Annotated in this window: 50 protein-coding genes (2 of these 50 only partly in view); 31 read left to right on the top strand and 19 right to left on the bottom strand. The window is 69.0% G+C overall.

All coding sequences use genetic code 11. From position 1 onward, the window contains the following. On the bottom strand, positions 1-551 hold the 5' portion of the coding sequence (purD, locus tag LC041_RS14245; RefSeq protein WP_226533751.1) for a phosphoribosylamine--glycine ligase. The gene continues 727 nt to the left of window position 1, outside the view; the window shows 551 of its 1278 coding nt (coding positions 1-551); its start codon is at positions 549-551; its stop codon lies off the left edge, out of view. A gap of 199 nt (positions 552-750) precedes the next feature. After that, positions 751-1425: an NUDIX hydrolase gene (locus tag LC041_RS14250; protein WP_226533752.1), complete on the bottom strand. Its 675-nt coding sequence runs from the start codon at positions 1423-1425 to the stop codon at positions 751-753. A 49-nt stretch (positions 1426-1474) separates the two neighbouring features. Here LC041_RS14250 and LC041_RS14255 point away from each other — a divergent pair, with 49 nt between their 5' ends. Further along, positions 1475-1843 (top strand): sterol carrier family protein, encoded by a 369-nt coding sequence (locus LC041_RS14255; protein WP_226533753.1) that lies wholly within the window; start codon positions 1475-1477, stop codon positions 1841-1843. Between the two features lie 81 nt (positions 1844-1924). Here LC041_RS14255 and LC041_RS14260 read toward each other — a convergent pair whose 3' ends face one another. Beyond that, positions 1925-2293 (bottom strand): VOC family protein, encoded by a 369-nt coding sequence (locus tag LC041_RS14260; RefSeq protein ID WP_226533754.1) that lies wholly within the window; start codon positions 2291-2293, stop codon positions 1925-1927. 61 nt (positions 2294-2354) lie between these two features. Here LC041_RS14260 and LC041_RS14265 point away from each other — a divergent pair, with 61 nt between their 5' ends. Continuing rightward, positions 2355-2804 (top strand): MarR family winged helix-turn-helix transcriptional regulator, encoded by a 450-nt coding sequence (locus LC041_RS14265; RefSeq protein ID WP_226533755.1) that lies wholly within the window; start codon positions 2355-2357, stop codon positions 2802-2804. Positions 2805-2815: 11 nt separating this feature from the next. On the opposite strand, the gene LC041_RS14270 is transcribed toward LC041_RS14265, so the two are convergent. From LC041_RS14270 to LC041_RS14280, 3 genes are read right to left on the bottom strand one after another with little or no spacing between them, the layout of a single operon-like run. Beyond that, positions 2816-3595, bottom strand: a complete 780-nt coding sequence (locus LC041_RS14270) for a heme ABC transporter ATP-binding protein (protein WP_374197677.1) — start codon at positions 3593-3595, stop codon at positions 2816-2818. Beyond that, positions 3586-4659, bottom strand: coding sequence for a FecCD family ABC transporter permease (locus LC041_RS14275; RefSeq protein WP_226533757.1), 1074 nt, complete (start codon positions 4657-4659; stop codon positions 3586-3588). The genes LC041_RS14270 and LC041_RS14275 overlap by 10 nt, the downstream gene beginning before the upstream one ends. Further along, complete coding sequence (locus LC041_RS14280) at positions 4656-5762, bottom strand: heme/hemin ABC transporter substrate-binding protein (RefSeq protein ID WP_226533758.1); 1107 nt, start codon at positions 5760-5762, stop codon at positions 4656-4658. Before LC041_RS14280 ends, LC041_RS14275 begins: the two co-directional genes overlap by 4 nt. Before the next feature lie 161 nt (positions 5763-5923). Here LC041_RS14280 and LC041_RS17395 point away from each other — a divergent pair, with 161 nt between their 5' ends. Both LC041_RS17395 and LC041_RS14290 read left to right on the top strand, forming a co-directional pair. Next, complete coding sequence (locus LC041_RS17395) at positions 5924-9769, top strand: HtaA domain-containing protein (RefSeq protein ID WP_226533759.1); 3846 nt, start codon at positions 5924-5926, stop codon at positions 9767-9769. A 212-nt stretch (positions 9770-9981) separates the two neighbouring features. Next, a complete protein-coding gene (locus tag LC041_RS14290) occupies positions 9982-10299 on the top strand; it encodes a potassium transporter Trk (RefSeq protein WP_226533760.1) in 318 nt (105 codons plus the stop codon). Positions 10300-10301: 2 nt separating this feature from the next. Here LC041_RS14290 and LC041_RS14295 read toward each other — a convergent pair whose 3' ends face one another. Further along, positions 10302-10907, bottom strand: a complete 606-nt coding sequence (locus tag LC041_RS14295) for a zinc-binding alcohol dehydrogenase (protein ID WP_226533761.1) — start codon at positions 10905-10907, stop codon at positions 10302-10304. Between the two features lie 86 nt (positions 10908-10993). Here LC041_RS14295 and purM point away from each other — a divergent pair, with 86 nt between their 5' ends. From purM to LC041_RS14310, 3 genes are read left to right on the top strand one after another with little or no spacing between them, the layout of a single operon-like run. Then, complete coding sequence (purM, locus tag LC041_RS14300) at positions 10994-12169, top strand: phosphoribosylformylglycinamidine cyclo-ligase (RefSeq protein ID WP_226533762.1); 1176 nt, start codon at positions 10994-10996, stop codon at positions 12167-12169. 6 nt (positions 12170-12175) lie between these two features. Continuing rightward, entirely contained in the window at positions 12176-13648 is a 1473-nt protein-coding gene (purF, locus tag LC041_RS14305) for an amidophosphoribosyltransferase (protein WP_226533763.1), read from the top strand. After that, positions 13645-14958 carry an MFS transporter gene (locus LC041_RS14310; RefSeq protein ID WP_226533764.1) on the top strand — a complete coding sequence of 438 codons (1314 nt, stop codon included), beginning with the start codon at positions 13645-13647 and terminating at the stop codon, positions 14956-14958. Before purF ends, LC041_RS14310 begins: the two co-directional genes overlap by 4 nt. Before the next feature lie 206 nt (positions 14959-15164). Here LC041_RS14310 and LC041_RS14315 read toward each other — a convergent pair whose 3' ends face one another. Beyond that, complete coding sequence (locus LC041_RS14315; protein ID WP_226533765.1) at positions 15165-16199, bottom strand: LacI family DNA-binding transcriptional regulator; 1035 nt, start codon at positions 16197-16199, stop codon at positions 15165-15167. Between the two features lie 94 nt (positions 16200-16293). Here LC041_RS14315 and LC041_RS14320 point away from each other — a divergent pair, with 94 nt between their 5' ends. The 4 genes from LC041_RS14320 (at position 16294) to LC041_RS14335 (ending at position 24354) form a co-directional block, all read left to right on the top strand. Continuing rightward, positions 16294-18114, top strand: coding sequence for a glycoside hydrolase family 35 protein (locus LC041_RS14320; RefSeq protein ID WP_226533766.1), 1821 nt, complete (start codon positions 16294-16296; stop codon positions 18112-18114). Between the two features lie 228 nt (positions 18115-18342). Beyond that, positions 18343-23520 (top strand): endo-alpha-N-acetylgalactosaminidase family protein, encoded by a 5178-nt coding sequence (locus tag LC041_RS14325; protein ID WP_226533767.1) that lies wholly within the window; start codon positions 18343-18345, stop codon positions 23518-23520. 205 nt (positions 23521-23725) lie between these two features. Then, entirely contained in the window at positions 23726-23959 is a 234-nt protein-coding gene (locus LC041_RS14330) for a FitA-like ribbon-helix-helix domain-containing protein (RefSeq protein WP_226533768.1), read from the top strand. Further along, on the top strand, positions 23956-24354 hold the full coding sequence (locus LC041_RS14335) for a type II toxin-antitoxin system VapC family toxin (protein ID WP_226533769.1): 399 nt from the start codon (positions 23956-23958) through the stop codon (positions 24352-24354). The genes LC041_RS14330 and LC041_RS14335 overlap by 4 nt, the downstream gene beginning before the upstream one ends. 5 nt (positions 24355-24359) lie before the next feature. Here the strand turns inward: LC041_RS14335 and LC041_RS14340 are convergent, their stop codons facing one another. From LC041_RS14340 to LC041_RS14360, 5 genes are all read right to left on the bottom strand, one after another. Then, positions 24360-25280, bottom strand: coding sequence for a carbohydrate ABC transporter permease (locus LC041_RS14340; RefSeq protein WP_226533770.1), 921 nt, complete (start codon positions 25278-25280; stop codon positions 24360-24362). Continuing rightward, complete coding sequence (locus LC041_RS14345) at positions 25277-26254, bottom strand: carbohydrate ABC transporter permease (protein ID WP_226533771.1); 978 nt, start codon at positions 26252-26254, stop codon at positions 25277-25279. Before LC041_RS14345 ends, LC041_RS14340 begins: the two co-directional genes overlap by 4 nt. Positions 26255-26344: 90 nt before the next feature. Beyond that, the gene (locus LC041_RS14350; RefSeq protein WP_226533772.1) at positions 26345-27658 is read right to left on the bottom strand and encodes an ABC transporter substrate-binding protein; all 1314 of its coding nucleotides are present in this window, start codon (positions 27656-27658) and stop codon (positions 26345-26347) included. A 194-nt stretch (positions 27659-27852) separates the two neighbouring features. Then, positions 27853-28674, bottom strand: a complete 822-nt coding sequence (locus LC041_RS14355; protein WP_226533773.1) for an MOSC domain-containing protein — start codon at positions 28672-28674, stop codon at positions 27853-27855. A 130-nt stretch (positions 28675-28804) separates the two neighbouring features. Continuing rightward, complete coding sequence (locus LC041_RS14360) at positions 28805-28990, bottom strand: DUF3073 domain-containing protein (protein WP_017204296.1); 186 nt, start codon at positions 28988-28990, stop codon at positions 28805-28807. A 149-nt stretch (positions 28991-29139) separates the two neighbouring features. Here LC041_RS14360 and LC041_RS14365 point away from each other — a divergent pair, with 149 nt between their 5' ends. Further along, on the top strand, positions 29140-29682 hold the full coding sequence (locus LC041_RS14365; RefSeq protein ID WP_226533774.1) for a universal stress protein: 543 nt from the start codon (positions 29140-29142) through the stop codon (positions 29680-29682). A gap of 92 nt (positions 29683-29774) precedes the next feature. On the opposite strand, the gene LC041_RS14370 is transcribed toward LC041_RS14365, so the two are convergent. Both LC041_RS14370 and LC041_RS14375 read right to left on the bottom strand, forming a co-directional pair. Next, the gene (locus LC041_RS14370) at positions 29775-30401 is read right to left on the bottom strand and encodes a PadR family transcriptional regulator (protein ID WP_226533775.1); all 627 of its coding nucleotides are present in this window, start codon (positions 30399-30401) and stop codon (positions 29775-29777) included. Beyond that, the gene (locus LC041_RS14375; protein ID WP_226533776.1) at positions 30398-31237 is read right to left on the bottom strand and encodes a DUF4097 family beta strand repeat-containing protein; all 840 of its coding nucleotides are present in this window, start codon (positions 31235-31237) and stop codon (positions 30398-30400) included. The genes LC041_RS14370 and LC041_RS14375 overlap by 4 nt, the downstream gene beginning before the upstream one ends. Positions 31238-31450: 213 nt before the next feature. On the opposite strand from LC041_RS14375, the gene LC041_RS14380 reads away from it, so the two are divergent. The 3 genes from LC041_RS14380 to LC041_RS14390 all read left to right on the top strand — a co-directional run bounded on the left by LC041_RS14380 (position 31451) and on the right by LC041_RS14390 (position 33626). Continuing rightward, entirely contained in the window at positions 31451-32248 is a 798-nt protein-coding gene (locus tag LC041_RS14380) for a MerR family transcriptional regulator (RefSeq protein ID WP_226533777.1), read from the top strand. A 161-nt stretch (positions 32249-32409) separates the two neighbouring features. Beyond that, the gene (locus LC041_RS14385) at positions 32410-32781 is read left to right on the top strand and encodes a hypothetical protein (RefSeq protein WP_226533778.1); all 372 of its coding nucleotides are present in this window, start codon (positions 32410-32412) and stop codon (positions 32779-32781) included. Between the two features lie 5 nt (positions 32782-32786). Beyond that, positions 32787-33626 (top strand): nitroreductase family protein, encoded by an 840-nt coding sequence (locus LC041_RS14390; RefSeq protein WP_226533779.1) that lies wholly within the window; start codon positions 32787-32789, stop codon positions 33624-33626. Here LC041_RS14390 and LC041_RS14395 read toward each other — a convergent pair. Then, on the bottom strand, positions 33595-35121 hold the full coding sequence (locus tag LC041_RS14395) for an FAD-dependent oxidoreductase (protein WP_226533780.1): 1527 nt from the start codon (positions 35119-35121) through the stop codon (positions 33595-33597). The two genes, LC041_RS14390 and LC041_RS14395, sit on opposite strands and share 32 nt — an antisense overlap. Positions 35122-35207: 86 nt before the next feature. Between LC041_RS14395 and LC041_RS14400 the strand changes: the two genes are divergently transcribed. The 9 genes from LC041_RS14400 to LC041_RS14440 all read left to right on the top strand — a co-directional run bounded on the left by LC041_RS14400 (position 35208) and on the right by LC041_RS14440 (position 45468). Further along, positions 35208-35582, top strand: coding sequence for a fluoride efflux transporter FluC (locus LC041_RS14400; RefSeq protein ID WP_226533781.1), 375 nt, complete (start codon positions 35208-35210; stop codon positions 35580-35582). Beyond that, the gene (locus LC041_RS14405) at positions 35579-35938 is read left to right on the top strand and encodes a fluoride efflux transporter FluC (protein WP_226533782.1); all 360 of its coding nucleotides are present in this window, start codon (positions 35579-35581) and stop codon (positions 35936-35938) included. Before LC041_RS14400 ends, LC041_RS14405 begins: the two co-directional genes overlap by 4 nt. Before the next feature lie 209 nt (positions 35939-36147). Then, positions 36148-37416 carry an ABC transporter substrate-binding protein gene (locus LC041_RS14410; RefSeq protein WP_226533783.1) on the top strand — a complete coding sequence of 423 codons (1269 nt, stop codon included), beginning with the start codon at positions 36148-36150 and terminating at the stop codon, positions 37414-37416. Between the two features lie 4 nt (positions 37417-37420). After that, positions 37421-38380: a carbohydrate ABC transporter permease gene (locus LC041_RS14415; protein ID WP_226533784.1), complete on the top strand. Its 960-nt coding sequence runs from the start codon at positions 37421-37423 to the stop codon at positions 38378-38380. After that, complete coding sequence (locus LC041_RS14420; RefSeq protein ID WP_226533785.1) at positions 38373-39266, top strand: carbohydrate ABC transporter permease; 894 nt, start codon at positions 38373-38375, stop codon at positions 39264-39266. Before LC041_RS14415 ends, LC041_RS14420 begins: the two co-directional genes overlap by 8 nt. A gap of 3 nt (positions 39267-39269) precedes the next feature. After that, positions 39270-40328, top strand: coding sequence for a LacI family DNA-binding transcriptional regulator (locus tag LC041_RS14425; protein WP_226533786.1), 1059 nt, complete (start codon positions 39270-39272; stop codon positions 40326-40328). Positions 40329-40369: 41 nt separating this feature from the next. Then, the gene (locus LC041_RS14430) at positions 40370-41551 is read left to right on the top strand and encodes a Gfo/Idh/MocA family protein (RefSeq protein ID WP_226533787.1); all 1182 of its coding nucleotides are present in this window, start codon (positions 40370-40372) and stop codon (positions 41549-41551) included. 145 nt (positions 41552-41696) lie between these two features. Beyond that, positions 41697-42284: a TetR/AcrR family transcriptional regulator gene (locus tag LC041_RS14435; RefSeq protein ID WP_226533788.1), complete on the top strand. Its 588-nt coding sequence runs from the start codon at positions 41697-41699 to the stop codon at positions 42282-42284. Positions 42285-42300: 16 nt separating this feature from the next. After that, positions 42301-45468, top strand: a complete 3168-nt coding sequence (locus LC041_RS14440; RefSeq protein ID WP_226533789.1) for an efflux RND transporter permease subunit — start codon at positions 42301-42303, stop codon at positions 45466-45468. Between the two features lie 70 nt (positions 45469-45538). Here LC041_RS14440 and LC041_RS14445 read toward each other — a convergent pair whose 3' ends face one another. After that, positions 45539-46435, bottom strand: a complete 897-nt coding sequence (locus tag LC041_RS14445; RefSeq protein WP_226533790.1) for an aldose 1-epimerase family protein — start codon at positions 46433-46435, stop codon at positions 45539-45541. 282 nt (positions 46436-46717) lie between these two features. Here LC041_RS14445 and LC041_RS14450 point away from each other — a divergent pair, with 282 nt between their 5' ends. Beyond that, complete coding sequence (locus LC041_RS14450) at positions 46718-48790, top strand: DEAD/DEAH box helicase (protein WP_226533791.1); 2073 nt, start codon at positions 46718-46720, stop codon at positions 48788-48790. A gap of 164 nt (positions 48791-48954) precedes the next feature. On the opposite strand, the gene LC041_RS14455 is transcribed toward LC041_RS14450, so the two are convergent. Both LC041_RS14455 and LC041_RS14460 read right to left on the bottom strand, forming a co-directional pair. Next, on the bottom strand, positions 48955-49494 hold the full coding sequence (locus LC041_RS14455) for a YaeQ family protein (RefSeq protein ID WP_226533792.1): 540 nt from the start codon (positions 49492-49494) through the stop codon (positions 48955-48957). Between the two features lie 50 nt (positions 49495-49544). Then, positions 49545-50591, bottom strand: coding sequence for an Rv2578c family radical SAM protein (locus LC041_RS14460; RefSeq protein WP_226533793.1), 1047 nt, complete (start codon positions 50589-50591; stop codon positions 49545-49547). Between the two features lie 74 nt (positions 50592-50665). On the opposite strand from LC041_RS14460, the gene LC041_RS14465 reads away from it, so the two are divergent. The 6 genes from LC041_RS14465 to lsrF form a co-directional block, all read left to right on the top strand. Next, complete coding sequence (locus LC041_RS14465; protein ID WP_226533794.1) at positions 50666-51595, top strand: M15 family metallopeptidase; 930 nt, start codon at positions 50666-50668, stop codon at positions 51593-51595. 152 nt (positions 51596-51747) lie between these two features. Continuing rightward, complete coding sequence (locus LC041_RS14470) at positions 51748-52911, top strand: acyl-CoA dehydrogenase family protein (RefSeq protein ID WP_226533795.1); 1164 nt, start codon at positions 51748-51750, stop codon at positions 52909-52911. Between the two features lie 332 nt (positions 52912-53243). Next, entirely contained in the window at positions 53244-54059 is an 816-nt protein-coding gene (locus LC041_RS14475) for a GntR family transcriptional regulator (protein WP_226533796.1), read from the top strand. A gap of 37 nt (positions 54060-54096) precedes the next feature. After that, the gene (locus LC041_RS14480) at positions 54097-55116 is read left to right on the top strand and encodes an NAD(P)-dependent oxidoreductase (protein ID WP_226533797.1); all 1020 of its coding nucleotides are present in this window, start codon (positions 54097-54099) and stop codon (positions 55114-55116) included. Next, a complete protein-coding gene (locus LC041_RS14485; protein ID WP_226533798.1) occupies positions 55113-56708 on the top strand; it encodes an FGGY family carbohydrate kinase in 1596 nt (531 codons plus the stop codon). The genes LC041_RS14480 and LC041_RS14485 overlap by 4 nt, the downstream gene beginning before the upstream one ends. Before the next feature lie 21 nt (positions 56709-56729). Continuing rightward, positions 56730-57513 carry the 5' portion of a 3-hydroxy-5-phosphonooxypentane-2,4-dione thiolase gene (lsrF, locus tag LC041_RS14490; RefSeq protein WP_226533799.1) on the top strand. Its footprint extends 107 nt past the window's final position, so the window shows 784 of its 891 coding nt (coding positions 1-784); its start codon is at positions 56730-56732; its stop codon lies off the right edge, out of view.

The raw sequence follows: 57513 nt of genomic DNA on the forward strand, positions 1-57513 counted from the left end.
GGACCGGAGAGGAACTCCTCGATCAGCACGGGCCCCGCAGGAAGGTATTGCTCGGCGTGTGCGAGTGCGTCGGCACGGTCGGAGGTGACGATGACCCCCTTACCCGCCGCGAGGCCATCGGCCTTGACCACGTACGGAGCGCCGAGCTCATCGAATGCGGACTCGACCTCGGCCGTGCTGGACGCCCGGACCGCGCGACCGGTGGGCACGCCGGCCGCGTCCATGACCCGCTTGGCGAAGGACTTCGAGCCTTCGAGCTGAGCGGCGGCCTTTCCCGGACCGAACACCGGGATGCCGCGCACGCGCAGGGCATCGGCCACGCCGGCGACCAGCGGGGCCTCGGGGCCGACGACGACCAGATCGATCGCGTGCTCGTGCGCGAAGGCCGTGACCGCCGCGCCGTCGAGGGGGTCGACCGTGACGGGGGTCGCATCCTGCGCGATGCCGGCATTGCCCGGAGCGACGAAGATCTCGTGCTCCGTCTGCTCGGCCCGCAGGGCGAGGATGATCGCGTGCTCACGGGCACCGGAACCGAGGACGAGAATCTTCACCCGTCCAGACTACCGAGGCTCGCGGTCCGGGTTTCAGGCGGTCGGGGTTTCAGGCGGTCGGCGTTTCGGGCGGTCGGCGTTCACAACTCCGCAGAAACCTCTCCGATCGGCGGGTGTCCGCGGCGTGTCGGCCGTTTTCGCCGCATTCATGCTGAGTTGTGCACGCGCCAGGGGCCGCAACCCGGGCCAGGAGCCGGGCTCAGAGGTCGACGGGCCGTTCCACCGAGGCATCCCAGGGCACGGTCCAGCCGGCGGCGTCGAACAGGGCGTCGAGCACCATCGCGGTGAAGCCCCAGACGATCGTGCCATCGACGTCGAAGGCGGGGCCGCGGAAGGTGCGGCCCATCCTTGTGAGGGTCGAGGTGAACCGGGTGGCGGGGTCGAGGAGCTGAGCGACGGGGACGCGGAACACCTCGACCGTCTCGGCGTGGTCGACCGCCACCACCCGCGACGGCGACTGCCACCACGCGAGCACCGGGGTGACCAGGTGATTGCTCGCGGCGAGCGGAATCTCGGGGAGTGTGGCCAGGATCTCCACGCCGTCCGGGTCGAGCCCGGTCTCCTCCTCGGCCTCGCGCAGTGCGGTGGCGACGGCGTCGGCGTCATTCGGCTCGACACGGCCGCCCGGGAACGAGACCTGACCGGGGTGGGAGGAGAGGGTGGGCGCGCGCCGCTGCAGCAGCACGTCGAGGTCGCGGGCGACGGCGGGGCCGGTCGTGGGCGCGGGGATGCGATCGAGAACGCCGAACAGGATGAGCACGGCAGCGTCGTGAGCGCTCTGCGGATCGGCGAGCTGCGGGATGCGCACACCCCAGGAGTGGTCGGCGACCGCCGCGAGCAGCTCGGCGCGGGCGCCCTCGGGATGCATGCTCATGCGTTCGAGCTTAGGACTCGCCGCGCATCGCCGGACGTAGTCTGGAGCGATGGCCAGGAAGATCGACATCACGGACGGACGTGTCGCGCTCGACGCCGTCCGTTCCGCGGATGCCTCGGGTATGAAGCCGCAGCGCACCGACCTCGCCACCGCTGTGCGCTACCTGCTGCAGCTACTGGACGAGAAGGCACCGGGCAACAGCGTCGAGGTGCGGGTGCCGCCCTTCGGTGCGGTACAGGTCATCCAGGGGCCCCGCCACACCCGGGGCACACCGCCCAATGTCGTCGAGATGGATGCCGCCACCTGGATCGCCGTGGCCACGGGCGCAGCGGCATGGGCGGATGCCGCGGCCGGTGGACGCATCCACGCGTCCGGTACACGTGCTGATCTCAGCGACGTCCTTCCGTTGCGGCCGTAGCGCGGCTCCACCCAGAACCGCCCCGGGGATCACGTGGATCGGGGCGGTTCGCGCGTCGCAGTGCGGGGAGAGCCTGCGGTGTCAGGAGCGGTCGTGAAGCGTGATGCGGTACCCGTCGGGGTCGGCGAAGGTGAAGGTGCGGCCGAACGGTCCGTCGAACGGCTCCGTGACGATGACGTGTCCGTCGGCGACGAGGGCGTCGTGGATGGCCTGGACATCGGTGGCGTGAAGCCAGATCGCAGCGCCGATGCCCGGCTGGGCTACGCCGGTCAGGTCGGTGCCCGGTGCGAGGTCTCGGAGGGCGAACGCGATGGGTGTCGTCTGAAAGACGACGGCGTGGGGAGGACCCGTCGGAGAGCGGACGAGTCCGAGGTAGTGCTCGTAGAAGGCCTGCGAGGCGGCAAGATCGCGTGCCTGCAGGGAGATGAAATCGGGGCCGGTGACGGGCATGGGAGATCCTCTGTTTCTGTGTCAGGTTTCTGACACAGAAACAGTATGTCAGAATACTGACATGAGTCAAGATCGCACGGGCATCGACCTCGACACGTCCGTGGGGTATCTGCTCAAGGAGGCGTCCAGTGCCCTCCGCGTCGCGATGGAAGAGGTGCTGCGTCCGCTCGGGATGACCATCACCCACTACTCCTGCCTCGAGCTACTCGCGCAGCGGCCAGGCCTCTCGAACTCCGAGCTCGCGCGCGGCGCGTTCGTCACCCGGCAGTCGATGAACGTCCTCCTGCAGGCACTCGAGCGGGAGGGAATCGTCTCCCGCCCCGCAGAGGCCCCGGTCGGCAAGGCCCTTCCTGCCCGCCTCACCGAGCGAGGCCGTGCGAGTCTCACGAAGGCGACCGCTGCTGTCCGCTCGGTCGAGGTCAGGATGGTATCCGGCATGACGGAAGAAGAGCAGGCGGGGGCGCTGAAGATCCTGCGGAGTATGGTCTATTCGCTGCGCGAGCGGCCGTAGCGCGGCCCGGATCAGCGCCGCGCGACGACCAGGGGAACTCCGGTCGCGGGGTGCGGGAACACGTCGACCGCCTGACCGTAGACCTGCTCGATCCGCGCGGCGGTCAGCACTTCGGTCGCCGTGCCGGTCGCCGCGACCCTGCCGTCGGCGAGCAGCGTCACGCGGTCGGCATGCGCGAGCGCCGCATTGAGATCGTGCAGCACGATGGCCACCGCGACCCCGGCCTCCGCGCGACCTCGGATCAGGCGCATGACGTCTTCGTGATGCTTCAGGTCGAGCGCCGCGGTCGGCTCGTCGAGCAGCAGGATGCCGGTGCTCTGGGCGATCACGCGGGCGAGCGCGACCCGGGCGCGCTCGCCGCCCGACAGCGACGGCACTGCGCGGGCACGGAGTGCCGTCACCTTGGTCTGCGCCATCGCCGACCACACCAGAGCGTCGTCCTCCTCGGCCGCCGGCGTGCGCGCCCACGGGGTCCGCCCCATCCGGACGACCTGCTCCGCACTGAAGGGGAACGAGACGGAGTTCTCCTGCAGGAGCACGGCACGCTGCCGGGCGAGCACGCGCGGCGCGACCCGGTCGATCGGTCGGTCGTCCAGCGCGACCGTGCCCGCCTGCGCAGCGACATCTCCGGCAAGCACTCCGAACAGAGTCGACTTGCCCGCTCCGTTCGGCCCGACGAGCGCGTGGATCTCTCCGCTGTGGATGTCGATGGACGCATCATCGAGGATCGTCCGCCCTTCGCCGACGCGCACCGTGAGCCCCGCTCCGCGGAGCCGGACGGTCATGCCCATCCTCCTGAGCGGCGGCGCGTGCGCACGAGCAGCCACAGGAAGAACGGGCCGCCCACGAGCGAGGTGATCATGCCGATCGGCAGGTCGGCCAGCGGCACCGCGGTGCGCGCGACCAGGTCGGCGACCGCGATGAGCAGCGCGCCTCCGAGTGCCGAGGCGATCACGAGCGGAAGGTGGGCGGGCCCGATCATCATGCGCATCAGGTGCGGCACGACAAGCCCGGCGAAGCCGATGATCCCGGCGAACGCGACCGCGGCGCACACCAGCAGCGCGACGGTGACGACGACGAGGAGCCGCAGCAGTTCCACATTGACACCGAGGTGTCGTGCGGTGCGCTCGCCGAGAGCGAAGAGGTCGAGTCGAGGGGCCACGAGCAGCGCCACGACCACGCCGATGAGGACGAGGGGAGCCACGAGCTGGATGTTCGACCACAGTGCGCCGTTGAGGGAGCCGAGCTGCCAGAACACGATCTGCTCGCGCGTCGAGGTGGTGCCCAGGAACGTGAAGAACGCCATACCGGCTCCAGCGATCGCGTTGATGGCGATACCCGTGAGCAGAAGGGTCACGACCTCGGTGCGTCCGCCGGAGCGACTGATGAAGTACACCGAGAAGACGGCGACCAGCCCGCCGAGGAACGCGAACGCGGGCGTGGTCCACATCCCGAAGGTCGCCAGGCCGAACGTGATGCTCGCGGCCGCGCCGAGGGCCGCCCCCGAGGACACTCCCACCACGCCGGCGTCCGCGAGGGGGTTGCCGAAGATCGCCTGCATGAGCACGCCGGAGACCGCGAGGGCGGCACCCACGAGGAGCCCGAGCACGATCCGAGGCATTCGCAGGGAGAAGATCACGCCGTAGTCGGTGGCCGCCGCCGGAGCCCACGGGGTGTCGATCCCGATGCCGTGCAGCAGCACGCCCACGAGAGCGGTGGGAGACAGGTCGTACTGGCCGCTCGTGATCGAGACGACGCACGTGATAGCGAGCGCGACGACCAGGCCGGCCGTCACCAGGGCGAAACGCAGGCCCCGGTGCCTCGTCGGAGTCGGGGTGACGACCTCTCCGGTCACTTCGACGGCTCGGGGGCGTACAGGGCGCGGGCGAGAGCGCCGATCACGTCGGCGGTGCGCGGGCCGAAGCTGAGGATCTCGCTGTCGGCCATGTCGATCACGCGTCGGTTCGCTCCGGCGGGTGTCTGGGCCACGGCGGGGATCCGTTCGATCAGTCCGTCGATGCCTCCGACGGACTCGAGCCCGTCCGTCATCATCACCAGGACGTCGGGCTGGGCGGCGACGAGGGCCTCCGCCGTCATCGGCTTCATGCCCTCCCAGCCGATCTCAGCGGCCACATCGACGCCGCCGATCGCGTCGATCAGCGAATCGGCCCCGGAGTCCTCGCCGAAGATGTAGTACACGTTCGCGCTGCCGCGCACGTAGAGGAAGAGCATGCGTGCGCGATCGGCCTCGTCGGTGGGCACCACCTCGGAGATCTCGGCCAGCGTCTCGTCGACCGCGGCGTCGAGCCGCGCGATGAGCGCCTCGCCCCGGCTCGTCACTCCGAGAGCCGTCGCGATCTCGGTGACGAGGTCGTCGGTCGTGTCGAGTCGCCGATCGCTGGAGATGACCACGACCGCGATGCCGGCGTCGCGCAGCTGCTGGCGCACCTCCTTCGGACCGATCGTCGTGTCGGTGAGGATGACGGTCGGCGCCAGCTCGAGGATCGCTTCCGCGTTGAGCGTGTGGCCGGTCTGGGTGACGACCGGGAGGCCTTCCGTGCCGGCGAAGACGGTGGAGGCGTCGCGACCGACGACCCGATCGCCGAGACCGAGCGCGAACACGGTCGACGCGATCGTGCCCGAGATGTCGATCGGGAGGATGCGGGAGACGTCGCTGATCTCGACGTCGCGGCCTTCGCTGTCGGTCACCGTCACCGGAAGCTCTGGCGCGGTGTCGTCGTCGACGGCGTCGATCGCGTGGCTGGAGAGGCACGCGGTGGAGGGGCCTTCATATCCGCGCACATCGTCGATCAGGTCGAGGGATGCGAGGGGCGTGGAGGCCTGCGGGCAGGTGTCCTCCGCGGCGGCGGGGGGCGCGGCGACGGCTCCCGGCTCTGCGCACGCGGCGAGTCCGACGGCGAGGGCGGCGACGAAGAAGACGGCAGTGACGCGGCGCATTAGGCAAGGCTATCCTAAAACTTGACGCGTCTCGATCCGCACCTCTACGCTCGGAATCAGGCTTACTTAGCTAAGCCTAACCAAATTCCACCCGTCGCTCGACCGCAGTGCGGCCCCGTCGGCACGCGTGCTCTTCTGCGTGTCCGGAGCCGTGGAGAATCGTGAACGCCATAGCCACAGCATCCTCAGGGAGCGCCCGCATACGCGTGCTGCTCGCCGCTTTCGTCTCCTTCCTCCTCGTCGCCGCTGGCGCGGTGATCGTCCCGCCCGCGCATGCCGCCGGCGCCACGATCACCGCGACCGTCGCGTCGGCAGACGCGTCGGGGGTGAGCGTCCAGGTGCAGGCCGACGGGCTGCCGGATGTCGCGGGCGCCTACGCGGCCCTGATCGTGACCGGCACGGAAGGCGGTCTCAGCGGCGCAGGCGGGTACGCCGCGTTCGTGATGCCCGTCGTCGCCGGAGGGGCGAGCACGTTCACGCTCGAGGCGTCGGCAGGCTCGCTTGATCGGACGAAGTCGTACGAGGTGCTCGTGTGGCAGAAGCACTCGAATCCGGACGAGACGACGATCTACGGACGCGGTGACGTCGCGATCTCCGCGGGGCAGTGGGACGCCGTGTTCGGCGCCGTGCCCACGGACCCGGGGACCGATCCCGGTACCGATCCCGGTACGGACACGGGGACCGACCCCGGCACGGACCCGGGGACCGACCCCGGTACGGACCCGGGGACCGATCCCGGTACGGACCCGGGAACCGACCCCGGCACGACACCGCCGACCGACGCCGCGATCGAGGTGTTCCTGGCAGACGGCACCACGCCGGCGGGTGACACCGGACTCGAGGCCGGCGACCGGATCGTCGTGAGGGGCACGGGCTACGACCCGGCCGGTAACGTCGGCGGGCGCGGCGTCCCGATCCCGAACACGCTCCCGCAGGGCACGTACGTGGTGTTCGGCAACTTCGCCGCGGACTGGAAGCCGTCCACCGGTGCCCCTTCGTCGACCCGCTCGGTGGGTACGCAGGTGTGGGCGCTCTCGGAGGGCGTGCTGAACCAGGTGCCCTCGCAGTATCAGGGCGCGATCCGCGCGCAGTGGGTCGACATCGCGGCCGACGGCACGTTCGAGGCGACGCTGACGCTGAAGGATGCGGCGGCGACTCCGGGCTCGTACGGCGTCTACACCTATGCGGCCGGCGGCGTGGTCAACGTCGATCAGGAGCGCGGCATCGACCTGAACTACGCCGAGACCGCGAGCCTCACCGCCACGGTGAAGAACGCGAGCGCGAAGGACGGGCTCGCGGTCGAGGCGGAGGCGTCGAAGCTCGGCACCGCCACCGGCGCGTACGTCGCGCTGATCGAGGCGGGAACCGAGGCGGAGGTCACCGCCGGTGGTGGATTCCTCGCGATGCAGTACGTGCGCGGCATCGAGGGAGGTGCGTTCACCGTCGACCTGACCGCGGCAGCCGATGACCTCGACCGTGCGAAGTCGTACGAGGTGATCGTGTGGAAGCAGCACACGATGCCCACCGCCGACACGATCTACGCCCGCGCCGCCGTCGCGATCAGCGATGCGCAGTGGGAGGCGCTGACTCCCGCTCCGTTCACGCCGTCGATCGAAGTGTTCCTCGCCGACGGCACGACGCCCGCCGAGGGCGCCGCACTCACTGCGGGCGACAAGATCGTCGTCAAGGGTTCCGGCTACGACCCCGAGGCCAACGTCGGCGGGCGCGGCGTTCCGATCCCGAACACGCTCCCGCAGGGCACCTACGTCGTCTTCGGCAACTTCGCGGCCGACTGGAAGCCGTCCACCGGGGCCTCCTCCTCGAATCGCTCCGTCGCAGCCCAGGTGTGGGCACTCGCCGAGGGTGTGCTGGATCAGGTGCCGTCGCAGTATCAGGGCGCGATCCGTGCACAGTGGGTCGACATCGCGGCCGACGGCACGTTCGAGGCGACGCTGACGCTGAAGGATGCCGCGGCGACGCCCGGCTCGTACGGGGTCTACACCTACGCTGCCGGTGGTGTCACCAACGCCGCGCAGGAGAAGAGCGTCGCGCTCAACTACGGCACCGGGGTGAGCCTGACCACCGCGGTCAAGACCGCGACCGCGCAGGACGGGCTGACCGTCACGGCCGCGGCCACGCGTCTGGGCACCGCCACCGGCGCGTACGCCGCGCTGATCGAGAAGGGCAGGGAGGCCGACGTCACCGCCTCTGGTGGATTCCTCGCGATGAAGTACGTGACGGAGATCACGTACGGCGCGTTCGCGGTCGACCTCACGACGGCCGCGAAGAACCTCGACCGCACGAAGTCGTACGAGGTGATCGTGTGGAAGCAGCACACGATGCCCACGTCGGACACGATCTACGCACGTTCGACGGTGGCGATCACACCCGAGCAGTGGAATGCGCTGTTCGAGACGGTCGTGCCTCCGAAGCCCACGAAGCCCAGCACGCCACCGGCGAGCGTTCCCGGTGGATCCCTTCGCTGGGCGATCTCCTCTTCCTTCGTGAATTACGTCACGGGTGACATCGCGCAGGGATCCATCACGGTCTCCGACGGGGCGACCCGCTCTGGCGGCCAGTTCCAGTTCGGCCAGACAGTCGGCGGCGACTACGACCGGGGAACGGGTCTGGGCAGTGTCATCTACCGCGGATCGGTGCGATTCACCGGGCACCACGGTGTGCTCGATGTGACGGTCTCGAACCCGCAGATCCGGATCACCTCGGCAACGGCGGCGACGCTCTACGTCACCAGCGGTGGCGCCCGGGTGCCGTTCGCGACGCTCGACCTGTCGCGTGCCGCCCGCACCACGGCTGATGGTGCCGTGACGTACACCGGGGCTCCCGCCGTACTCACGGCGGCCGGACGGGACACGGTCCTCGCGGGGTACTCGACCGCGCTGAACCCGGTCACGTTCACGATCGGCTCGGTGGCTGCAGCGCCGTCCGGAACGACGGGGACCGTCGCCGCAGCGGCCGTGAAGGCCAAGACCACCCTGCCGGCCACACCTCCGGCATCCGAGGGCATCGATGTCGACGAGGAGAACCTCGCCGCGTTGTCTTCGGGCAGATCGGCCGTGGTCACGGCATCCGGCTTCCAGCCGAACGAGCAGGACATCAAGGTCGTCGTGTACTCGACGCCCGTGCTGGTCGACACGGTGACCGCCGACGCGAACGGTGTCGCGACCTGGTCGGGCACGCTGCCGGCCGGGCTCGAAGACGGAGCGCACACGCTCACGTTCCAGGGATCCGTCGACCGCGGTCTCACGTTCACACTCTCCAGGGCGACCACGGTGTTCGGCGCCTGCACGGTCGAGGGCGCCACGCTCAAGTGGGGCTACAAGGCGTCCTTCCGCACGTACATCGAGGGCATCGCGAAGGGCGGCTGGACGCTCACCGACGTGGCGTACCAGTACCCGGACTTCGTGTGGCAGAACGGCACCGGGTCGTTCGACGACGAGGCCATGACCGGTCTCGTCTCGTACGGAGGGAGCATCCGATTCACCGGGCACGACGGCGCGCTGGACACGACTCTCGGGAATGCCGGCGTCGAGCTCGCCGGAGACAAGGGATACCTCGTCTTCGACGTGACCGGCACCACGCAGGGCGGCGAGAGCATCGACCAGCAGGGCGTCCGCCTCGCGGAGTTCACTCTCGCTGACGCGGCGATCGTCGACGGCGTGCTCCCACTCGATGCCGTGCCGACCACGCTGACCGAGGCGGGGGCTGCCGCGTTCGGCACCTATGCCGCGGGCGAGGCGCTGGATCCGGTCACGGCTGTGATCCCGGTGAACCCGGACTGCGGCGTCGCGGCGGAGGAGACGGACGTCGACTCCGAGGCCGCGGCTACCGTCACCGCGGTGACCGAGCCTGCCGACGCGGAGGGTGCGCCGGTGTGGCCGTGGATCGTCGGCGGCCTGGTGGTCGTGGCGCTCGCCGCGACCGGCGGTGTGCTGATCGCTCGCCGCAACCGCAACGACGAGACCGCCGAGACGACGACCGAGGTCTGAGTCGAGGCAGAGAACGGCCGTCCCCGACGGATGTGTGGGGAGGGCCGTTCTCCGTCTCCTGCCGCGTACGGATGTCGGAAGACCCCACGGATGCAGGATCAGTCGGGCGGACGCTTCCTGCATCCGTGCGATCGTCCGACCGATGCGCACTCGAAACCGATGTCGCGTGAACTCCGGTGCACGGCATCCGTCGTCGGTGGGACAATGGAGTCATGGCCCCCACCGATTCCCACCAGACCGTCGAGGCGACCGTGCGCCGCGTGCCGCGGTACGGCGTGTTCATGGGCATCGGCGTCGTGCTCGGCATCATCGTCGCCGGCATCCTCACCTGGGCGGGCAGCTTCGAGCCTTCGCAGGCGCTCGATGTCGTCTACCCGCCCGGACAGGTCTTCGGGTTCCTCCTGCTGTGGACGGTGCCGATCGGCATCGCGCTGGGCGGCGTCCTCGCACTGATCTTGGAGCGCGCGGCCCGGAGACACGACCGCGTGGTGCGGGTCGACCGCGAGACCGTCGTCGACGACGACGAATGACGCTACGCCAGTTCGGCGATCACCGGACGGATGGCGGCGTCGAACGCCACGACGTCACGGCGTAGACCGTCGGTGACCGCGACCGTGAGGGCTCCGATCCACCAGATTCCGCGTTGCGAGAACGGCAGCACCTGCACGTTCAGCTCGAACGAATGCGCCCGTCGCCCGATATCGCGCTCGAACTCCGCGATCGCACTCGCATAGGCCCGGTAGGCATCGCCGCCGGTGTGGCTCTTCATCGAGCTCACGTATCGATCGTGGGCGGCGCGCGCGTAGCGAAGGGCGGATGCCGCGTGCGGGGCGATCGCCGAGGTCAGCTCTTCGGCGCCGGTGGCCGGCAGAGCCACCAGGGTGTCGAAGCCGTCGATGAGTTCGAGCGGCACGTCGGAGGGGTGCGCGCGGGGCTCGACCGTCATGTCCCAGTACTCGCGCCATTGCGTCTCGACCGTCGACGAAGCGTCGACCGCATCCGGTGCCCGGACGGCGAGCTCGCGGAGTGTCGGGAGGCCCTCCGGCGCGCGGATCCCGAGGCTCTGCCGCAGCGCGAGCGCGACGAGCACCGGAACGCTCGCGTCTTCGCGGATGAGCCACTGCGGCTTGTCGGACATGGCCCCATCGTAGGCGGGTCGGCCGTCCGGATCCGAGAGTGATCCGGGCGGAGAGTCGAACCCCCTGCGGGCGGTAGGCTGGAGGTGTGGCTGCCTCCCCCACCAATCCCTATTCCGAAGCCGGCGTCGACACCGCTGCAGGCGATCTCGCCGTCGAGCTGATGAAGTCGTCCGTGCGCGCGACGCACGGCCCCGAAGTGCTCGGCGGTGTCGGCGGATTCGCCGGCCTGTTCGATGCCAGTGCGCTGCGCGATTTCCGTCGCCCGCTGCTCGCGACCAGCACCGACGGCGTCGGCACGAAGGTCGCGATCGCCCAGGCGATCGACAAGCACGACACGATCGGCCAGGATCTGGTCGGGATGGTCGTCGACGACATCGTCGTGGTGGGGGCGAAGCCGCTCTTCATGACCGACTACATCGCGTGTGGCAAGGTCGTCCCCGAGCGCATCGCCGACATCGTGCGCGGCATCGCCGAGGCGTGCTCGGCCACCGGTACCGCGCTGGTCGGTGGCGAGACGGCCGAGCACCCCGGCCTTCTGGGAGCGCGCGACTACGACGTGGCCGGGGCGGCGACCGGCGTGGTCGAGGCCGACGCGATCCTCGGTGCGGAGCTCGTACAGGACGGCGATGCCGTGATCGCGGTCGCCTCCAGCGGGCTCCACTCCAACGGCTACTCGCTCGTCCGCCACATCGTGACCCGTGCGGGGATCGGTTACGGCGACAACGCCGCCGACTTCGGCGCCACCTGGGGTGAGGTGCTCCTCGAGCCGACCCGCCTGTACACGCTTCCCCTGCTGCGCCTGATCGAGCAGCTCGGCGGCGGAGTCCACTCGCTCAGCCATGTCACCGGCGGCGGCATCGCGGCGAATCTCGCCCGTGTGCTCCCGCAGGGCAGCTGGGTCGAGGTCGACCGCAGCAGCTGGTCGCCCAGCCCGGTCTTCCGGGTACTCAGCGACATCGCCGGCACCACGCTGGAGTCGGCCGAGGGCACCTGGAACCTCGGCATCGGCTTCCTCGCCGTGGTCGCCGCCGACAAGAAGGACGCCGCGATCGCGGCGCTGAACGCCGAGGGCATGCCCTCGTGGCAGGTCGGGACCGTGGGCTTCGGTCCGCGTCCGACCGGCGAATTCGATTCCCCTCGCCCCCTCACCGCGTCGCTGCCGCGCCGCGCCGAGACTCCGGGCGAGTGGGCCCTGGGCGCCAAGGGCGTCGACGGTGGAGCGGTGCGCCTGGTCGGCGCCTACGCGGACGGAGCGAAGTAAGAGCCCATGTGCGGCATCGTCGGAATGGTGGGCTCTGCCCCGGTCAATCAGGACATCTACGACGCACTCCTGTTGCTGCAGCACCGCGGCCAGGATGCGACAGGCATCGCCACCGCCGAGGCGAACGGCGTGATGCACAACGCCAAGGCGCAGGGCATGGTCCGTGAGGCGTTTCGCACCCGCGACATGCGCGCGCTGCTCGGCAACGTCGGCCTCGGCCACGTGCGCTACGCGACCAAGGGGACAGCGTCCAACGAAGAGGAGATGCAGCCGTTCTACGTGAACGCGCCGTACGGCATCATCCTCATCCACAACGGCAACCTCACCAACACCCGCGAGCTCACGGCCGACATGGCCAAGCGCGACCGCCGTCACCTGAACTCGTCGAGCGACACCGAGCTGCTGCTCAACGTGCTCGCCGGCGAGCTGCAGAACACGACCTCGGCCGTCGACCTCGACCCCGAGCGCGTCTTCGAGGCCGTCGCCCGCACGCACGAGCGCATCGAAGGCGCCTACGCCGTGATCGCCGTGATCGCCGGGTACGGTCTGCTCGGGTTCCGCGACCCGTTCGGCATCCGCCCGCTGATCCTGGGGCGCCGTCCGTCGACGGTCCCCGGTGCCGAGGGGAAGGACGAGTGGGTCGTGGCTAGCGAGTCGCTCGTGCTCGAGAACGGAGACTACGACGTCGTCCGTGAGGTCGAGCCCGGCGAGGCCGTCTTCATCACCAACGACGGCGAACTGTTCTCCAAGCAGTGCGCCCCGGCCACGACGCTCGCGCCGTGCGCTTTCGAGTACGTCTACCTCGCGCGCCCCGACTCGGTCATGAACGGCATCTCCGTCTACGAGTCGCGTCTGCGCATGGGCGACCGTCTCGCCGACACCATCGCCACGCACGTTCCGATGGACAAGATCGACGTGGTCATGCCGATCCCCGACTCCTCTCGCCCCGCCGCCATGGAGGTCGCCCGCAAGCTCGGCATCGAGTACCGTGAGGGCTTCTACAAGAACCGCTATGTCGGCCGCACCTTCATCATGCCCGGGCAGGCGGTGCGCAAGAAGAGCGTGCGTCAGAAGCTCAACGCCATGTCCACCGAGTTCCAGGGCAAGAACGTGCTGCTGATCGACGACTCGATCGTGCGCGGGACCACGTCCAAGGAGATCATCCAGATGGCGCGGGATGCCGGTGCCGCCTCGGTCACCTTCGCCTCCGCGGCGCCTCCCGTGCGGCACCCGCACGTCTACGGCATCAACATGCCCTCGCGCCACGAGCTCATCGCCCACGGGCGGACGATCCCCGAGATCGCCGAGGAACTCGGCTGCGACCACCTCGTCTATCAGGAGGTCGACGACCTCAAAGCGGCGATCATCGAAGGGTCGGCCCTCACCGATCTCGATCTGAGCTGCTTCGACGGGCGGTACGTGACCGGCACGGTGTCCGACGAATACCTGGCCTGGGTGGAGGGGTCGCAGACCTCATGACGATGCCGAGCGCTCGACCGCTCTGGCAGGGTCGGGCTCTCGCACTCGTCGGGATCGTCCTGGTGGCGTTCTCGCTGCGCTCGGCGGTCGCCTCCTTGTCACCGGTGATCGACCACGTCGCCGAGGACTTCCCCGTCTCGCCGGTGATCATCGGGTTGATCGGTGCCGCTCCTCCGGTCTGCTTCGCGATCTTCGGGCTGCTCACGCCGTTGTTCGAGCGGCGCTTCGGCCTGGAGCGGATGGCGGTCGCCGCGATCACGCTGATGGCTTCGGGCCTGCTGCTGCGCGGTCTCGCGATCGATTCGATGACCCTGCTCGCGGCGACCGCGGTCGTGTTCGCGGGGGTTGGTTCGGGCAACGTGCTGCTTCCCCCGCTGGTGAAGAAGTACTTCCCCGACCGCCTCGGGAGCATGATGACGATCTACTCGACCACGATGGCGGTGTCGACCTTCCTGCCGCCGCTCGTCGCGGTTCCGGTCGCCGATTCGCTCGGGTGGCGGGTGTCGCTCGGCATGTGGGGCATCGTCGCCGGGATCGCGCTCGTGCCCTGGGTCGCACTGCTGCTGGGAAAACGGCCTCGCGTCGGCGACCAGGTGAAGACGGAGCTCCTCGTCCCCGATCCCACCGACGGCGTCGACGATGTGCAGGATGCGGTGGCCGCCTCGACCGGACCGATCTCGACCACGCCGGCGAGCCGCAGGCACTTCGCCCGCCTGTGGCGACTGCCGCTCGCCTGGTCGCTCGCGCTCGTGTTCGGGGCGTCGTCGACCATGGCGTACGTCTCGTTCGCGTGGATGCCGACCATGCTCGTCGACATCGGCGGGGTCACCCCGGCGACGGCGGGCTTCCTGCTCTCCCTGTTCGCATTGATCGGCCTGCCCTGTTCCTTGCTCGTACCGATCCTGGTGGTCCGATTCCAGGCGACGCGTCCGCTCTTCTTCGTAGCCGTCGCCGGGGGCCTGGTCGGCCTCACCGGGCTCCTGCTCATCCCCACGGTGGCGCTTCCGCTGTGGGTGAGCATCTTCGGTCTCACGGCCATCATGTTCCCGCTGAGCCTGGTCCTGCTCAGCATCCGTGCCCGTACGCCGGAGAGCGCGGTGGCGCTGAGCGGGTTCGTGCAGAGCATCGGCTATGCGATCGCCGCGGTCTTCCCGCTGCTGATCGGGCTACTCCACGAGACGACCGCGGGATGGCAGATTCCGCTCCTCGTCATCGCTGGTGTGCTCGTCGTCGCGATCCCCGCCGGCATCGTCGCGGGTCGTCGCCGCACGGTCGAGGACGAGTGGGAGCGCCGGCACGGCCGCTGGTGAGCGCGTCGGCGGCCGGCCGCGGTGGTGACGGTGTCTCACGGCGTCAAGGAGATCGCACGTAACGAAGGAGACCGCCCTCGGTACGCTCCTTCGTTCCGTGAGATCTCCTTCAGGTTGCGCGGACGGAGAGATCTCCTTCAGGTTGCGCGGACGGAGAGATCTCCTTCAGGCTGCGCGGCTCTGGGAGCCAGGGCAGGGGGTGAGCGTCAGCGCATCGAGCGAGGTGGTGCCGTCGATGAGCGCACGATGAGCTGCGGGTCGGTGGACGGCATCTCGCCGACCGCCTCGTGCCCCTCGATCTGTGCGATGACCCGGAGAGCAGCGGCACGGCCCATCGCCTCGAAGGGCTGACGGACGGTCGTGAGTGCGGGGGAGGCGTAGGCGGCCAGAGCGATGTCGTCCACGCTGACCACCGAGACGTCCTCCGGCACGCTGCGACCGGCCTCGTGCAGGGCGCGGATCAGACCGAACGCCATCTCGTCGCTGCTGACGAACACGGCCGTCGCCTCGGGGATGGCCGCGATCGTGCGTCCGGCGCGGTAGCCGGATTCGGGCGTCCAGTCGGCGGGGATCAGCGGTGGTGGCACGATGCCCCGATCACGGAGCGTCTGCTCCCAGGCCTCGCTGCGCTGCTGGGTCTCGGTCCAGTAGTCGTCGCCGGAGACATGCCACACGGTCTTGTGCCCGAGGTCGAGGAGGTGCTCGACGGCGAGGCGGGCGATGGCGCGCTGGTCGACCGCGAGCGGGGCGTCCTCGTCCAGGGAGGTGCGCTCGCTCCGGGTCGCGGGGGTGCGCTCGGTGCGCGTGCGCATCGCCGGACTCTCGAGCTCGACCGGCACGCCGAGGATGATGCCCTCGGCGCCTTGTCGCTCCAGCCGGTCGAAGGCCTCGAGGAACGCCTCGGCCGAGGCGTGGTCCGCCACGGCCGCCGTCGAGACCGTGTACCCGTTCGCCGCGGCCGCCTGCTGGATGCCGACACCGAGCGCCGCAGACGAGTACCGATCCGTCGAGACCACGATCACGCCCAGCACGCGGGTGCGACCGGAGGCGAGGGAGGCGGCGGCGGCGTGCACGCGGTAGCCCAGCTCCTCGACCGCCGCCAGCACGCGCCGCGCGGTGTCGGGGCGCACGTTGTCCTGCCCCGACATCACGCGGGAGACGGTCTGTGTGGAGACTCCGGCGAGCTGGGCGACGTCGACCTGGCTCGGGGCGCGGTCGTCTCTCGGGCGGCGAGGTGACATGTGCTCAATGGTAGCGATCAATCGGCGTAAATCCAGGAGGCGGCGTATTGGGTGATGCGATAATGTGAACGCAAACACTCGTGCTTGGAGCGCTATGTCTGACCTTCTCGCCTCGGCTCTCGATGGCTCCTCCGCTGTCGTCGACGCCTCGGCCACCGCGTCGCCGATAGGCGTGCCCACCCTGTCCTGGCGCGACGGGGAGATCCTCCGGGATGGTGTCGCGCACCGCATCCTCGCGGGCTCGATCCATTACTTCCGGGTGCACCCGGATCTGTGGGAGGACCGCCTGCGCCGACTCGCGGCGATGGGCGCGAACACGGTCGACACCTATGTCGCCTGGAACTTCCATGAGCGCGTCGAGGGCGACGTACGCTTCGACGGCTGGCGTGACCTCGAGCGCTTCATCCGCCTGGCCGGCGAGGTCGGTCTGGATGTCTTCCTCCGCCCCAGCCCGTACATCTGCGCCGAGTGGTCCAACGGTGGGATCCCCTCCTGGCTGTCGGGGCGGGTCGCCGCGCTGCGGACCAGTGAGGCTGCCTTCCTCGCTGCGGTCGATGCCTGGTACGACCGGCTGATCCCGCGTCTCGTTCCCCTCCAGGCCTCGCACGGTGGACCGATCGTCGCGATCCAGATCGAGAACGAGTACGGCTCGTTCGGCAGCGACGACGACTACCTCGTGCACCTGCGAGACGGGCTCCGTCGCCGCGGAATGGTCGAGATGCTCACCACTGCCGACGGCATCACGGGTGACATGATCGAGCACGGCAGCGTCCCGGGAGCGCTCGCGACCTTCACGTTCGGCACCGGGGTGGCGAGGGCCGTGGAGCTGCGTCGCGAGGGTGACGCGCTCATGTGCAGCGAGTTGTGGGGCGGCTGGTTCGACCACTGGGGGGAGCGGCATCACGTGCGCTCCGCCGCGAGCGCCGGAGGGACGATCGAGGAACTGCTCGATGCCGGCGGATCCGTGAGCCTCTACATGGCGCACGGTGGCACCAACTTCGGCCTCTGGAACGGGGCCAACCACGATCAGGTGCTGCAGCCGACCGTCACCAGCTACGACTCGGATGCACCGATCGGCGAAGGCGGAACGCTCACCGAGAAGTTCCATGCGCTCCGGGCGCTGTTCGCGCCGTTCCATGCGGGTGAACTCCCCCCGATCCCCGGCGAGCCGCGGCGGCAGAGCGCGGCGTCCGCGCCGCTCGAGCCGCGCGAAACCCTGCTCGGGCTGATCGCTTCGCTTCCGTCGACCGGCGGCAGGTCTCCGCGACCGCGCACGTTCGAGGAACTCGGCGCCGAAGACGGCCTGGTCGCCTATGAGGCGGACGTGTCGTTCCCCGTCGATGCGACGCTCACGATCGACGGGCTGCACGACCGTGCCGTGGTGCTCCTCGACGGGCGGCGCCTCGGCGTGCTCGAGCGGGACGGCGAGACCTCACTCGCACTGCCCGCCGACGGAGGCGCCGGACGGCTCACGATCCTCGTCGAGAGTCTCGGACGCATCAACTACGGGCCCTACACCGGCGAGGGCAAGGGCATCATGCGCGGTGTGATGATCGGCCGTCGGCTCGTCAACGGCTGGACGCATCGTGTGGTTCCGCAGGAGGTGCCGGTCCTCCCCGCCGCCTCTGCGCCTGAAGGGGCCGATGGCGTCGCCGTCGCCTCGGTCGAGGTCGCCGAGCCGCTCGACGCGTGGCTCGCCTTCCCCGGCGGATCGAAGGGGATGGTCTGGCTGAACGGCTTCCTCCTCGGCAGGTACTGGAAGGTCGGTCCACAGGAGACGCTCTACGCGCCGGCGCCGTTGTGGAGAGCCGGACGCAACGAGATCGTCGTGCTCGACACCGATGGCCTCGGGGCGGCCGTCGAGATCCGCGAGGAGCCCTCGTTCGGGGAGACCGAGGAGTTCATCGGCTCCTGACCCGGAACCCGTGAGAGCCGTCCTGCACCGAGCGTGTGGGGCGGCTCTGCTCGTCTGCGCGAGGCGACTTACCGCCAATGTTTGCGCTTGTGATCATCGAATGCTTGATATTAGGGCACTGGCGCGTCTACAGTGATAGCGCAAACATCGATGAGGCTCGTCGATGACCATCTGCGGCGCACCGGGGCGCCTGTGCACCCGGACGTCGCTCCGACCGAGAGGCAAGACGTGTCGAAAGCTTCCCGACCGCCCCGCGCTGCCGTCGCCCTCAGCTCCCTGCTGGCGACGGCGCTTGCGTTCGGCGGCGTGCTCACCCAGGCGCCGGCCGCGCAGGCCGCCGATCTGATCCCGGTTCCGAAGGCCGACTACCGTCTGCACGCGGTGTCGAGCGAGTCGGATCCCTACCCGGCACCACCCTCGCTCGACGGCACCGCTCTCGGCGCCTTCGACGGCGATTTCGCGACGCAGTGGACCTCGCGCTACACCGCGAACGCGCCGTTCCCGCACTGGATCGTCGTCGACCTGCAGCGTTCCCTCTCGGTGAAGGCCCTCGACTATTCGGTCAAGCGGGGACAGGCCGTGGCGGCGAAGACGGTCGAGGTCTACGTCACCGACGATCCCGATGTCGCACGCAACTCGCCTGCCGACGGCGGATGGGGCGCCGCCTCGGGAGCGGCGGTGCTGCACGAGCCGACCGCGAACGACGAGAAGCAGCGCATCACACTGGACGCCGCGGAAGACGGCCGGTACGTGGCCCTGCTCGTGATCGACGCGCAGGGGACCACCGGCGGCGGAGCGGGCGAGATCGAGGTCCTCTCCGACGAAGAGCTGCCGCCGATCGTCACCGAGCCGGAGGTCCCGGACACGGACGAGACCGTCGAGATCGCCGACGGCGGCACCACGGCGGTCGTGTCGACCGAGTTCCCCCGCATCACGCAGTATCGCCTGGGAAGTGAGAGCATCGCCGGCCAGCGCACCTCAGCCAAGACCTGGTCGGTGAACGGCACGAGCTACGCGTCGGAGACCACCTCGACGCCGTCCGCCACCGGAGTCGACTACGTCTCGAAGCTCATCGGCGTCGACGTCACCGTGCGCAGCACCATCCGCGTCGCGGAAGACGGAACCGTGGAGTTCGAGGTCACCGCGGTCGAAGGATCCGCGACCGTGACCACGCTCGGGCTGCCGGACAACGCGTTCCTCTCCGCGAGTGCTGCCGATGCCGGCTCGGTGCTCGACCGCACGGTGATCAGCCCCGACAGCACCAAGAACGCCGACGAGCACATCGCGGTGAACGCCACGACGGCGACCGGTCAGAAGGGCGCGGCCTTCGCCTTCCTCGGCAACGGCGCGCTCATCGGCAGCGTGATCACCAACGCGACGACCCAGGCGTCCGGGGGGACGGCGTCGTGGAACACGCGCCTGACCACGCGCATCACCGAGACGGCGGGGCGCACGGCCGAGATCGGCTCCAGTGCGTGGCTCATCCACCCGACCACGGCCGTGGACAGCCGCGTGACCACCTACGCCCTTCCGAGGGTCACGGTGCTCCTCGCGACGGACCGCAACGGCGACGCGAAGGTCGACTGGCAGGACGGCGCGATCCGCTACCGCGAGGTCGACACGCCCCGTCTCGGCGCCGATCGGGTCGCCGAGCGTGTGGTCAGCCGCATCCCGTTCAACTTCGCCTCCAGTGCGACGAACTACTTCGACCTGGTCCTGGACAACACCAAGCGCATCGCGAACCAGACCGACGGTCTCGGCCAGTGGGTGCTCAACAAGGGGTACGGCAGTGAAGGCCACGACTCGGCGAACACCGACTACGGCGGAAACTACAACGAGCGGGCAGGCGGGCTCTCCGACCTGAACGACCTCGTCGCCGAGGGCGCGAAGCTCAACGCCGACATGAGCGTGCACGTCAACGCCACCGAGATCTACCCGCAGGCGAACGCCTTCGATTCCGCGATCCTCGACGGTACGGCCCCGTACAAGCCGGGCTGGAACTGGCTCGACCAGTCGTACTACATCAACCAGCAGACCGACCTGGGCAGCGGGCGGGTGCTCGACCGCTTCCAGCAGCTGCGTGACGAGGTCCCCGGTCTCAGCGGCGTCTACATCGACGTGTACTACTCGAACGGGTGGGTCGCCGAGGAACTCGCGGACGAGCTCAACGGCATGGGCCTCGAGGTCGCGACCGAGTGGGGCGACAAGTTCGTCGACAGCACGGTCTGGTCGCACTGGCCGAACGACCTCAGCTACGGCGGGGTCACCAACAAGGGCATCAACTCCACGATGGTGCGCTTCATCCAGAATGGACAGGCCGACGTCTGGAACAACGACGCACTGCTCGGACAGCAGCGGCTCGTCGACGCCGAGGGCTGGGTCGGCAACCGCAATTGGGACGGCTTCGTCGACAACATCTGGACCCAGAGCCTGCCGACCAAGTTCCTCCAGCACTTCGACCTGCTCACGTATGAGGCGGGTACCGAGGCGACGCTGACCGACGACGTCGCCGTCCGCATGGACGGCAGCACCAGGGTCATCACGATGGACGGCGCCACGGTGCTGCGGGGCGACTCCTACCTGCTCCCCTGGCAGTCGCTGTCCTCGAACGAGGAGGCCGGCTCTCCGGTCGACGCCGACAAGATGTACTTCTACTCGGCGTCGGGAGGCGAGAAGACCTTCGGCCTCACCGAAGCGTTCCAGGGCAATACCGCCTTCGACGTGTTCGAGCTCGGGGACCAGGGGCGCGTCGAGGTCGGCACGGTGAATGCGAGGGACGGTGAGCTCACGCTCAGCGGCGACGAGGGCACGGCCTACGTCGTGGTGCCGCAGGGTGGTGCTCAGCGCGCAGCCGTCGAGTACCACGACGCCGGTCTCGATGACCCGGGGTTCAACTCCGGCTCGCTCGACGTCTGGAACCCCCGGGGGGATGTGTCGATCGAGCGCACCGATCTCGGCGGCGCGAAGAACGAGTCCCGGGGTGACAACGTCGCCGTGCTCGGTGCGGCCGCCTCGTCGATCTCGCAGACCGTGACCGGGCTCACTCCCGGTGAGCGCTACGCCTTCTCGGCGCAGGTGCAGATCGATCCGACGGCTACCCGCGACGTGAGCGTCTCGGTCGACACCGGATCGGGTGCCGTGACCCGCACGTGGAACCTCTCGCCGACGTACAACTACATGCGCGCCGACTCCAAGGCCGGTCAGTACTATCAGCGCGGGTCGACGTCGTTCCTGGCTCCGGCGTCCGGTGAAGTCACCGTGTCCGTCAGCGCCGCCGCGGGCGACGCGAAGGTGCGGATCGACAATGCCCGCGTCTCGCTCGACACCACCGCACCGTTCGCTGCGGGCACGGTGTACTCGAACGACTTCGAGGGCAACGAGGCCGGCTGGGGCCCGTTCGTGAAGGGCGATGCCAACGGCATCGACGATCCGCGCACGAGCATCTCGCGCCGACATGATCCGTACACGAGCAGCGAGTGGCGTAACACCGCCAGGCCGTTCGACGCGGGCGCGCTCGCGGGGCTCGCGGTGGACACGACGCTCACCGGCTCCCACTCGCTGATGTCGCACTCCGAGAACAGCGGGGTCGTCTACCGCACCGATCCGACGCTCGTCCCGCTGCAGGCGGGGCATTCCTACCGGATCGGCTTCGACTACCAGGTCGGCGCGAGCGGTGCGTACCGCTGGCTCACCGGCACGGACGCGGTCGCGGGCGGCGAGGTCACCTCGACCACGCTCAGCCGCACCGGGATCACGCAGGCGCTGGAGACGGCGGAGTTCTCCCAGGACGTGATCGTCGGGTGCGGTGACTACACGTGGGTCGGACTCGAGCGCGTCGGGGGACCGGACGTGGACTTCGTCCTGGACGACTTCACGGTCACCGACCTCGGCCCGACGACCGGCGGCACCCCGTGTGCGACCGTGTCGGCGGAGGCGGGCATCCTGAGCCCTGGTGCGCAGACCGCGTTCACGACCACCTTCACCAACAGCGAGTCCCTCGCCGTCGAGAACATCGGCATGCAGCTCGAGGTGCCGGAGGGATACACGGTCGAGGTCGCCGACGGCTCGTCGAACGTGATCTCGAAGGTGGAGCCCGGGGACAGCGTCGACACCACGTGGCTGATCACCGCGCCGGCGGAAGCCGCGGGCGCGACCGTCGGCATCGGGATCGAGGCGACGTACCTCGCGGACTGCGACGTGCGCACGGTCACGACGACGCAGGAGGTGTCGGTGTCCTCGCGGGCCCGCATCCCCAACGCGCAGATCTCCGCGACGGCGAGCTCCGAGGAGACATCCGGAGAGGACGGCGCGGCCGTGAACATGCTCGACGGGAATGCGGGCACGTTCTGGCACAGTCGGTGGAGCTCCGCGGCGACTTCGTACCCGCACGTGCTGACCTTCGATCTTGGTGCTGCCGAGCAGGTGGACGGCATCTCTTACCTGCGTCGCGGTGCCAATCAGAACGGTCCGATCAAGGGCTACGACATCGCGGTCTCGACCGACGGGCAGACGTACACGCCCGTCGCCTCGGGCGAGTGGCAGAACGTCGCCGAGTGGCAGGATGTGGACTTCGCCGAGACCACGGCACGCTACATCCGCGTGACCGCCACGTCGTCGATCTCGGGCACGCAGTTCGCGGCCGTCGCCGAGATGGCTGTGTACGGTTCGTCGACCCCGCAGAGCGGTCATGCTCCCGAGACGCGTCCGGACGACGATCTGAGCGGCTGCAATCCGGTGACCGATCCGAAGCTCGGTCTCGACGCCGACTCGGTGCGGGCCGGAGAGACGGTCGGCATCGCCCTCACGGGCTTCGCTCCGGAGTCCACGGTGTCGGTCTGGCTCGACGACGTCAGGCTGACCGATGCCACCGTCGATGCGAAGGGCGAGCTGACGACGCAGCTGCTGATCCCGGCGAACGCCTCGGTGGGCACGCACCGGGTGATCGTGCGGGACGCGGTCGATGCGGAGCTCGCCAGCGCTGCGTTGAAGGTCAAGAAGGCGAAACCGGGGAAGGCGACGGTCACCGCCTCCATCGGATCGGTCGTCGCCGGCGCGAGCCTGACCGTGCAGTTGAGTGGGTTCGATCCCGACGCGCTGGTGCAGCTGTGGCTGCACTCCGAACCGGTCCGCATCGGTGAGGTGACGATCTCGGCCGCCGGTGATGCCGTCGCCACTGTCACGATTCCCGCGGCGACACCGGCCGGAGCGCATGCGCTCGTCGCTACCGATGCGCAGGGTGTCGAGCTGGCGCGGGGTGACCTCACGGTCACCGCGGCAGCCGGAAGCGGCGGCGACCTCGCCACGACCGGCGCGGACGGGGCGATCTGGGCGGGTGCGGCGTTCGCGGCCCTCGCGGCGATCGGCCTGGGCCTGGCCCTGTGGCTGCGCAGGCGCCGCCACAGCTGACCGACCCGTGGATACGCGACCGGCCCGGAGGATTCCTCTCCGGGCCGGTCGTCTGTGTGCACGAAGAAGCGTCCTGCACGGCGGCGGACGACATCGGGTTCTGCCGACTCCCCGGCCGCCGCTCTCTGGCGCCGCGCGGCGAGCGCAGCCTGGGGATCAGGATGTCCCCGCAGCCGAACGAGAGGAGTGCATGCATACTGTAAGCATGCCCAACGTGCTGATCCGTGACCTCGACCCGACCATCCACTCGGTCCTCGCTGCACGCGCGGAGTCACGCGGGCAATCACTGCAGCAGTACCTGACGTCTGAGCTGGCGCTCATCGCGTCCCGCCCCACCGTGCCGGAACTCCTGGCCGCTCTCGCGGAGCGACCACTCTCACCGGGAATCCCGCCGGAGGCCATCGTCGCGGCGATCCGGGAGGGGCGAGCAGATCGATGATCGTGGTCGATGCCTCCGTCGTGGTCGACCTCCTCTGCAACGTCGGTTCGAGTTCTGCGCTTCACCGACGCCTGACCGAGGAAGCGCTGCTCGCGCCCGACCTGCTGTCTGTCGAGGTCGCGTCCGCACTGCGCGGATTGAACCGAGGAGGCGTACTCACCGATGGCGCGCTCGAGGCCGCAGCAGTCGACCTCGCACGGCTGCGCGTCGATGTGCACCCCACGCTGCCGCTCATCCCGCACATGCTGGCGCTGCGCCGGAACGTGACGGCCCACGATGCGGCCTATGTCGCGCTCGCGAGCGTGTTCGGGTGCACGCTGCTCACGCATGACCGAAGGCTGGCGCGCGCAGCCTCCGGTCACTGCACCGTCGAGGTGCCCGTCATGTCCGGCTGACCGGATCAGCCCTTCACGGCGCCGGCGGCGAGCCCGGAGCGCCAGTACTTCTGCAGGGCGAAGAACAGCAGCACGAGCGGGATGACCCCGAGCAGAGCTCCGAGCATGACGGCGCCCTTGTCGGGCGCGAAGTAGCTGACCATGCCGTACAGGCCGAGTGTCACGGGCTTCAGATCCTGGCTCGAGATCATCATCAGCGGCAGCAGGAAGTTGTTCCACGTGGCTACGAAGATGAACAGGAAGATCGTCACCATCGCGGGTCCCAGCAGACGCAGCACGATCGTGAAGAAGATCCGGGCCTCGCCCGCGCCGTCGATGCGGGCGGCCTCCAGGAGTTCGGTCGGCACCGACGACTGCGCGTAGACCATGCCGAGGAAGACGCCGAACGGCGAGACCGCCGAGGGGATGATGATCGCCCAGACGGTGTTGGTCAGTCCGAGGGCCTGGAATTCGATGTAGAGCGGCACGGTCAGCAGCGCGACTGGCAGCAGGAGCCCGGCCATGATGACCCCGACGGCGAGGCGCTTGCCGGGGAACGCGAACTTCGCGATCGCGTAGCCGGCCATCACGGCGAACAGTGTGCCGATCACACCGGCGCTCACCGAATACAGCAGGGAGTTGCCGACCCAGCGCCAGAAGAGGCCCTGGGTCCAGTCCATGAGGCTGCTGTAGTTGGCTGTGAGGTTGCCGTCGGCGAACCAGAAGCCGAAGGTGGAGGTGAGGTCGGTGTTGTTTTTCGTCGATGCGACGATGAGCCAGTACACCGGGACGAGGAAGTACAGCGTCGCGACGACGAGGGCCGTGATCCCGAATGCGCGTGCGACGGGAGTGGGAGCGATCGACGCCGGCGGTGCATCCGCGTCGCGCGGTCGGCGGGGGCGTCGTCGGGGAGACGTGGCCGTGGTGAGGAGGCGCGTGGTGGTCATGCGTCGCCCTTCCGGCGCTGGAGCAGCGCGTACACGATCGCGAGCACACCCGCGATCAGAGCCATGAGCAAGGAGTAGGCGGATGCCGGACCGCTGCCGGACGGCGAGATCTCGCCCATCATCGTGTTGTAGGTGAGCATCATCGGTGTGAAGTCCTTGCCCATCCACGAGTTCGCGGCCTGGAGCACGACCGGCTCGTTGAACAGCTGGATCGTGCCGATGATCGACAGCAGCACCGCGAGGAGGGCGGCCCCGCGCACCAGCGGTACTTTGATGCGCATCGAGATCTGGAAGCCGGAGGCGCCGTCGAGGCGGGCCGCTTCGTAGAGGTCGCGCGGAACGGCCTGCAGCGCCGACAGGAAGATCAGCATGTTGTAGCCCGTGTAGGTCCAGGTCGTCATGTTCGCCATCGAGAACAGGATCGTGCCCGGTGCCATGAAGTCGGTGCCCTCCGGGAGGAACGGCAGGAAGGGCGAGACTTCGGGCGTATAGAGGTAGAGCCACATCATCGCCGCGATGATGCCGGGGACCGCGTACGGGAGGAAGAAGGAGAGCCGGAAGAGCGTGGGGCGGCGTACGATGAAGGAGTCGAGCAGCAGGGCGAGGCCGAGTGCCAGCAGGATCATCACGGGGATCTGCAGAGCGGCATAGAGGACCACGCGCCCCATGCCCGTCCAGAAGGCGCCGTTGGTCGCTGCGGTGACGAAGTTCTCGAGGCCGACGAACGTGTCGACGAGTTCCCCGCCCCCGTAGAGGCCGCCTCCCGCCGGTACCTGCGCGAAGAACGACGATCGGATCGACACGATGATCGGTACCAGGAAGACCAGCACGAAGAGCACGGCGAACGGGGTCATGAACAGCCACCCCGTCAGCCCCTCGCGTCGGGTGCCGAACAGTCGTCGGCGGGTGGGATCCGCGGGGATGCGCGGCGTGGACCCCCCTGCCGCGTCTCGCGTTTCGGTCACTGTGACCATGGTGTCGCCTCTCGATCTCACGACGACGGCGGAGTGCACGATTGCGCGTGCACTCCGCCGTCGATCATCCGATGATGCCTTCTCGCCCGATCACTCCGCGACCGGGAGGCCGAGATCCTTCAGCGAGGCCACGGCGGTGTCCTGCGCCGTGGTGAAGATGTCGGCCACCGTCGCGGTGCCGGCGACAGCGGCCGCGGCGGTCTCGTTCATCTTCGACAGCGTCGAGAAGCCCGGCGCGTAGGGGAAGTCGGGGTTCAGGTTCTCGGTCGCCGTGCCGAGTTCGGCCAGGACGTCCTGACCGCCGAACTGGCGCAGCATCTTCTCCGGGGTCTCCACGTCGCCCTTCGCCGCGACGACGAGGCCCTGGGAGGCGAGGTCGTCGACCTGCGTGTTGAACCAGGCGTTGAACTGCATGGCCTCGGCGGGGTGCTCGCACCCCTTCATCACGGAGACACCGGAGCCGCCGTCGGGGCCGCTCATGGCGCCGGCGCCGAAGTCGGGCAGCTGCGCCACGCGCCACTGTCCTTCGGCCGGGGTGCCGTCGAGCGAGTCGAGGAGGAACCCGGCCTCCCACGCGGCTCCGACATGGCCGATGAGACTGCCGTCGTTGAGCGCGGCCGTGAAGCCTTCGCCCCACCGCTCCGTCGCGAGCGTCTGCTTGCTGTCGAGCAGCCCCTGCCAGAACGCGGCCACACGCGCGGAGCCGTCGCCCTCGGCGTCGACCTTCCACTCGTCGCCGGTGGTGGTGAACCAGGTGTCCCCGGCCGCGGCCGACTGGGCGGCGAGCCAGTTCTGCGCCTCATCCGGCGTGAACGCGGTCACGTACTTGCCGGCGGCCGTCGCCGCGGCGGAGTCGGCGGTGAGGTCGTCGAGCGTCTTCGGCGCATCGAGCCCGAGCGCCTGGAACTCGGCCTCGTTGTAGAAGTACACGAGGGGGCCGGTGTCCTGCGGGAGACCGACGATGGCGTCGCCGACCTTCATACCGCTGAAGGCTCCCGCCGAGAAGTCGTCTTCGTACTTCTGCGCCTCGGCGGCGACGTCCTGCAGCAGGCCCTTGACGAACAGCTGCGGCACCTCGGAGTAGCCCGTCTGGGCGAGGCAGGGTCCGTTGCCGGCTTTCACGTCGGTCTCGAGCTTGAGGATCATGTCGCTGGACTTGCCATCGAACTTCGTCGCCTTCACCTGGATGTCGGGGTGCTCGGCGTTCCAGCGCTCGACGATCTCCGACGTGGGGGTCATCCCTTCGCCGTCGGGGAGGCGGTGCAGGTACTCGATGGTGATGGGGTCGCCGCCGGCGCTGCTGTCACCGGAATCGCCGGATGAGCACGCTGCGAGGCCGAAGGCCGACACCGCGCCGACCGCGACGATCGCGGCGGTGCGGGTGAAGCGAGGGGTGATTGCCATGCTGTTCTCCTCTTCGAGGTCATGTTCCTGCGGACCGCCCTGGGCCGGGGATGACGCTGCGGCGTCGTCGATCACAAGCTCATCAAATCAGAAAATGTTTGCGCTCACAAGCCTGGCATGGCTACAACAATAGCGAAGTGCGAGGTTTGAAAGGGAGCGCTGACATCCCGGTCAGACGTGACCGTGGATCGTGCTCACTCCGCGTGGACCTCATCGCCGACGCGGATCACGCCACCGCCCCTGGGCCGGTCGTGCTCCGAGGGCAGCCAGCCGGGGAGGAGCAGGCGTCCGAGGGTCGGCTCCTGCTGAGCGAAGGCTCCTGTGAGGGTCGTGAGCACCTTGGCATCCCGCTCGCCGGTGTCCGGGTTCGCGTGGGTCGCGAGGCACCGCACGATGGGTCCGGCCGCGAGGAAGGCGACGTCGCCGATGTGCACCTCCCCGGTCCATTCCAGTTCGCTCCAGGGCGCAGCGTCCTCGATCACCACGTTGGAGCGGAAGCGTCGGTCGTCGACGGTCATCTCGAGGGCTTCCCCCAGCGCGTCGATGCTGCCGCGGCCGTGCACGGATACGTAGCCGCGCGGGCGGTCCTGGAAGCGCGACGTCTCCCCGTCGCCGACGAGCGCGAGCGGGAGGCGACCAGGCCGCCGGAGGCCGCGGCCCTCAGGGGTCGCCAGGACGAACTCGGTCACGGCTGCGGTCAGCTCGCGGCGGCCGTCGTCGTCGAGTCCTGCCTCGACGAGCATCGTGCCGGCGTGTTCGATGCGGAGGCGCCGCGTCTCGTCGTCGTATCCGGTGTGCAGGGTGGCGAGGGCGGGGAAGTCCTGGAGCGCGAGCCCCTTGGCTTTGGGCCAGTAGTCCAGGCCGTCACGGTCTTCCGGCGTGGCGGCATCCGCGAACCGGAAAGCCAGCACGCGGTCTCCGGCGATCCGGCCGTCGGCTTGCACCGTGAGGGCGTCGCGACGCTCGGGGGTGAACCCTTTGATCGGGTGACGGTAGAGGGCGACGACGCGGGCCATGAGGAGATCTTCTCAGGTGCTGACGCCGGCGCAGGACGGACGACGCTCCGTCGCCGAGGATCACCTCGCGGGCTACGGGCATGACGGAACACCCGCATGTCCTGCGGGTGTTCCGAAACAGGTCAGGCGGTCAGGCCTTCTCTAGTTCGTCCTCGTCTTCGTCGGCATAGTCATCTGCCCACTTGTCGACGTATGCGTCTTCGTCGGTCGGGTGAGCCAGCTCGCGCTCGAGCGCGGAGTAGTTCACCGACGGACTGTACGCCTTGAGTTCGCGGGCGATCTTGGTGTGTTTCGCCTTCTGACGGCCACGGCCCATGCGCGAGACCCCCTCACGAGTTAAGCGGCGGGATTCGAGGCCCGCGGCATTTTTCACGACACCGGTTAGAAGCCGGTAAGAGTAGCATTCAGAATAGCACGCGGGTAAGACCCTCTGGCCAAGCCAGACCGGTGAAGGGAACGATCTCCATGACCGATGACACCTCCACTCCGTCCGACGAGACCGCACAGAACGCGGCGTTGCAGAAAGCCGTCATCGTCGGCATGCAGCCGGATCAGGATCGACACGTGATCGATGAGGCCGTGAGATACGCGCGTCTGCTGAGCGCTCCGCTCGTGGTCGCGCACGTCGACATCACGCGTTTCGTGACCTACGAGGACCCGGACGGCTACGTGCATTCGGCGCCGATCGACATCAACTTCGATGCGGGCGCCGCGGAGTTCGAGGCGGTCGAGGCCGAGGCCGCGAGGCTGCTCGCCGGGACCGACGTCACCTGGACCGCCCGTCAGCTCGTCGGGGATCCTGCCTTGGCGATCAAGCAGCTCGCCAACAAGCTGGACGCGCAGTTGATCGTGGTCGGCACCCGCAAGCGGGGCATCGGCGAGTCGATCAGGGAGTTCTTCACGGGTTCGGTCGCGGCGCGACTCGCCCACCGCCAGCATCGCTCGATCCTGGTCGTGCCCCTGGGCGAGATGGTGCCCGACGAGCAGAAGGAGATCTGGCCGGAGTAGCGCGACGCCCCTCCTGGCCGTCGGCGCCCCCTCGCATTCCGCGGAATGCGAGGGGGCGCCGACGATGTGAGGGGGTGTGGGTGCGCGGGGCGTCAGGATCCGCGGATGCTGAGGGCCGCCGTCACGTTGCGGGCGGCTTCGTCGAGCGCCGTCTCGAGCTCGGTGACGACGGAGGAGGACAGCGTGCCGCCCTTGGCGAGGTGGGTGCGCAGATCGGTGCGCACGCGGGCACGGAAGGCGTTCACCACGGCATCCGCTCGGTGCATCTCCTCGCGACTGAGGAGCCGGGAGTCGTCAGTCTCGGTGCGTGGACGACTCTTCGCGGCCGAGCGGTCGCCCTTCTCGGCAGCGGCGAGGTCGGCGCGGAGGCTCTTCATCGCATCCTGGACGCTCTGGCGCACCTCGCTGGCGATCAGGCGCACGGAGTCCGTGATCCCGGCCTCGATTCCCGCAAGGTCACCCTCGCGCGAGGCGAGCTCCGCCCGGCCGGCCTCGGTGATCGAGTAGATCGTGGTGCGACCGTCGACGGTCTTCGTGACCAGGCCCTCCTCTTCGAGCTTCGCGAGGCGGGGATAGATGGTCCCGGCGCTGGGCGTGTACGTGCCGCCGGTGCGGTCGGTGAGCGACTGGATGATGCCGTAGCCGTGCTGAGGCGCCTCGGCGAGGAGCGACAGCAGATACAGGCGGAGGTCGCCGTGGGAGAAGACGGCCGGGGTCATGCTTCCCACTCCGCGTCGTCGGTGATGGATGCCGGGGTGCGGCGGAGCACGGTGACGCCACCGGACACGGAGTTCGCGCGCAGGTCGACGAAGCGTCCGGCGAGCTCTCCGGTCGTGCCGGTGTAGTTGCTGGGGCCCGAGGTGCTGCGCTCGACCCCGTCGATGAGCAGGCGACCGCTCAGGGATCGGATGACGTAGTTCGCGGCGAGCGACTCGTCGAGGCGCACCGTGGTGCCGCCGGAGACCGAGTTGACGGTGATGGTGTTCACGTCACCGGCCGCATCCACGAGCGTCGAGCCCGACACGATGTCGACCGTGGCCTTGCGGACCGCTCCCGTCACGGCGACGTCGCCCGAGACGCTGTTGGCGCTGATCGAGCCGGTGAGGCCGCGCACCTGCACGTCTCCCGAGACGGAGTTGACCGTCAGGTCGCCGATCAGGGTGTCGACGATGATGTCGCCCGAGACGGTGTTCAGGCGGGCGTCGTTGCGGATGCCCGAGACCAGGGCGCCGGCGCTGACGACGCCGAGGGTCAGGGCGATCGAGCGGGGGACCGCCACGCTCACCTCGGCACGGGGGCCGCCGGAGCCGAAGTTGCGGAACACCTCGAGGAAGTTGTCCCAGCCCAGCTGCGGGTGGTCGATCTCGACCTCGCCGTCGTGGGACTCGATGCGGAGGTCCTTGGTGGTGACACCGTGCACCTCGATGCGGATACCGGGTTCGTCGTGGGCGATGACATCCACCTGTCCGCCGACCAGGCCCACCTTGAGGCGGGTGACGGACTCGATGTCGATGACGCGTTCCTCGCCCGGGGCGATGAGCCACTTCTCGGTCATGTGCGCTTCTCCTGTGTGAATGGTCGAGATATATCGTGTGTTGACACAGTAACACGATATATCTCGATATTGTCAACGAGTTCCCTCTTCGAATCGCGCAAGTGGTGCTTTCTCGGGGGCGGATGCAGCCATTTGCGCGATTCGAAGGGGGTCTTGACCTTGACGCAACGTCAACTTCTAGAGTCGAGTCATCGAACGGAAGGAGGCGTAGGCATGGACACGGACGACTGGTCGATCCAGGAGATCGCGCGGCTGGCGGGCACGACGAGTCGCACCCTGCGGCACTACGACGACATCGGGCTGCTGCCGCCCACGCGCATCGCGCACAACGGCTACCGCCACTACGACGCGCAGGCGCTCGTACGACTCCAGCGCATCCTCCTGTTGCGGGAGCTCGGACTCGGGTTGCCGCAGATCGCGGAGGTTCTCGGCGCATCTACCGACGGGGCGCCCGAGCAGTCCGAAGCTTCCGCGCTCGAGACACACCGCGCGCTGCTGCGCGAGGAACAAACCCGGCTGGCGCGACAGATCGCGTCGGTCGAATCCACCATCACGGCATTGAGAGGAGGTGAGAACCTCATGGCAGAGAACATGTTCGACGGCTTCGACCACACGCAGTACAAGGACGAGGTCGAAGAGCGCTGGGGCAAGAAGGCCTACGCCGACAGCGGCCGCTGGTGGCGCGGGATGACGGATGCCGAACGCTCCGACTGGCAGCAGCGCGTGTCCGACCTCGGGCGCGACTGGATCGCCGCCGCGGAGAGCGGTGTCGATCCGGCTTCCTCCGAGGCTCAGGAGATCGCGCGTCGCCACGTCGAGTGGCTCACGGGCATCCCCGGCACACCCGCCACCATCCCCGGAGGCGACGTCAAGGCGTACGTGATCGGGCTCGGCGAGATGTACGTCGCGGATCCGCGTTTCGGCGCGAACTACGCGACATCGTCCGGGGGAACGCACGGTGCGGAGTTCGTCCGCGACGCGCTGCGCATCTACGCGGAGGGCAACCTGTAGCCGACTCCTCGCTTCCGGTCGCGATATGTCACCCGAAATCACCGTTTCGGGTGCCATATCGCGACCGGAACGGGCGACCGGAACGGCGCGGGGCGTACCGAACGGGCGGGCGGGATGCAAGGGGGGCGCTCGCGGGGCGGTCCCGGGCGTAGGGTCGCGGCATGGCTCACGGATCCCGGCGCAGGAACCCCGCGCCGCTGTTCGTCGCCGCGGCCGCGGTCTACGCCGCGAACTGCATGCTCGGTGCGTCGGTCGCGGCGCGGATCATCGACACCCGGAACTTCCGGTGGCTGCATCACCTGCTGTACATCGCCACGTGCACGTCCGTCGGTGCTGCGGTCGTCTCAGGATCCACGGCCCGGTCTCGCGAAGACCGTCGTGCCGCACTCGCGATGCTCCCGACCGCCGTCCCCCTCGCCGCGATCCCGTATCTCGGCACGCACACCCGGCGGCATCCGCTGGTCGCGCTCACCGCGGCCCCCTTCATCGTCGCGGGGCTGGTGCTCTCGCGATCCGCCGCCGACCGGAAGTGACACGCATGGAACTGCTCGACGCCATCCGCCGCCGCAAGACCACGAACGGCGCCTTCCTCCCCGACCCCGTCTCCGAGGAGCATCAGCGCATCCTCCTGGAGGCCGCGGGACGCGCACCGTCGCAGCTGAACAGCCAGCCCTGGCGGTTCGTCGTGATCGAGAGCCGCGACACGATCGAGCAGATCGCGCGCATCTCAGGCGAGAGCATGACCGAGGCGATGTCGAACGGCACCTTCTTCGAGCGCTACAAGCCGTACTTCCGCTTCAGCGAGGCCGAGATGGAAGAGAAGCGCAGCGGCATGCTCTTCGACAAACTGCCTGCCGCCCTGCGCCCCTTCACGAGTCAGGTCTTCACGAAGCGCGGGCAGACCCTCATGAACACCTTCGGGGTTCCGAAGACCCTCGGGGCCGAGAACCGCAAGCTGGTGGCGGGATCACCGCTTCTGCTCGGGGTCATGCTCGACCGGAGCGAGTACCGGCCGGGGCAGCTCTCGTCGTTCTACTCCGTGTTCAGCATGGGAGCCGCGATGGAGAACGTCTGGCTCACCACGGTCGAGCTCGGGATGGGGATCCAGTTCATCTCCTTCCCCATGGAGGTGCCGGGCCGCTGGGACGAGATCGTGGAGCTGCTGCGCGTGCCGGACGACCTCGAGCTCATGGCCGTCTATCGACTCGGTTACCTGCCGTCGGAGCAGCGTCGTCCCGCGATCGACTGGTCGAGCAGTCAGCGCAAGCTCGTCTCGCAGTATGTGTTCCGCGAGAACGGGGATACGCCCCAGGAGGGATGGGATGATGCGCCGCCCCGGGGTGAGATCATCCCCGGTCCTCGCCCGACAGGGGCGTGAGATCGCGCAGCGCCGGTCCCTCGATGCGGGTGCCGTCGGCGCGGAAGCGTGAGGCGTGCAGGGGGCAGTCCCACGTGCACTCGGCGTCGTTCCACGTGAGCACGCCGCCCAGGTGAGGGCACACCGCACTCACCGCACGGGTGACGCCGTCGACGGTCGACACGGCGACCGGCCGACCGGCACGATTCGCCACCGTGCCCCGGCCTTCGGCGGGTTGCGGGACGGGGGTGGGTCGGCGTTCCGCGTCCGCCCATCCGGAGGAGAGGGCCGCCGCGACCTTCCCGCCCTCCACCGCACCACGGCCCAGATCGGCGGGGACCGTGAGACGGGTGCCGATCGTGGTCATCCAGGCCGCACGCTCGCGTCGAGGGGTGCCGAGGATCTCCGCCGTCAGGCGCAGCGCAGCGGCCGGACCGTTCGAGAGGCCCCACTTGCCGTAGCCGGTCGCGAAGCGGATGCGTCCGAGACCGCGAGGCATGGCCCCCACGAACGGGATGAGGTCGTGCGACTCGTAGTCCTGCGCCGACCAGCGATGCGTCTCCTCGGCGCCGGGGAAGTGCAGTCGGGTCCAGGCGACGAGGTCGTCCACCGCCGCTGTCTCACCGTCTCCGCGGCCGACCGGATGGCCGTTGCCGCCGACGACGAGCCGGGCTTCTCCGCCCGGACCGTCGTCCGCGCTGACCGGGCGGATCGAGCGGGTGGGCCCGTCGACCGAGACGAAAGTCCCGTCCGGGAGGCTGCCCGGCACGCGGAAGGAGACGCAGTATGACCGCAGTCCTCGCGTCTTCGCGAAGTACAGACCGCGATCCGTGATCGGTGTCCCGGTCGCGAGCACGATGTGGTCGCCGAAGAGCGGTCCATCCACGGTGTCGACCCGGCCGGACAGGGCGCGTGTTCCCGTGGCTCTGATGCCGGTGTGCACGGTACCGCCCGACGAGAGCAGCTCCGTGGCGAGGGCCTGCGCCACCGCGACCGGATCGATCGTCACCTGATCGTCGAGCGCGACCGCCGCGGCCACCGGGAAAGTCGTCCTCGGTCGGGTCGTGGCCATCAGCAGCCTCGTGGGGAGGCCGACTTCCCGCGCGGCGGCGTGTTGATCCCGGACGATCCCGGCGCCGGCCGGCCCCTGCGCGTAGGAGTGGTCGGTGCGGCGGGTGAAGGGCACGTGGGCCAGCTCGGCGAACGCGGTCAGCCACTCCATCCCCGCGCGATTCGCGTCGACGTAGGCCCGCACGAGGGCGGCCGGATGATGCCGTCGGAGTTCTGCCAGGTGCGCGCCGTGCAGGAGGGAGAGCTTGCCCGTGTTCGCGCCGGTCGCCAGCTCCGCGATCCCGCCCGCGTCGATCACCGCGACATCGAGTCCGGCGCGGGTGAGCATCACCGCGGTCGAGAGCCCGGTGATGCCCGCTCCGACGACGATCACGTCATGGTGCACGCCCGCCTCGAACGGGGACCCCGCGGGCAGGTTCTTCTCGAGCTTCCACAACGGTCTCATTCCGACAGTCAACGTCGCGCGGCGCGAGGGAGCCACGCCCTTGACATCGACTCGGCGCGCTGGCACGCGCGACTAAGGTGGCGAGCATGACCTTCCGCCGCATCCTGTTCGTCGCCGCAGGCGGCACGGTCGGCACGGCGGCGAGGCTGGGCCTCGGCCTGGCGTTGCCCGACGCGGACGGCTTTCCGGTGGCCGTCCTCCTCGCCAACGTCCTCGGCGCGGTGCTGATCGGGGTGCTGGCCGCGCGCCTCCCCGCGTCCGCGGACCTCCGCCTCGCTCTCGGAACGGGAGTGCTCGGCGGTTTCACGACGTACAGCGCGTTCATGACCGGCGCCGTGCAGCTGTGGGCGGATGCCCCGGTGCTCGCGGCTGCCTACGCCGTCGGCAGTCTGGTGCTCGGACTGGCCGGAGCCGCGCTCGGCCTGCGCATCGGTCGGCCCCGACGGGGAGCACCAGCGTGACCCCGCTGCTCTTCCTCGGCGCCGCGCTCGCCGGCGGGGTCGGCGCGGTGCTGCGCTACCTCGCCGATCTCGGGGTCGCGCGGCTCGCCGGCCGCCGCTTCCCGTGGGGCATCCTCCTCGTGAACGTATCCGGCTCCTTCGCCCTCGGGGTCGTCACCGCGGCGCTGCCAGACGCGGCTTTCGTGCTCGGCGCCGGGCTGCTGGGCGGATACACGACCTTCAGCACGGCGATGCTCGACACGGTCGCGCTGTGGCGGGACGGGGAACGCGGAGCCGCTGTCTTCAACGCGCTCGGGATGCTCCTGCTCGGCGTTCTCGCGGCGGGGCTCGGTCTGGCCCTCGGCACCGCCCTCTGACCCTCGCGGGGCCGTCCTGCTCCCGGTGCGGGATCAAAAACGCTCCCTGCGGCGCGATGCCCGGTGCGTTTTTGATCCCGCACGCAGGGGATGGGGGGAGGGACGGGGGTTGCGGGGTGGGGAGGGGCGAGGTAGCCTCCTTGTTAATCGATTCACGCTAAACGATTAACAGCCTAATTCCGCACTCGTCACTGTCGAAGGAGACACCGATGCCCCGTACGACCCGCCGCGCTCTGGGCGCCCTCGCCGCATCAGCGGCTGCCGTCCTCGCTCTCAGCGCCTGCTCCTCCGCGACCGCGGGGGAGAGCTCCGACGGCGACGTCACCCTCAGCTACGCCATATGGGACGAGAACCAGAAGCCCGCGATGGAGGACATCGCCGCGGCGTTCACGAAGGAGCACCCGAACGTCACGATCGACATCCAGGTGACCCCGTACAAGGAGTACTTCACCAAGCTGCAGACCGCTGCGACGGGCGGCTCGGCGGCCGACGTCTTCTGGATGAACGGTCCGAACTTCCAGCTGTACGCCTCGAACGGGCAGCTCGCACCGCTCGACGACGGCGGCATCGACACCGCGGACTACCCCGAGGGTCTGATCGACCTGTACACGTACGACGGCACGCTCTACGGCGCTCCGAAGGACTTCGACACCGTCGCGCTCTGGTACAACAAGGCGCTGTTCGACGCCGCCGGGGTGGAGTACCCCTCGGCGGGGTGGACGTGGGAGGACTTCGCCGCGGCCGCGGCGAAGCTCACAGACCCCGCGAAGGGGCAGTTCGGCGTCGCAGCCAGTCAGTACGGCCAGGAGAACTTCTACAACTCGATCGCCCAGGCGGGTGGGGAAGTCATCTCCGCCGACGGGACCGAGAGCGGATACGGCACGCCCGAAGCGCTCGCGGGCATCGAGCTGTGGACCGACCTGATCGCAGCCGGCTCCTCGCCCACGGCACAGCAGATGACCGACACCAACCCCGAGGACTTCTTCCTCTCGGGCAAGGTCGCCATGTTCCAGAACGGATCGTGGGCGGCCATCGCCTACGCGGACAATGCCGACATCGCCGACACCGTCGATGTGGCACCGCTGCCCGCCGGTGCCGAAGGCAACCAGAGCGTGATCCACGGTGTCGGAAACGTCGCCAACGCGAAGAGCGCGCATCTCGCCGAGGCCAAGGCGTTCGCGGAGTTCGCCTCCGGGGAGCAGGCCGCGAAGATCCAGGCCGAGACCGGTACCGTGATCCCGGCGTTCGACGGCACCCAGCAGGCGTGGGTCGACGCGCTTCCCCAGTACGACCTGCAGGTCTACATCGACGCCCTCGAGACCGCGGTGCCGTACCCGGTGTCGAAGAACACCTCTGCGTGGACGAGCATCGAGAGCGAGGTGCTCTCCCAGGTGTGGTCGGGGGCAGTCACTCCGAAGGACGGCCTGCAGGACCTCGCCGACCAGATGCAGGCCGCACTGGACGCCGAGCAGGACTGAGCGGATGACCGTCATCGCGCCGCGCGCGGTCGAGACGGCGGAGCGGATGCCGGAGTCGCAGGACTCCGGTGTCCGTCGCCGCCGTCGGAGCCCCGGAGCCTCGCCCTGGTGGGCGCTGGTCTTCCTCGGGCCGACCGCGCTGGGCATCGCCGTGTTCTACCTGTGGCCGACCGTCCGGACCCTCATCATCTCGTTCACGAAGTCGGGCCCGTTCGGGGGATCCGAGTGGGTGGGCATCGAGAACTACGCGCGTCTGTTCCAGGATCCCGAGCTGATCGGAGCCCTTCGCAACACCGCGATCTACACGGTCATCGCGCTCATCGGCATCCCGCTCGCGGTCGGCATCGCCGCCCTGCTGAACACCGCCGGGCTCAAGGGCCGCAGTGCCTACCGCACGCTCTACTTCATCCCCGTCGTCACGATGCCGGCCGCCATCGCGCTGGTGTGGCGCATGATCTACAACGGCGACTACGGGGTGCTCAACGCCGCGCTCGGAGCTGTCGGCATCGAGGGGCGCAGCTGGCTCACCGACCCGAACACCGCGTTGGTCGCCATTGCCGTCGTCGGGATCTGGGCGGGGCTCGGGACCAACATCGTCATCTTCCTCGCCGGACTCCAGGGCATCCCCGACACGATCATGGAGGCTGCCGATCTCGACGGCGCTGGCCCCGTGCGCAAGTTCTTCTCGATCACGATCCCGCTGCTGTCGCCGTCGATCTTCTTCGTCAGCGTGATCAGCGTGATCGGGGCGCTGCAGGTGTTCGACCTCATCTACATGATGCTCGGCCGCAGCAACCCCGCGATGCCGAACACCCGCACCGTCGTCTATCTCTTCTACGAAGCGGGCTTCCTCGACAACGACCGCGGCTATGCGGCCGCCGTCGCCTTCCTGCTGCTCGTGATCATCCTGATCCTCACGATCGTGCAGTTCCGTCTGCAGAAGAAGTGGGTGCACTATGAGTGACGTCTCGCTCGATACGCGCGCCGTGGTCGGCGCTCCCGCCGGTCGCCCGGGCACGCGTGCCGGGAAGCCGAGGAATCGCGGACTCTGGATCGTGCACCTCGTGCTCCTCGTCGGCGCCGTGCTGATGGTCTTCCCGTTCGTCTGGCAGCTGCTGACCTCGTTCAAGACGCTGTCGGACTCGGTGCAGGTGCCGCCGTCGTTCCTGCCGCGCGAATGGGTGTTCACGAACTTCGCCGAGGTGTTCGACTCGATGCCGTTCGGGCAGATGTTCCTGAACTCCGTGCTCCTCACGGTCGGGCGCACGGTCGGACAGGTGGTGCTGTGCACGATGGCGGGCTACGCGTTCGCGCGCATCCCGTTCCCCGGCCGCAACGCCCTGTTCGTGGTGTTCCTCTCGGTGCTGATGGTTCCGTCGCAGCTCTACCTGCTGCCGCAGTACGAGATCATCCAGTCGCTGGGGTGGCTCAATACCCTGCAGGCGCTCATCGTGCCCGGAATCTTCAGCGCATTCGGCACCTTTCTGATGAGGCAGTTCTTCATGTCGATGCCCGCCGAGCTCGAGGAGGCCGCGCGCATCGACGGAGCGAATCCGTGGCAGACCTTCTGGCGGATCATGGTTCCGCTCGCGAAGCCTGGCATCATCGCACTTGTGGTGTTCACCGTGCTGTGGTCCTGGAACGATCTGCTCTGGCCGTTGATCGTGACGACCGACCCCGCGAAGATGCCGCTGTCGGTCGGCCTCTCGCAGCTGGTCGGCATCCACGGCACCGACTATCCGGTGCTGATGGCGGGTGCGCTGCTGGCGACGCTCCCGATGCTGGTGACCTTCATGATCCTGCAGCGGCAGTTCATCCAGGGCATCGCGTTCAGCGGATCGAAGGGCTGAGACATGGCGAAGAGCGAGCACCAGACGCCTCGGCGCCCGACCCTGCGCATGGTGGCCGAACGGGCCGGGGTGTCGACGGCGACCGTGTCGTACGTGTTCTCCGGGCGGGCAGGGGCGGCATCGGGCGCCGGCGTCGCCGAGGCCACGGCCGCGCGGGTGCTGGCCGCGGCCGACGAGCTCAACTACCGGCCGAACAGCGCGGCGCGGGCGATCCGCACGGGACGCAGCGGCATGGTGCAGCTCTCCTTGCACATGCTCAGCGACCCGTGGTCCCTGGCGGTGGCCGACGCGGTGAATGCCGAGGCGAACAAGCACGGACTCACCACCCTGATCCTCGCGGACGGCGACTGGCACGCCGCTCTCGACCGCGTCGAGAGCGACGTGGCGTACCTGGACGGGGTCGGGCTCGACGAGACGGCACGGCAGAACCTCGCCGACCTCGTGCGGCGCGGGCAGCGCCTGGTGGTGTTCTCCGAGCACCTCGAACCCGAGGGCTTCGACGTGATCCGCTCCGACGCGATCCCCGGATGTGAGATCGCGATGGACCATCTGTTGGAGAAGCACACCGCGATTGGATGCATCGCCGCAGAGGGAGCAGTGCGCCTCGCCGGCGAACAGCTCACCCGCTACACGCCCTACGTCGAGAAGCTCGCAGCCGCCGGTATCGAGCCCGACCCCGCCTGGACCGTGACGTACGCCGACACTCAGGCGAGCGCGTTCACGGCGGCGGTCGAGTTGCTGTCGGGTGAGAACCGGCCGCGGGCCGTGTACGCGACGACCGACTTCGCCGCGATCGCCGCGATCAACGCCGCGCACATGCTCGGCCTGCGGGTGCCGCACGACGTCGCGGTGGTGGGGGTCGGCAACACCCCGGACGCCCGCCTGATCGCGCCCACCCTGACGACCGTCGGCCCGACCGACTTCTACGAGAGGCAGGCGCGCATCATCGTCGACCGTGCCCTCGAGACCGACCCCACCCCCGGGCGCCTGCACGACTTCGCATGGACGCTCTTCCCCGGCGGATCCACCGACCTCGACGCCCCCACACCGCGGGCCCGTTGACCTCGGCATCCCGCGCAGACTCATCACACAGAAGGACCATCGTGGATCTCCAGATCGGCATCATCGGCTTCGGCGCGCGCTCGACCCTCCAGGAAGAGGTGCATCGACCCGGGCACGGATCACGCATCAGCGCCGTGTGCGACCTCGCCCCGCGCGCTCGTGAAGATGCCCGCGTCCTCGTGCCGGACGCCCTCATCACCGACTCGCTCGACGAGCTGCTGGCCTCGGGCGTCGACGCCGTCATGGTGCTCACCCCCGACGACACGCACGCCGCCCTCAGCATCCGGGCACTCGAAGCCGGGGTGCCGGTGTTCTGCGAGAAGCCCCTCGCGATCGATCTCGCCGACGCCGACCGGATGCTCGAGACCGCACGCCGCACCGGCACCGGGCTCTACATCGGCCACAACATGCGGCACATGCCCGTGATCACGCTCATGCGCGGACTGATCCAGAGCGGGCGCATCGGCCAGGTCAAGGCTGTGTGGGTGCGGCACTTCGTCGGCCACGGCGGTGACTTCTACTTCAAGGACTGGCACGCCGACCGTCGCCGCACCACGGGCCTGCTGCTGCAGAAGGGCGCGCACGACATCGACGTCATCCACTGGCTCGCCGGTGCCTACAGCGAGCGGGTCTCGGCGATGGGGGCACTGAGCGTCTACGGAGACATCACCGACCGACGCGACCGGGCCGGGGAGCGGATGCCGGACTGGTTCAGCATGGACAACTGGCCCCCCACCGCGCTCACCGGGCTGCATCCGGTGGTGGACGTCGAGGACATCTCGATGGTGAACATGCAGCTGGAGGGCGGGATCTTCGCGTCGTACCAGCAGTGCCACTTCACCCCTGACTACTGGCGCAACTACACCGTGATCGGCACCGAGGGGCGCATCGAGAACTTCGGCGATGTGGCCGGCAGCGAGGTCAAGCTGTGGAATCGGAGGCATGCGGGGGCGGCCGACGCCGACGAGACCTTCATCGTCCCCGAGGTCCCGGACGCGGGCCACGACGGCGCCGATGCGCTGCTCGTCGCCGAGTTCCTGCGGTTCGTGCGGCACGGAGGGCTGACGGCGACGTCGCCGATCGCGGCGCGCGAGGCCGTGGCGGCCGGCATCCTCGCCACCGCGTCCCTTCGGGGCGACGGCTCCGCGATCGAGATCCCGCCGCTGGATCCCGACCTCGTGGCCTACTTCGAGCGGGGCCAGGTCGAGGCCGCGTTGGTCTGACGCCCCCGGCGGTTCGAGTCGCGCAAATTGCTGGATCGGCGTCCCGGATCGAACCAGTTGCGCGATTCGAAACACCAGCCGCTCCCAGCATCCTCACAATCCGAAAATGTACAAACGTACATGTACGGATGTCCAAGGGGGCGGGATGAAGCATGGTGCGCGTCGTCGACGTGACCCTGAAGCACGCCGTCTCGAGATCGTCACCGCTGCGGCCGAACTGATCGTCGAGGTGGGCGCCGAGGCCGTCACGCACCGCATGGTCGCCGCCCGCGCCGGCGTGCCTCTCGGGGCGACGACCCAGTACTTCGACACGCTCGACGACCTCCGTGCCGCGGCCTTCCGCGCGCTCGCCGAGGAGATCGATGCACGCCTCGACGGCGTCCGTCAGACCCTCGCCGAGCGCGGCGTCTCGCCTCACACGATCGCCACCCTGATCGCCGACAGCATGGACGACGCGCACGCCGTCCAGGCCGACCGGGCGGTGGTGACGGCTGCCGTGCACGACCCGCGTCTGCGCGAACTCGCCCGTCACCTGTCCGACCGGCTCGTGGAACTCCTCGAGCCGACCTATGGTGAAGAGCGGGCCCGCGCGGCGATGATCTTCATCGACGGCGTCATGTGGAACATGCAGATCCGCGACGACCGCCTCGCGAAGTCCTTCATCGAGACCGCACTGGCGCGGATCCTCGGAGATTCCGTCTCCACACCGACCGCAGCGACAGCCACACCCTGACACCGAGGAAAACGCCTTGTCGAAACTCGCCATCCTGAGCCTCAAGAACCGTGCGCTCATCGCCCTCATCACCATCGTCGCGGCGGTGTTCGGCGGGCTCGCGCTCACGAACCTCAAGCAGGAGCTCATCCCTTCGCTGGAGCTGCCGGCGCTCGTCGTCATGACGACCTACCCCGGGGCTTCGCCCGAGGTGGTCGAGAACGACGTGTCCACGCCGGTCGAGTCGGCGATCCAGGGCGTCCCCGGGCTCGAGTCGACCACCGCGACAAGCACCACGAACGCCTCGATCGTGCAGGCGATGTTCGCCTACGGTACGAACCTCGCCACCGCCGAGCAGAAGATCCAGCAGGCGATCAACCGGATCTCCTCGCAGCTGCCGGAGGATGTGAGCCCCCAGGTGCTCTCGGTATCCATCGACGACTTCCCGGTGATCCAGGTCGCCGTGACCGGTTTCGAGGATGCCGACAACGCGCAGGCGGAGCTCGAGTCCGTCGCGATCCCCGACCTCGAGGACGTCGACGGGGTCAACGCTGCGGAGATCGTCGGTGGCGTCGGCCAGCGCATCAGCATCACCCCCGACATGGCGAAGCTCGCGGCCGCTGGCCAGAGCACGCAGGCCATCAGCTCGGCGCTGCAGCAGAACGGCACGCTCTTCCCCGGCGGGGACATCACCGAGGACGGGCAAACGCTCACGGTGCAGACCGGGGCCAAGATCACCTCGGTCGAGGAGATCGCCGCACTGCCGCTCGTCGGCACGGACCTCACCATCGGGGATGTGGCCAGTGTGGTGCAGGAGTCCGACCCGGTCACCTCGATCTCGCGCGTCGACGGCAAGGACGCCTTGTCGATCTCGATCACGAAACTGCCCGCCGCCAACACCGTCGAGGTGTCCAACGGGGTCGTCGCCGCCCTCGACGAGATCGGCAAGGCCTTCCCCGACGCCCAGTTCACCGTGATCTTCGACCAGGCGCCGTTCATCGTCCAGTCGATCGAGACGCTCGCGACGGAGGGGCTCCTCGGCCTCGTGTTCGCGGTGGTCGTCATCCTGGTCTTCCTGCTCTCGATCCGCTCGACCCTCGTCACGGCGATCTCGATCCCGACCAGCGTGCTCATCACGTTCATCGGACTTCAGGCGTTCGGCTACTCGTTGAACGTGCTGACGCTCGGCGCGCTCACGATCGCGATCGGTCGAGTGGTCGACGACTCCATCGTGGTGATCGAGAACATCAAACGTCACTACGTGGGCGATGCCGACAAGGGGGATGCGATCCGTCTCGCGGTGCGCGAGGTCGCGATGGCGATCACCGCTTCGACGATCACGACGGTCGCGGTGTTCCTGCCGATCGTCTTCGTCGGCGACATGGTCGGCGAGCTCTTCCGACCGTTCGCGATGACCGTGACGATCGCGATGGTGGCGTCGCTCCTGGTCGCGCTCACCATCGTGCCCGTGCTCGCTTACTGGTTCCTGAAGCCGGGGAAGCCGCTGCTCGACGAGCACGGCACCCCGATCGATCCCGAGCACCCGGATGCCCCGCCGACGCAGCTCCAGCGCGGGTACCGGCCGATCCTCGCGTGGACGCTGAAGCACTCCGGTGTCACGGTCATCCTCGCCGTCGTGGTGCTCGGCGCCACGCTCGCCGCGGCGCCGCTGATGAAGATCAACTTCCTCAGCGACTCGGGCCAGAACACCATGACCGTGACGCAGGACCTCGGGCCGACCGCGAGCCTGCAGGCCAAGTCCGATGCCGCGGTCGCCGTCGAGGACGCGCTGCTCGACATCGACGGCATCGAGCACGTACAGGCGTCGATCGGATCCAGCGGCTCCGCGCTCCGTGACGCCTTCTCCGGCGGTGCGGGCATCACGTACTCGGTGTTGACGGACAGCGATGCTGATCAGGAGCAGCTCCGTACCGATGTGCAGGACGCGATCGACGAACTCGGTGACGACGTGGGCGAGGTGGCCGTAGCCGCATCCGCCGGGTTCGGCTCGAGCGACATCGAGGTCACGGTCTCCGCGCCGAACGGTGATGACCTGCAGACCGCGACCACGGCACTCGTCGAAGAGCTGGACGGTCGGGACGGGGTCGGCCAGGTCACCGACAACCTCGCCGCCGCGCTGCCGTACATCGCCGTCGTGGTCGATCGGGAAGCCGCCGCCCAGCGCGGTCTCTCCGAGGTCGCGGTCGGCTCGATCGTGTCGAACACCATGCGCCCGCAGCAGGCCGGTTCCGTCGAGATCGATGACACCGCGCTGACCGTCTACATCGTCACGCCCGAGCCGCCGACCACCGTCGACGCGCTCAAGGAACTGGCGATCCCGACACCCCTCGGCGTCGTGCAGTTGCAGGACATCGCGACGGTCGAGCAGCGCAACGGCCCGACGTCGATCACGACCGAGCAGGGGCGTCGCACCTCGACGATCACGGTGCCCCCGGCCTCCGACAACCTCGCCACCGCCACGCAGTCGGTCAATGAGGCACTCGCCGCGGTCGACCTGCCCGACGGTGCCTCTGCCGAGGTCGGCGGCGTGGCGTCGCAGCAGGCGGACTCGTTCTCGCAGCTCGGCCTCGCGATGCTCGCGGCGATCCTGATCGTCTACGTGGTGATGGTCGCGACGTTCAAGTCGCTTCGCCAACCGCTGCTGCTGCTCGTCTCGGTGCCCTTCGCGGCCACGGGTGCGATCCTGCTGCAGATCGTCACCGGAGTGCCGCTCGGCGTCGCCTCGCTGATCGGGGTGTTGATGCTCATCGGCATCGTCGTGACGAACGCGATCGTGCTCGTCGACCTGGTGAATCAGTATCGGGAGAAGGGGCTGTCGACCGTCGAGGCGGTCAAGGCCGGTGGCGAGAAGCGTCTGCGTCCGATTCTCATGACCGCCCTTGCGACGATCCTCGCCCTGACCCCGATGGCGCTCGGCATCACCGGGCACGGCGGGTTCATCTCGCAGCCGCTGGCGATCGTCGTGATCGGCGGGCTCCTGTCTTCGACCGTGCTGACGCTGATCGTGCTGCCGACGCTCTACAACCTCGTCGAGGGCGCCAAGGAGCGACGTGCCGCGCGCAAGGCCGGTCGCGCGGATGCCGGTGGGGAGCCGACGCCGGATGCTCCGGTCGATCCCGTGCCGAGCGTCGCTTCGGAGTCGCCGCAGCTCACGCGGCGTGAGCTGCGCGAACGCGGGGACTGACCCCGGTTTCGAATCGCGGAGATGGCTCCATCTCTTCTCGGGAAGGAGCCATCTGCGCGATTCGAAGGGTTCAGCCGAACGTGACGCCCCAGTGCAGGGTCCAGGTCTCGTCCGGGGCGAGCCGACGGAGGCCGAGGCCGCTGTTGAACGCATCGGCGGGTGCGGTCATGGGCTCGATCGCGACCGCGAGGCTCTGTCCGGGATACGCGGGCGTCGTGTACACCTGCACGTAGTCGAAGCCTTCGCCCTGCCAGAGGGTCACGCGGCGACCGTCCGGTGCGGTGAGCGAGTGACGCACACAGCCGTCCGGGTCACGGGCGAGGTCGGTGAATCCGGTGTCGAGGGTGATGTCTCCCAGACGGACGCCCTCCCGCAGCACCGCCTCCGCCGGACGCGTCCCGATCGGAAGCATCCGTTCATCCGTCTCGAAGGCCGTCTCCGCGGGGATCCTCAGCACGAGGTCATGCGGGTCGACGTCACCGATCGTCAGGAACGGATGCGTGCCCAGTGCGACCGGTGCGGGGGTGCCTGAAAGGTTGGCGAGCGTGTGCGCGACCTGGATGCCATCGGGAGTGAGGGTGTAGGTCACCGTGGTCTCGACCAGATACGGATAGCCCGTCTGCGGCACGATGGTCGCCCGCAGCACGGCTTCCGTGTCGGTCTGCGAGACCTCGTAGGACGTGAAGCGCAGCAGTCCGTGGCTCGCGTTGTTCGACTTCGGCTCGGTGATCGCGAGCGCTCGCGCAGTGCCGTGGTCATCCCAGCGTCCGTCACGCACGCGGTTCGGCCACGGGGTGAGGACCACACCGGAACAGGCGGGAGTCGGCAGGTCCAGGGGATACGGCGGCACGAGGTCGATGCCGCCGACGCGCAGCGAGCGCAGGGACGCGCCGACCTGGGCGATCTGCGCATCCACCTCGCCGCGTCGGAGGGTGATCTGGGTGCCGGTGGGGGAAGCGGTACTCACCTCGTCATCGTACGGCCACACCTGCGGCAGCGCTCTCTCAGGTGCGTCCGGTAGGATCGGGCGGTCGGCTTCGGACACCCGCGCGTTGGCGTGGACGTTTTCTGTGTATGAAGTGTGAGTCCAGGGGCCGATGGTGAGCGTCGCTCGACGCGAATCAACCATCACATGAATGGCCCCGGCCGCTGACAGTCCGGAACCCCGCTGATCGAGTCCGATCGGCCGCAGGGTGCTCGCGCGTGCGCGCGGCGCTGTTCTCGTGCGAGAACATAGGAAGACATCGCAATGCCGAAGAACAAGAAGCCCAAGGGCGGACGCCCGTCCGCGAACTTCGAGCCGCGCTACGGCGCGAAGAAGACCTCCTTCCACGACCGCCACCACGGTGGTCCCGCCCGTGACGGCGCGCGTTCCGAGCGCGGCGGACGATCGGATGCAGGCGAGCGTCGCTCGTCCGCCGCCGGTGGCTACGACCGACGTCCGGGAAGCCGTAGCCCCGGCCACCGCGGCTACCGCCCCGAGGAGGCGGAGAGTGGTGCCCCCAAGCGCCGCTGGAACGCATCTGAGCGCGCCGGGCGCGACGAGGCGCGCAGCATCAGAAACCGCGCGGAGTCGGGTCGCCGCGATGCCCCGCACCACCGCGACGAGCGCCCCGGCTACGACGAGCGCTCCGATCGCTCGCGTTACAACGACCGCCCGCGCACCGGAGACCGTGGCGGAGACCGTCCGCGCCGTGACGACCGTGCAGGCACTCAGCGCCAAGGCTTCCGCGACAACGACCACCGCGATGGTGGACGTCCCCGCTACAACAGCGACCGTGGTGCCGAGCGTCCCCGCTACGACCGCGACGAGCGTTCGCGCCGCGACGACCGTGGGACCGAGCGCTCCTACGACGCCGACCGCGCCCGCCGTGCGTTCGACCGCGACCGTGCGCGTCGTTCCTTCGAGGGCGGCCGCGAACGCCCGTCCACCGGTGGCGCCTACCGCACCGAGCGTCCGCGTCCGCTGAACTCCGATACCCGCGGGCGTCCGGCGCGCAACGAGCGTCCGAGCCGCAACGACTGGAACGCTTCCAGCCGCCCGGCCTCCACGGGATCGAAGTTCGCGCCGGGTGACGACGTCGTGCACGAGCGCCTCGAGGCGAAGTCCGTCGCAGCGGTCGAGGTCGACGGCGTGAGCTTCGGCGACCTCGGACTCGGCTCGAACATCGTCGAGACCCTCGTCGGAATGGGGGCGGCCACGCCGTTCCCGATCCAGGCGGCCAGCATCCCGGCCGTCCTCGGCGGGCGCGACGTGCTCGCTCGCGGGCGCACCGGCTCCGGGAAGACCATCGCGTTCGGTGCCCCGCTCGTCGAGAAGGTGCTGCAGTCGCAGGCTGGCAAGCGTCGTGAGTTCGGACGATCGCCGCGTGCGATCATCCTCGCCCCGACGCGCGAGCTCGCGCTGCAGATCGACCGCACGATCCAGCCCATCGCCCGCAGCGTCGGACTGTTCACCACGCAGATCTACGGTGGCGTGCCGCAGGGCCGTCAGGTGGGCGCGCTCAAGAAGGGCGTCGACATCGTGATCGGCACGCCCGGTCGGATCGAGGACCTGATCAACCAGGGCAAGCTCGACCTCTCGGACTGCCGCATCGCCGTGCTCGACGAGGCCGACCACATGTGCGAGCTCGGATTCGTCGAGCCCGTGCAGCGCATCCTGCGCCACACGGCGGACGGCAGCCAGAAGCTCCTGTTCTCGGCCACGCTCGACCGCGAGGTCGCGGCGCTCGTCGACGAGTTCCTCGTGGATCCCGCGGTGTACGAGGTCGCCGGAGAGGACCAGGACTCCGGCACCATCGAGCATCGGGTGCTCGTGATCGAGCACCGTGACAAGGCCGACATCCTCACGTCGTTGGTCGACCGGGAAGGCAAGACCCTCGTGTTCGCCCGTACCCGTGCCTATGCCGAGATGCTGGCCGAGCAGTTCGATGATGCCGGCATCCCGGCGGTCTCGCTCCACGGCGATCTGAACCAGGCGAAGCGCACGCGCAACCTGGAGCGTCTGACCTCGGGACGGGTGAACGTGCTCGTCGCAACGGACGTCGCCGCCCGCGGCATCCACGTCGACGACATCGACCTGGTCGTGCAGGCCGATGCCCCGGACGAATACAAGACGTACCTGCACCGTTCGGGTCGCACCGGCCGCGCGGGCCGTTCGGGCCGCGTCGTCACGCTCATCACGCGGCAGCGCCAGCGCCGGATGGCCGAGTTGCTGGACCGTGCCGAGATCGATGCACCGTTCGAGAACGCGCGCCTCGACGACGACATCATCGAGGAGATCGCCGGCCGCATGCCGACCGCGGCCGACCTGACCGCCTGAGCCGGGCCGGTCACGAGCCGCGGCTGTTCACAACTCCGCAAAAATCTGTCGAAAGGTCCCGGGAACGCGGTTTCCGGGGCCTCTCGGCGTCGATTCTCCTGAGTTGTGAACGTCCGAGCGGCCAGAACGTCCGAGCGGCCAGAGTGGCCAGAGCGGCTGCGGAATCAGGCCAGCTCGTGCACGTGCACGGTCGAGGTGAGGTTCGTGCCGTTGAGGTCGAGGTAGATGACGCCCTCGGTCACGGTCAGGGTCATCGTGTTCCGGCGCTCGATCAGGGCGGCCGCGGTGTCGATGAAGCCCGGATCGAAGCTGTGGACGCGGAGGTCCTCGCGGCGGTGGATGCGCTTGTCCGCCCACGGCGCCATCACTTTGGCGGGGTCGCGGTGGGTGTACACGACGGTGCGTTCGGCGAGTCTGCTGCCGTAGTGAAGTCGCTCGGCGTCGGGCGCACCGATCTCGACCCACGTGGTGATGAGGCCGGTGAGGTCGCGCACGAGGACGGCGGGCTCCTCGGTCGAGGAGATGCTGCCGCCGAACGCGATGCCCTCCGCGAACTCGAGCCCGTAGGCGAGCACCCGGGTGAGCATGTAGGCGTCCGTCTCGGAGGGATGCCGCGCCACGCGCAGGGAGTACTCGTCGTAGACGCCACGATCGGTGTCAGCGAGCTGCACTTCGAAGGTGTGGACTGTGGAACCGATCGCCATGATCCCCGAGCCTACGCGGGTGGGAGCGCGTGTCCGACCGCGGGTGCCGCTCAGAAGAGCATCGGCTGTGGACCAGGTGCGGCTGTCGTGGCCGCCGACGGTGTGAACGTCGGCCGGTCGCGGCGGGGATAGTCGTCTTCGTGACGACCGTCGAGCCCGTGCATCCGGATGAGCGGACGTACGCGTTTCGCGAGCCACTGGCGGTACGGTTTCGGGGCCTCGACGGAGACCCCCGGGTAGAGTCCGCGATACGAGGAGACCAGGTCGGGTCGGTGAGCGTCGAGCCACTGGAAGAACCACGGCTTCACGCCCGGTCGCAGATGCAGGGCGCCGTAGACGACCCGGCGAGCTCCGGCCTCCTTGATGCGAAGGAGCGCGTTGTCGATCGCCTCGAGCGAGTCGGTCATATGCGGCATGATCGGCATCAGGAAGACGGTGACCCGGAACCCTGCATCCGTCAGGGCGCGCACGGTGTCGAGGCGGGCCTGCGTGGTCGGGGTTCCGGGTTCGATCGCCTTCTGCAGCTCGTCGTCGTACATCGCGATCGACATCTGGACATCGATGGGCACGCGCTTCGCAGCCTCCACGAGCAGGGGGATGTCGCGGCGGATCAACGTGCCCTTGGTGAGGATCGAGATCGGTGTACCGGACGCGGCGAGGGTCTTGATGATGCCCGGCATGAGCTTGTATCGACCCTCGGCACGCTGATACGGGTCGGTGTTGGTGCCCAGGGCCACGGTCTCGTGCTCCCAGCTTCCCTTGCGCAGCTCCTTCTCGAGAACGTCCACCACGTTGACCTTGACGACGATCTGCGAGTCGAAGTCGGACCCGCCGTCCAGGTCGAGGTACTCGTGCGTGCCGCGGGCGAAACAGTAGACACAGGCATGACTGCATCCACGGTAGGGGTTGATCGTCCAGGCGAACGGCATCCGCGAGGCGCCGGGCACGTGGTTCAGTGCCGACTTCGACAGCACCTCGTGAAACGTCATGCCCGCGAACTCGGGCGTCGTCACGGTACGGAGCACGCTGCTCCGATCCTCGAGTCCCGGCAGCGCAGCGGTATCCACGTCTCCGAGTTTCTGTCCCTGCCACCGCATCTCCTCATTCGAACAGAAAGACGAAACGAGTGCAAGGGACTCTCCGACATATTTTCGAATGAGACAATGGGGCAATGCCTGTTCTGCCGCACGCTCAGCATGCGGCGCCGCGGTCCCCGATCCGGGGACCTGCCCTGCCGATCGGCATCGCCATCACCGCGATGGGGATGCTGTTGTCGATCGTGTCTATTCCCGCAGTGTCGTCGGACGCCGCCCCGATGCCGGAGCCGGTCGCGGTGCTGCAGGTGCCGACGGTGCAGGTGGGGGCGACGACGGCCGCGGATCCCTGCGCGGACCCGACGGTGAAGCGGGCGGTCGCCGACGGCGACGACGCGGCCACGATCGCGGGCTTCGGGGGTGGACAGGCCTTTCGCGATGCGGTCGTCGCGGGCAACGCTCCCTGCGTCTCACTCGCCGACCCGGCGCGTCTCTGGGTCGTGGTGAACAAGTCGCGTCCGCTGGACCCGCCCGAGTATGAGCCGTCGGACCTCGCCTCCGTGCCGCTGCAGATGACGACGCTGTCCGGGCGGGTGCGCGCCGACGTGGCCGCTGCCGTCGGCGCGATGGCGGACGCGGCGGTCGCCGCCGGTGTCGGCCGGATCGGTGCGAACAACGGCTACCGCTCGTATGGGCTGCAGGTGTCGACCTACGACTCCCACGTGCGAGCGCAGGGACAGCAGGGCGCGGATGCCGGATCGGCTCGCCCCGGGCACAGCGAGCATCAGACCGGCTTGGCCATCGATGTGGTCGCCTGCGGTTCCGGCTGCGGAGGTCTCGACGGATTCGGTGCGACGGCGCAGAGTGACTGGGTCGCCGCGCACGCCTGGGAGTACGGGTTCATCGTCCGCTATGAACAGGTCGGCACGCCGGTGACCGGCTACGCCCCGGAGCCCTGGCACCTCCGCTACGTCGGGGTCGACCTCGCAGCGACCTATCATGACGGCGGTTACCACACGCTGGAGGAGTTCTTCGGGCTCCCGGCGGCTCCCGATTACGCCCACTGAATCGATGCGATCCGAGGCCGTTGCGGCATCCGACAACGACGACACCCAGTGTCATGAAATATGAGATGCATTCTCACAACGAGCTGTTTCGTGTGCGCGCGGAGACGTAGAATCTCCGGAGCAACGATGCACGAGACGTTCAGGAGGACGGCATGGAACGCGACATCTACGACGAGGATCACGAGGCATTCCGAGATCTGGTCAAGGACTTCGTCAAGCGCCACGTGACGGGCGAAGCGATCGATCGGTGGGATGCCGCGGGCGAGATCGACCGGGCCACGATGCTGGCGGCCGGCGAGGCAGGTCTGATCGGACTGTCCGTCCCCGAGGAGTTCGGCGGCGCAGGGATGCTGCAGGACTACCGTTTCCGCACGATCGTGATGGAAGAGGTCATCGCCGCCGGTGCCGGTTCGCTGGCAGGTGCCTTCGGGATCCAGGACGACCTGGCCGTGCCGTACCTCGTCCACATGGGGACCCAGGAGCAGAAGGAGAAGTGGCTGCCCCGCATGGCCACCGGAGAAGTGCTCGGCGCGCTCGCCATGACCGATCCGGGGGCGGGTTCGGATCTGCGCGGCATCAAGACGAATGCCAAGAAGGTCGACGGCGGCTACATCCTCAACGGTGCGAAGACGTTCATCTCCTCGGGCACCACGGCCGACGTCGTCGTGACCTTCGTCAAGACCGGCGAGGGCAACCGCCCCGACGCGTTCAGTCTGCTGCTCGTCGAGAAGGGCATGGAGGGCTTCGACCAGGGCAAGAAGCTCAGCAAGATGGGCTTCCACGGCTGGGACACGGCCGAGCTCAGCTTCACCGACGTGTTCATCCCCGACGAGAACCTCATCAGTGGCAAGGAGGGCCAGGGCTTCATCCAGCTGATGCTCAACCTGCCGCTCGAGCGCCTCTCCATCGGTGTCGCCGCAGCCGCGGCCGCGCAGGCTGCGCTCGACTGGACCGTCGCCTACACGAAGGACCGCGAGGCGTTCGGCGAGCGCATCGCCGACTTCCAGAACACCCGCTTCCGCCTCGCCGACATGTCGGCGACCACCGAGGCGATGTGGGCCTACATCGACCGCGCGCTGCTCGCCTACAAGGACGGTCGGCTCACCGCCGAAGACGCCGCGAAGGTCAAGTTCTGGGCGACCGAGCGCGAGTGGGAGGTGCTCGACACGGGCGTGCAGTTGCACGGCGGGTACGGCTACATCATGGAGTACCCGATCGCCCGCGCCTTCACCGATGCTCGGGTGCACCGCATCTACGGCGGCACGAACGAGATCATGCGCGACCTCGTCGGACGTCAGATCGCGGGTAAGCGCTGACGCTCGCTGCGGGATCGAAAACGCACCTCCGGAGGACTCCGGAGGTGCGTTTTTGGTCTCCGACCGGGGGGAGGTGCGGCGCACTTGTATCGGCGGAGGGGAGGCGAGTGTGAGCGAGCAGCGTGTCGGCGGGGCGCGAACAGTCGGGGCGCGGAAGGAAAAGCGCTGGTGAGAGGGCGAGAGGCGGCTCTGGAAGGGGCGTGGTGACTTTCTTTCCACTTGTCTCTTCAGGGGATACATGTGCTCGGGGATGATCGATACATGTCCGGACAGGAGTCGTCCGGACTCGGGGAACGACGAAGTCCCCGCCCCCGCTCATCGAAGAGGCCGGAATGTCCACGCTCACCATGCCGCTGCTCGACCGTACGTCGACCGCCCCGATCTGGTTCCAGATCATGCGCGCCATCGAGGGCGAGATCGCGCAGGGGACCTGGGCGCCGGGCGATCGTCTGCCCAGCGAGAGCGAGCTGCGTGAGCACTTCTCGGCGTCGCGGACATCTGTCCGTGAAGCGCTGTCGCGGCTGGAGAGCGCTGGAATCATCTCTCGGCAGCAGGGCAAGGGTGCATTCGTCGAGCGAGCTCAGGGACCGTCGGCATGGACGCTCCCCTCGGCCCCCAGCCTGCTCGGCGAGTACAGCGAGGACGGTCGCAGCGCCCTGAGCTCCCAGATCCTCCGTGCCGGTATCGAACCGCTCCCGTCGTGGGCGGCTGCCGTCGTCGGACGGGACTCCGCTGACGGCACGGGCTTCGTGCTCGAGCGGGTCCGCGCGGTCGGCGCTCGCACCGCCGTTCATGTCATCAACTATCTGCCGTCGCGGTTCGCCGGGGTGCTGCCCGAGCTCCGCGACCCCCGGGCGAGCCTGTACGCGGCGATCCGCAACGTGGCCGGGGTCCGCATCGCACGGATGCACCGCACCATCGAGGCGGTTGCCGCTGACCGCGCACTGGCCGGTCTGCTCGAGGTCGAGCCGGGGCATCCGATCGTCGTGGTCGAAGCCGTCGCCTACGACCAGGCCGGGCAGCCCATCGACTTCTCCCGCGCCTCGGTGCGGACGGATCGCCTGCGCGTCAGCGTCGACACCGGATTCGACGCGGCGGGCATCTCCACCGAGACGGCTTCCGGCCGCTACCCCACCGTCCTGCGCTGACGCGCCGCACACCCACCGACCATCGGGAGCCCTGCACATGACCGACCACCGCATCCTCGTCATCGGCGACAGCTACATGACCGCCGAGATCTTCACCCGCGCATTCGCACAGCGGGGCATCGACGTCGACGCCGCGACGATGACGATCACGACGCCGACGTGGGACACGTCTTCGATCCAGGAATATGAGGGCGACCCGGCGGAGGTCGCGCGCATCGGACGCGGCTACGACGTCATCGCGTTCCATGCGGCGCCGGTCACGGCCGACGTCCTCGCCGCTCTCCCTGATCTGCGCCTCGTCGGGTGCGCCCGCGGCGGACCCGTCAATGTCGATCTCGCCGCCGCGCGCGAACGGGGGGTGCGCGTCACCACGACCCCCGGCAAGAACGCGGACGCCGTGGCCGACCTGACCATCGGGTTCCTCATCTCCCTGGTGCGCAACGTGCCGGCGTCCCTGCGCGACGTCGATGAGCGAGTGGCCGATGGGCGCCCGCTCGCGGAGTCGACCTTCGAGGGCGCACGGTGGTTCGGCCGGGAGGTCAAGGGCCTGCGCCTGGGGCTGATCGGCTACGGGAACGTCGCGCGGCTGGTCGCCGCCCGCGCCCGCGCCCTCGGGGCGAGCATCACGGCCTACGATCCGTTCGTCGACCCCGCCTCGGTGACGGATGCCGCGATCGTCTCGGATCTCGACGCTCTGCTCGCCTCCAGCGACGTCGTGAGCGTCCATGCCCGGGCCACGCCCGAGAACCGCCACATGATCGGATCCGCGCAGATCGCGCGGATGCCGGCGGGATCGTTCCTCATCAACACGGCACGTGAATCGCTCGTCGACGAGGACGCCCTCCTGGCGGCCCTCCGCAGCGGACAGCTCGCGGGCGTCGCGCTCGACGTGAACGAGCCCGACGGTCCCTGGCGCGACCTGGTCGCCGAGCCGAACCTCATCCTGACCCCGCACCTGGCGGGAGCGACGAACGAGACCCTCGTCCGCGGCGCGGACATGCTCGCCGCCGAGGTCGAGAGCTTCGTGAACGACGGGAGCCTCCGATGGGAACGATGACCGACGTCTTCCTCGCGATCGATGCCGGCACCGGGTCGGCACGGGCCCTCGCCTTCGACCTCGAGGGACGACTCGTGACCCGGGCATCGCGCGAGTGGACGCACGCCGCCGTACCGGGTCACCCCGGAGGAACCGTCTTCGACACGGAGGGCGGGTGGAGCGCGATCGCCGGCGCAGTCTCCGACGTCGTCGCGCGTCTGGGGGAGCGGCGTGTGGCGGCGATCGCGGCGTCGAGCATGCGCGAGGGGTTCGTGCTCTACGACGCCGAGGGGCGCGAGCTGTGGGCCTGTCCGAACACCGATGGTCGCGCGCGCACCGAGGCGGACGAACTGGTCGCCGAAGGGGTCGCCGACGAGGTGTACCGCACCGCCGGCGACTGGGTCTCCATCACCGCTCCGGCGCGGCTGCGATGGATCGCGCGGCACCGACCCGACCTGCTCGCGCGGGCCCGGCACTTCGGCATGCTCAGCGACTGGGTCACGACGCGCCTGACGGGCGAGTTCGTGACGGAGCCGACCAGCGGATCGAGCTCCGCGCTCTTCGATCTCGGCGCGCGGAGCTGGTCGGACGAGCTGGCGAGCCTGGTCGGGGTGGATCGGGGCATCCTCCCTCTCGTGGTCGAACCCGGCGAGGTCGTCGGTGCGGTCACACCCGCGGCGGCCGCAGCGACCGGACTCGCCGTCGGCACGCCCGTCATCGCGGGAGGGGCCGACACGCAGCTGGCGCTGCACGGCATCGCGGCCAGGGAGGGCGTGCCCACCATCGTCGCCGGGACCTTCTGGCAGACCACGGCCGTCACCTCCGAACCCCTCATCGACCCCGAGCGCCGACTTCGCACGCTCTGCCACGTCGATCGGGGGAGCTGGATGGTCGAGGGCATCGGCTTCCTGTCCGGCCTCGCGATGCGCTGGTTCCGCGATGCGATGTGCCCGGACGCGGCCGAGCGCGGCCGCGCGTCGGGGACCTCCGCGTTCGCCGTGATGGAGGAGTGGGCGGCCGCGGTGCCCGCCGGGGCCAACGGCGTGGTCGCGACCATGGCCAACGTCATGCAGGCGGATGCCTGGCATCACGCCGCGCCCGCCTTCGTGGGCTTCGACATCAACGACGCCGCGCGGTCGTCGCGCGGAGCCTTCATCCGTGCGATCGAGGAGTCGGCGGCCATCGTGGCGAACGCCCACCTCGGCATCCTCGCCTCCCTCACGGACGGGCGGGCGATCTCCGAAGGCTCCCTGACCTTCACCGGTGGATCGAGCGCCGGCATGCTCTGGCCACGCGTGATCGCGGGGGTGACGGGCCTGGACACCCGCGTGACGCCGGCGCCGGAGGCCACGTCCTACGGTGCCGCACGACTGGCGGCACGCGGTGTGGGTGCGGCTCTGCCCCCGATGGAGGAGCCCGACCGCATCGAGCGCGTCGACCCGCACGAGCACGAACGGTACCGCGCCGTGACCGAGCGCTGGCATCGCGTGTATCGCGACGTGATGTCGATCTCGGGGCCGGACCTGCCCCCGCTGTTCACCCCTCCCGGTGCCGCCCGCGGCCCTCAGAACCTTTCGTCCCCCCGACTCTCGCCCGTCGGCCACGCCGGCTGACGACCACCAGAAGGAGAAACCATGGCAGACCTCGAAGGCAACGCCGCAGCGAAGAAGTTCCACGTCGAGACGCCGGGCGTCCGCTTCGCCCAGAACATCCGCGGCGCCGCGAACCTCGACTGGGGCATGCAGAACCGCCTCTCGCGGATCCTCGACCCCCAGACCGGACGCACGGTCATGCTGGCGTTCGATCACGGCTACTTCCAGGGCCCGACCTCGGGGCTCGAACGCATCGACCTCAACATCGCGCCGCTCGCCGATCACGCCGATGCGTTGATGGGCACGCGCGGTGCCCTGCGCACCTCGATCCCGCCGGCGACCCGTGCAGGGCTCGTGCTGCGGGCATCCGGTGGCCCGTCGATCCTCAAGGACCTCTCCGACGAGTACACCGCGATGGCGATGGCGGATGCCGTCCGCATCAATGCCGATGCCGTGGCGGTGCAGGTCTTCGTCGGAGGCGAGCACGAGAGCCGCAGCATCCGCAACCTGACCACTCTCGTCGACGAGGGGTATGACGCCGGCATCCCGGTGCTCGGTGTGACCGCGGTCGGCAAGGAGCTGGTGCGCGATGCCCGGTATCTCGGCCTCGCCACGCGCATCATCGCCGAGCTCGGCGCACAGCTGGTCAAGACGTACTACTGCGAGGAGGGCTTCGAAGACGTCGTGGCGGGCTGCCCGGTGCCGGTGATCATGGCCGGCGGGAAGAAGCTCCCCGAGCTCGACGCCCTCACGATGGCCTCGAACGCGGTGCGCGCCGGAGCGGCCGGTGTCGACATGGGGCGCAACATCTTCCAGAGCGCCGACC

The organism is Microbacterium paraoxydans, from assembly GCF_020524545.1.
In the GTDB taxonomy this organism is placed as follows: domain Bacteria; phylum Actinomycetota; class Actinomycetes; order Actinomycetales; family Microbacteriaceae; genus Microbacterium; species Microbacterium paraoxydans_C.

Bases quoted from the DNA above. Each gene is read 5' to 3' on its own strand.
- LC041_RS14350 (WP_226533772.1), bottom strand. From the start codon at position 27,658: ATGGCAATCACCCCTCGCTTCACCCGCACCGCCGCGATCGTCGCGGTC.
- LC041_RS14290 (WP_226533760.1), top strand. From the start codon at position 9,982: ATGGCCCCCACCGATTCCCACCAGACCGTCGAGGCGACCGTGCGCCGC.
- LC041_RS14435 (WP_226533788.1), top strand. From the start codon at position 41,697: ATGAAGCATGGTGCGCGTCGTCGACGTGACCCTGAAGCACGCCGTCTC.
- LC041_RS14485 (WP_226533798.1), top strand. From the start codon at position 55,113: ATGACCGACGTCTTCCTCGCGATCGATGCCGGCACCGGGTCGGCACGG.
- LC041_RS14310 (WP_226533764.1), top strand. From the start codon at position 13,645: ATGACGATGCCGAGCGCTCGACCGCTCTGGCAGGGTCGGGCTCTCGCA.
- LC041_RS14370 (WP_226533775.1), bottom strand. From the start codon at position 30,401: ATGACCCCGGCCGTCTTCTCCCACGGCGACCTCCGCCTGTATCTGCTG.
- LC041_RS14425 (WP_226533786.1), top strand. From the start codon at position 39,270: ATGGCGAAGAGCGAGCACCAGACGCCTCGGCGCCCGACCCTGCGCATG.
- LC041_RS14390 (WP_226533779.1), top strand. From the start codon at position 32,787: ATGGAACTGCTCGACGCCATCCGCCGCCGCAAGACCACGAACGGCGCC.
- LC041_RS14455 (WP_226533792.1), bottom strand. From the start codon at position 49,494: ATGGCGATCGGTTCCACAGTCCACACCTTCGAAGTGCAGCTCGCTGAC.
- LC041_RS14330 (WP_226533768.1), top strand. From the start codon at position 23,726: ATGCCCAACGTGCTGATCCGTGACCTCGACCCGACCATCCACTCGGTC.
- LC041_RS14355 (WP_226533773.1), bottom strand. From the start codon at position 28,674: ATGGCCCGCGTCGTCGCCCTCTACCGTCACCCGATCAAAGGGTTCACC.
- LC041_RS14270 (WP_374197677.1), bottom strand. From the start codon at position 3,595: ATGGGCATGACCGTCCGGCTCCGCGGAGCGGGGCTCACGGTGCGCGTC.
- LC041_RS14250 (WP_226533752.1), bottom strand. From the start codon at position 1,425: ATGAGCATGCATCCCGAGGGCGCCCGCGCCGAGCTGCTCGCGGCGGTC.
- LC041_RS14315 (WP_226533765.1), bottom strand. From the start codon at position 16,199: ATGTCACCTCGCCGCCCGAGAGACGACCGCGCCCCGAGCCAGGTCGAC.
- LC041_RS14320 (WP_226533766.1), top strand. From the start codon at position 16,294: ATGTCTGACCTTCTCGCCTCGGCTCTCGATGGCTCCTCCGCTGTCGTC.
- LC041_RS14295 (WP_226533761.1), bottom strand. From the start codon at position 10,907: ATGTCCGACAAGCCGCAGTGGCTCATCCGCGAAGACGCGAGCGTTCCG.
- LC041_RS14465 (WP_226533794.1), top strand. From the start codon at position 50,666: ATGCCTGTTCTGCCGCACGCTCAGCATGCGGCGCCGCGGTCCCCGATC.
- LC041_RS14460 (WP_226533793.1), bottom strand. From the start codon at position 50,591: ATGCGGTGGCAGGGACAGAAACTCGGAGACGTGGATACCGCTGCGCTG.
- LC041_RS14380 (WP_226533777.1), top strand. From the start codon at position 31,451: ATGGACACGGACGACTGGTCGATCCAGGAGATCGCGCGGCTGGCGGGC.
- LC041_RS14335 (WP_226533769.1), top strand. From the start codon at position 23,956: ATGATCGTGGTCGATGCCTCCGTCGTGGTCGACCTCCTCTGCAACGTC.
- LC041_RS14360 (WP_017204296.1), bottom strand. From the start codon at position 28,990: ATGGGCCGTGGCCGTCAGAAGGCGAAACACACCAAGATCGCCCGCGAA.
- LC041_RS14340 (WP_226533770.1), bottom strand. From the start codon at position 25,280: ATGACCACCACGCGCCTCCTCACCACGGCCACGTCTCCCCGACGACGC.
- LC041_RS14385 (WP_226533778.1), top strand. From the start codon at position 32,410: ATGGCTCACGGATCCCGGCGCAGGAACCCCGCGCCGCTGTTCGTCGCC.
- LC041_RS14420 (WP_226533785.1), top strand. From the start codon at position 38,373: ATGAGTGACGTCTCGCTCGATACGCGCGCCGTGGTCGGCGCTCCCGCC.
- LC041_RS14410 (WP_226533783.1), top strand. From the start codon at position 36,148: ATGCCCCGTACGACCCGCCGCGCTCTGGGCGCCCTCGCCGCATCAGCG.
- purF (WP_226533763.1), top strand. From the start codon at position 12,176: ATGTGCGGCATCGTCGGAATGGTGGGCTCTGCCCCGGTCAATCAGGAC.
- LC041_RS14415 (WP_226533784.1), top strand. From the start codon at position 37,421: ATGACCGTCATCGCGCCGCGCGCGGTCGAGACGGCGGAGCGGATGCCG.
- LC041_RS14365 (WP_226533774.1), top strand. From the start codon at position 29,140: ATGACCGATGACACCTCCACTCCGTCCGACGAGACCGCACAGAACGCG.
- LC041_RS14470 (WP_226533795.1), top strand. From the start codon at position 51,748: ATGGAACGCGACATCTACGACGAGGATCACGAGGCATTCCGAGATCTG.
- LC041_RS14400 (WP_226533781.1), top strand. From the start codon at position 35,208: ATGACCTTCCGCCGCATCCTGTTCGTCGCCGCAGGCGGCACGGTCGGC.
- LC041_RS14345 (WP_226533771.1), bottom strand. From the start codon at position 26,254: ATGGTCACAGTGACCGAAACGCGAGACGCGGCAGGGGGGTCCACGCCG.
- LC041_RS14375 (WP_226533776.1), bottom strand. From the start codon at position 31,237: ATGACCGAGAAGTGGCTCATCGCCCCGGGCGAGGAACGCGTCATCGAC.
- LC041_RS14255 (WP_226533753.1), top strand. From the start codon at position 1,475: ATGGCCAGGAAGATCGACATCACGGACGGACGTGTCGCGCTCGACGCC.
- LC041_RS14450 (WP_226533791.1), top strand. From the start codon at position 46,718: ATGCCGAAGAACAAGAAGCCCAAGGGCGGACGCCCGTCCGCGAACTTC.
- LC041_RS14265 (WP_226533755.1), top strand. From the start codon at position 2,355: ATGAGTCAAGATCGCACGGGCATCGACCTCGACACGTCCGTGGGGTAT.
- LC041_RS14480 (WP_226533797.1), top strand. From the start codon at position 54,097: ATGACCGACCACCGCATCCTCGTCATCGGCGACAGCTACATGACCGCC.
- LC041_RS14475 (WP_226533796.1), top strand. From the start codon at position 53,244: ATGTCCACGCTCACCATGCCGCTGCTCGACCGTACGTCGACCGCCCCG.
- LC041_RS14395 (WP_226533780.1), bottom strand. From the start codon at position 35,121: ATGAGACCGTTGTGGAAGCTCGAGAAGAACCTGCCCGCGGGGTCCCCG.
- LC041_RS14260 (WP_226533754.1), bottom strand. From the start codon at position 2,293: ATGCCCGTCACCGGCCCCGATTTCATCTCCCTGCAGGCACGCGATCTT.
- LC041_RS14280 (WP_226533758.1), bottom strand. From the start codon at position 5,762: ATGCGCCGCGTCACTGCCGTCTTCTTCGTCGCCGCCCTCGCCGTCGGA.